Genomic DNA, 57,671 nt, shown 5'->3' on the forward strand with positions numbered 1-57,671 from the left:
GTGCGCCAGGCTGATCAGCGCGCTGTCACGATGACGCAGCTTTGTAGATGAAGCGGCTGCGCATCATCCGGGGTGTGTCGGCCGCGTTGGCCGCGATCGAGTGCAGGATCCACGGATGCGTCAGGTACACGTCCCCGGCCTGACCGGTGAGCTCGATGACCCGCACCGGCAGACCGTCGAGATCGGCCGCCGCCATCGGGTCGACCGTGCGCTCCTCGGACGTCAGGTTGCGGAACCACGGATCCGAGCGCAGTACCTGGTCGCGCACAGCCTTGAACTCGCGCTCTTCGGTCGTGGTCAGGAAGCGTTCGATGACCTTGTGCGAACCGGCGACCTGCGGAGTCCCGCCGCCACCGGGCTCGAGGTCGCCGAGCAGCGCCCAGATCTTGATGGACTGAGGCGTGTCGTCGAAGCCCACGTCGGTGTGCCACTGGCGATGCGGGACGACCCACGGCACGCCCTCCGGCATCGTGACGAGAACCTGGCCCTGGTGCCTCGGCTCGATCCACTCGCCCAGCAGCCCGTCGAGCGCCGATCGCACCCGCGGCCCGAGGATCGCGTGCGCCGCGCGCGACGACTTCGTACTCTTCAAACCGGTCGGCCGCGACGGGGTCCAGGTCGACCGGTCGTCACGATCCATCCCGTGCCGCTCGGACAACTCGTCCCACAAGGTGTCCCGCATCCGTGCGGCATCGTCGGCGGAGAACGCGGACGGGAGCTTCACGATCCCGTCGCGCTCGAAAACGTTCAGCTCTTCGGCAGTGAGCATCCGCCCATGCTGCTCCGACGGCCGCCGGCCTTCCACTCATTTAACAGTTCTCGGTCGGCAGCTTCCCGTCCAGCAGATAGTCGGTGATCCGGTCCCGCGCACAGGCGGAGTTCAGGTACGCCGTATGCCCGTAAACATCTGCGGTCAGGAGTCGGCTGTTGTCGATCTGCCGGGCCAGACTGCGTGCGCCCACGACTGGCGTCGATGGGTCGTGCAGCGTGGAGGTGATCAGGATCGGCGCCGTCCCGCGCACCGGCGTTGCCTGCCACGGGCTGCTCGGCGGGATCGGCCAGCCGGCACACGCGGCCGTGATCGCCCATCCCTCGACCGCTGCGCCGACCCGTGGCGCGACCGCCTTAGCCAGCGCGAGCCGAGCGCGTGCATCGGCGTACCCACGCAGCTCTCCGGGCAGGTCCATGCACGACACGGCGGCGTATGCGGTCTCGGGATCGCCGAGGTAGCTGAGATTCGCGAAGTCCGTGCCGTCGCCCTTCGCGGCCTTGGCCAGCGCGGTCGCCAGGTCCGCCCAGTTGTCCGAGACCATTGATGTCAAGGGCAACAAACTTGGCAGCGCCAGCCGGATCGTGTCGCCGGTCACCGGCCCGTTCGGTCCGGTCAGCGGGGTCTTGTCGGCCTTGCGCACGACCGCGTCGTACACCTTGCCGACGTTCTGGCCGTGCAACGCGCACGACGTCTCCTTGTCGCACCAGGCAGAGAACCGGTTGAAGCCGTCCTCCATCGCCTTCGCTTCCTCGAGCGTCAGGCGGGTGGCACCCAGTTTGTGGTCGAGGATCCCGTCGAGGACCATCCGGCCCACGCGCTTCGGGAACTGCTGTGCGTAGATCGTGCCCAGGTACGACCCGTAGGAGATGCCGAGGTAGTTGAACTTCGCCTCGCCGAGCGCCGCACGGATCGCGTCCATATCGTGCGCGACCGTGCGTGTATCGAGATTGCGCATCAGGTCGCCGTGTTGCTTCAGGCATTGCTCGCCGGTCGCGCGGCTCGACGCCACCATCGCGTCGTACTGCGCCTTGGTCTTCGGGAACACCGGCACGCCGGGACGCAGCACCGGGCCGCAGTCGAGTTGGCTGCTGCTCCCTGTACCGCGCGGGTCGAAGCTGACCAGGTCGTACCTGTCGCGGAACTGCGGCATGAACGCGTCGGCCAGGCCGGCCGCGAAGATCGAGCCGCCCGCGCCGCCCGGCCCGCCCGGGTTGAAGAAGAGCGCGCCGAGCTTGTGTGCCTGGTCCTTCGCCGGGACCTTGGCGACGAAGATCTTCGTCGTCGGGCCGTGCGGTTTCGACCAGTCCAGAGGCACGGTCAGCGACGCACACTGCTCGACCGCGCCCGGCTTGCACGGCTGCCAATCCGGGCCGGTCGCGGCGGTCGCCGCACTCACCGGAACGGCGGCCGCCAGCACGGCCCCTGCTAGTCCCCCAGCCAACGATCTCCACATGCCCGCCAACCTATGCGGCGAGCGAGGCGCCCCGCATCAGCCGATCGGTTGTCGCAAGTCAGCCCGACGGCCGATGTGCCCGAAGGTTCAGTGCTCCGGGGCGAAATCGTGGAAACCGATCAGCTTCTGGATCTTGCCGTCGGCGTCGCGGACGACGATGTCGGTGCCGCCGGCAACCGGCTCCTGCCCCTCGGCCTTGAGGTGCCAGGTCCAGCGCAGGTACGTGTGGTGCTCGTCGATGTCCCCGGTGCGGACGAAGGACAGGCCCGGGAACATCTGCTGCGCGGCGCCGACCAGCTTGTTCAGCTCGTCGTGACCGGTGGTCTCGAAGCTCGGGTCCTGGAAGGTCGCGTCGTCGGTCCAGGTTCCGGCGATGATCTCGGCCCGGCGATCCGCGTCGGCGGCGTTCCACATCGCGAAGTACTGGTCGGCGAGAGCGCTTACGTTCATGGTGTTTCCTCCTCGGAAGGTTTCGATGACCAGAACCTTGCCGCCGTACCCGGGCAACGGTCGATGACGTCAGAGGTAATGGCGTTGTCTACGCGGACCGCTACGGTCGGGGTATGGCAGCAACGATCGAGGAGACGTTCCAGCGCCCGGTGGGCGAGCTTCTGCGCGGGTGGCGGGAGCGGCGCCGGCTCAGTCAGCTCGAGCTGGCGAACCGGGTCGAGGTGTCCACCCGGCACGTGAGTTTCGTGGAGACCGGGCGGTCGAAACCGAGCCGGGACATGGTGCTGCGGCTCGCCGAGCACCTCGACGTACCGCTGCGGGACCGCAACCAACTGCTGCTCGCGGGCGGGTTCGCACCGATCTACAGCGAGGCGTCGCTGCACTCGCCGGCGATGCTCGCGGTCCGTACGACGCTGCGCCGCCTGCTCAAGGCCCACGAGCCGTTCCCGGCGCTGGTCGTCGACCGCTGGTGGAACATCGTCGAGGCCAACGCCGGGATCCGGATCTTCACCGCCGGCGTCGACGAGAAGTTGCTCCAGGCACCGATCAACGCACTCCGGCTGACGTTGCACCCGGATGGCCTGGCGAGGCGGATCGGCAACATCGCAGAGGTCCGCGCCAGCGCGCTCGCCAGCCTGCAACGCCAGGCCGCCAGCACCGCAGATCCCGAACTCCAGGACCTGTACGACGAACTCCGCGCGTACGCCGCGGACGACAAGCCGGCACCACCCGGACCGGCCGAAGTCGTCGTACCGTTCAAGCTCATGCACGACGGGCGGGAGCTGTCGTTGCTGACGATGATCGCGACCTTCGGCACACCGCTCGACGTCACGGTGTCCGAGCTGATGATCGAGTCGTTCTATCCCGCCGACGACGCAACAGCGGAGTACTTGCGGAGCCTTTCGTGAAGCCGGCCAGGGAGGTCGCCGACACGATCGAGCTGCATCTGCAGTACCTCGACCGCTATCGCGAGATCATCTCGAAGAAGCTGACCGGGTTGAGCGACGCCGAGCTGCGCGGTAGTCGGCTGCCGTCGGGATGGTCGCCGCTGGAGCTGTTGAAGCACCTGGTCTTCATGGAGCGACGGTGGCTGCGCTGGGGCTTCACCGCTGAGCAGGTCGAGCATCCGTGGGGTGACTCCGGAGATGATCCCGACGGTCGCTGGGCGGTGACGGCGGACGACTCGTTGGAGAGCCTGCTGGCTCAGTTGCACGCGGGTGGTGAGTTCACGCGGCAGGTCGTCGGTGGCGCGGACCCCGCGACGGTTGCGTCGGCCGGCGGGCGGTTCGGGCCCGACGATCGGCCGACGCTGAACTGGATCCTGTTCCATGTCCTGCAGGAGTACGCACGGCACGCGGGCCACTTGGACGTGGCCCGCGAGCTCGTGGATGGGGCCACCGGCGAGTAGGTCTTGCAGGGAGGGCCTACTCGCCGGTGGCCGGGAGCCCTACCGGCCTGAGGAGGGTAGGCCGGTAGGGAACGCCGTCGGGACGGTCGGCGTCGGGAAGCTCGGCTTGGACGTCGAGGTCGGCAGCGTCGGCTTCGTGGTCGGGATCGAAGGCAGCGTCGGCTTGCTGTGCGGCTTGACCGGAACCGTCACCTTCACGCCGGCCGAGACCGTCACGCTCGGCAGGTCGGGCGCGGTGGGTTTGGCGGTCGGTACGGACGGCTTGCCGGGCAGGTTCGGCTTGCTCGGCAGGCTGGGCTTGCCGGTCGGCACGCCCTGCACGCAGTCCGGTACGGCCGGGACCGCAGGCTTGGCGGGCAGCGACGGCTTCGCGGTCGGGAGCGACGGCTTGGCCGGGAGAGACGGCTTGCTCGGCAGCGTCGGCTTGGCGGGCGGAAGCGACGGGAGGGTCGGCTTCGTCGTCGGCAGGCTCGGCTTGCCGGACGGCAGGGTCGGCAGCGTGGGCTTGGTGGTCGGCACCTGCGGGCGGCCCGGCAGCGTCGGCTTCGTCGTCGGCCAGGTCGGCTTGGTGGTGGGGATGCCCGGCCGCGTCGGCAGCGTCGGCTTGCCGGTCGGCAAGGTCGGCTTACCAGGCAACGAGGGCCGGGTGGTGGGCAGGCTCGGCAAGGTCGCCTTGCCGGTCGGCAGCGACGGCTTGGCCGGCAGGGTGGGCTTGGCCGGCAGCGTCACCTTCGGCGGGTTGTTCGGGTCGATCGTCTTGTTCACGACCACCTTGGGCAGCTTCGGCTTGGCCGGCAGGCAGGTCGGGTCGATCGACGGCGCCGACGGCGTACCGGCCGGAATCACCGCCGGTACCGGAGGCTTTCCCCCGACCAACAGGTTCTTGACCGGCAGGGTCGGTCCGCCGACCGCGGCGGACACCGTCGCAACGGTTCCGGCCAGGGCGGTGACGCCTGCTGCGGCCAGTCCCCGGCGCAGCCAGGTCAGCCGCTTGCCGCGCCGCATCAGGTCACCGGCGTCCGGCTGCCAGGGGTCGATCTCATAGGTCAGCGCATCACGAATCTGCTCGTCACTCATCAGTTTCCTCCAACTCCGCTGTCGATCAGGTCGGGTGCCAGACGCAACTTGGCCAGCGCCCGGGAAGCCGTGCTCTTCACGGTCCCGGCCGCCATACCGAGCAGCTCGGCGGTCTCGGCCTCGGAGAGATCCTGCGAGTAGCGCAGCGCGACCACGGCTCTCTCCCGGACGGTCAGACCGTTGAGAGCCGAGAGCACGGCCTCCCTGGTCTGGACCGCCCCGGCGAAGTCCGCCACCGCTCGCTGGTCCCAATCGTTTGCTACCGGATCACTGGGTACTTCGTTGTTCCAGCGCCGGCGGGCCTGGGAGAGGAATCGGTTGACCAGCACCCGCCGGACGAACCGCAACGGGTCGCCCTCCAGCCGGTGCCATTTCGGATACGACCGCATCAACGCCTGCTGCACGAGGTCCTCGGCAGTGTGCCGATCGCCGCACAACATCTCCGCGAAGCGGAGCAAAGGGGTCGACTGCGCCACGACGAATCGCTCGAAGTCGGCGTCCGCGGTCCGGGTCATCGATTCTCCTCAGCCTCTGTCACACCGGTCCAAACCCACTGAGTCACCGATCGGGTTCTGTTCGGTTAGGAGAAATTTATTGACGGTCTATACAGGGGAGGCGTTTGTTTGTCACATTGGGTACACAAGCCTTCACCGCCCCGGAGGTCCCGCCCATGCGTACCAGCCGCCCAGCCGCTTTCGCCGCCTGTCTAGCCGCAACCGCCGCGATCTTTACCGCGACCTTGCCCAGCGCCGCCGCCCCTCCCCCCACAACAGCCCGCCAGCCCGCCACGGCCGTCGGACCGTCCGCCTCTCAGCCCGCCGCCGCCCCCGCTCCCAGCGCCGCCTACCAGCCCGCCGCGAAGCCCGCCGCCGTCGCCCAGTCCGCCCCAGCCGGACCCGCCGTACCTCAGTCGGTCGCCGGCTCCGGGCCCGCCGTACCCCAGTCGGTCGCTGTCTCCCAGCCGACCGCCGGGTCGAGCAATGTGCGGGTTGAGGGCGGTCGGATCGTGCTCGGTGACGCGCCTGCCGGGATCGGCTCGGCCGGGATCGACCAGCGCTCCGGTCTGGCCGAGCTCACGCCTGTCCACCTCGCCGGCTTGACCTCGGCCGTGGTCGTCGGCTACTCGGCCGCCATACCAAACGGTATGTCCGGGGCGGTCGACGTACGGTCCTGGGCCGACGGGCGATGGTCGGAGTGGACTGAGGCGAAGGCTGGAACCCCGACTGCGCTGCCAGTTGCCAGCGATCAGGTTCAGCTGCGGGTGATCCTCACCGCGCCACCGACCGGCGGGAGCCCGTCGATTGCCGGTCTGACCGTCCGGCCGACCGACCAGGTTGCGGCTCCGCGGATGAGCATTCAGGCCGCGCCGCTCAAGTCGCACGTCTTCGCCACCCGCGAAGGCCTCGTCGGCGGTACGACGGCCAACGGCCACGTGATCGTCAGCCGCGACCATTTCGTCGCGCTGCCCTCGCGGCGCGGCCTGTCCGGCAACGGATCCGGCACGTACTCGGTGAAGGTCTGTACTGCGTCGCGATGCGCGTTCGAGCCGGTGTGGGACGTCGGCCCGTGGAACACCAAGGACGACTACTGGAACCCGAGCGCGACCCGCGAGATGTGGAAGGACCTGCCGCAGGGCAAGCCCGAGGCGCAGGCTGCGTACCAGGACGGGTACAACGGCGGGAAGGACCAGTTCGGCCGGACCGTCGCGAACCCGGCCGGGATCGATCTCGCGGACGGCGTGTTCTGGGACGCGCTGAAGCTGGCGGACAACGGGTTCGTCGACGTGACGTACCTGTGGACGGGTGACGGCGGGCGCGGGACGGTGTCGATCTCGTCCGGCTACCTCAACGTCCGGAACGCACCGAACTCCGCCGGCGCCGTCGTCGGCATGGCCGGCAAGTCCGCCCAGGTAACCGTCGAATGCCAGACAACCGGCGAATCCGTCACCGGCTCCCAGGGCACCACCAACATCTGGCTCCGCGTCAACACCGGCATGTACGTCGCAAAGGCCTGGGTCTCGGGCGGCACGTTCGGCGCCTGCTGAACCCCCACCACTCACCAACCCCCGGCCGCACGCCCACCAACCCGCCCGGTGAGCGTGCGGCCAACCCCTACAAGCGCGAAAGCCACCAGTTACTGACTGCTGGACGTCCCCCCACCCACCAACCTGCACACCAAGCGCCCAGCCGACCCTCCGAGCGCGGAAGCCGCCAGCCACTCAGTTACAGGCGTCCACCCACCCACCAACCAGCGCACCAAGCGCCCGGCCGACCCCTGCCAGCGCGGAAGCCGCCAGCCACTCAGTTACAGGCGTCCACCCACCCACCAACCTGCGCACTAAGCGCCCGGCCGACCCCTGCCAGCGTGGAAGCCGCGGGCCACTCAGCGACGGGCGGCCGCACACCCACTTGCGCCGTGCGTGTGCGACCGGACCCTGCGAGCGCGGCCTCCGGCTACCGCGCCCGGCCCCGGGAGCCGAGCCCGAGTACTCGACGTCCACACACCCACCAAGCTGCGCAGTAATTGCGCCGGCCAACCCCTCCGAGCCTGGGAGCCGCCGGCCGCTCAGTGACGGGCGGCCGCACACCCCACCCACTTGTGCCGTGAGCGTGCGGCCGGCCCTGCGAGCGTGGGAGCCGTGGGTTGGTGAGTGATGGGGGTCCGGGCTACTTGCCGGATGGGCTCGCTGTTGGGGTGCGGGTGGGTGCGACTGTTGGTGTCGGGCGGGCGGCGCGCGGCGGCTGGGTCGGTGTGGCGGTCGGCGGCAGCGTCGGTACAGGGCGAGGTCCGCGGGTCGGTGTCGCGGTCGGGGGCAGGGTCGGTACCGGGCGGGGTCCGCGGGTTGGGGACACGGTTGGTGGCAGCGTCGGAGTGGCGGGTGGGATCGCGCGCGGTGACACCGTTGGCGGCAGGGTTGGGGTTGCGGGTGGTGCGGGGCTTGGGGATGCCGTTGGGGGCAGGGTTGGCGTGCTTGAGGGGACGGCGCTGGGGGACGCGGTGGGTTGGTCGGTCGTGCGGCTTGGGGAGGTGGTTGGTTGGCTGGGGCTGGGGGTGGCGTGGACCGGCGTACCGTCGCCGTCGTCCGTCGAGCCGCTGCGCGCCATCGCTGTACCCGCAACCGCGACCACCACGACGGCGGCCGCCGCGAGTCCGCCCAGCACCAGCCGGGTGGCGCGCCGGTTCGGTCCTACTTCTCTCATCGTTGCCCTCCGCAACCTTTCGGTGTTCGGTCGGGCTGAAGGACGCGAGCGGCCCCGGAAAAGGTTCTGCTCAACGAGAAGCAGGCAACCGCGCGGGCGTGACAGTCGCCGCGCGCCCGGACCGGGTCGGCGTCGCCGTCGGAACAGCACCGTGGGTCGACGTCGGCACAGACGGCGTCGGCCCAGTCGGCCCCATGCTCGGCGGAACAGTCGGCGGCGCAGTCGGCGGAGTGTGAGGTGGCACGGTCGACCGCCCCGCTCCCGTCGGCGACGGAGACCTCGGGTTCGTCGGAGTCGCAGGCGGAGAAGACGTCGGGGAGGACGTCGGCACCGGGGACGGCGGCACGGTAGGTGTCACCGATGGCGGAGTCGGATAAGCAGATGTCGGATAAGCAGGCGGCGGGACCTGGGCAGGCTCCGGCCGGCCGCCGCCGACCTGAATCCCGACCACAACCCCAGCCACGACCGACACAACAGCAACCGACGCGGCGACCGCGCCCAGCTTCCGCCTGCTGCGCCGCCGCTGCGCCGCCGCGATCACCCGCTCCGGGTCGAGCGGCGTACCGTCCGAGCCCGGCGCCAGCAGCGTCCGCAGCTCATCCTCGTCGACGTTCATGTTCGCTCCCCCACCGGTACGCCGCTCAGCTCGGGAGCAGCACGCAGCTTCACCAGGGCCCGGGCGTTGGCGCTCTTCACAGTGCCGACCGCGACCCCGAGGACCTCCGCGGTCTGCCGCTCGGTCAGGTCCTCGACATACCGCAGTACGACGACCGCCCGCTCCCGCCGGCTCAGCGTCGCGAGCGCAGCCCCCAGCCCGACCCGCCGGTTGATCGCACCCGACGGATCGTCCACGACCGGGCCGAAGAACAGATCCAGCTCGGTCGGCCCGCCGCTGGGACGCTCCCGCCACGGCCGCCGTCGTACCCAGGACAGGTGCTGGTTGACCACGGCCTGCCGGACGTACGCGAACGGGTCGGCCATCTCGATCCGGTCCCAGCGCAGGTACGCCTTCTCCAGAGCGTTCTGCACCAGGTCCTCGGCGAGGCCGGCGTCGCCGCAGAGCATCCGCGCGAAGTGCACCAACCGCGCGGATCTGGCCAGCACGAAAGCCGTGAAGTCGTCGTCACGACTCCCCGTTGCCGCCATCTGCGCTCCGTCCTGCCGCCCTCACCTCACAGGACGCTGCGCCTGGGCCAAAGGTTCTGCTTGTTCGGAGAATTGTGTGGCGGCGGTCAGCCGGGGCAGCGTGACGATGTCGGCGGCCAGGCGGACGCGGTCGCGGCCGGCGGCCTTGGCGGCGTACATCGCGCGGTCGGCGCGGAGCAGCAGGTCGTCGACGGTCGCCCCGTCGTTCGGATATACGGCGACGCCGATGCTGACGGTCAGGTGGAACGTGTCCGGATCCAGGTCCGGATCGTCGAGTACGCCGGCGCACATCGCGGCCAGCGGGCTGGCGGAGACCGCGTTGCGAAGCCTGTCCGCGGTGACGGTCGCCTCGTCGAGGCCGGTGTCGGGGAGCGCGATCACGAACTCCTCGCCGCCGAACCGGCCGATCACGTCCTTCGCCCGGATCGCGCTGCGCAGGATCGTCGCGACCGCACGCAGGGCCTCGTCGCCGACCAGGTGACCGTGCCGGTCGTTGACCTGCTTGAAGTGGTCGATGTCGATCAGCAGGACCGCCATCGGCTCGCGCTGGGTCCGGACGGTCCGCAACATGTCCTCGGTCCGCCGGCGCCACCAGTCGACCCGGGTCAGGCTGGTCTTCGGATCGGTCTGCGCCTCGGACTCCAACTGGCCGAGGAGCAACGCGCGCTGCGCGGTCAGCGTGATCGGGATCGCCACGAACGCGAACCACGGGCTGATCAGGCAGGCCGCCGCGAGCAGGCATCCAAGCGTCGCGGCAGTCGCATCGGTGGCCAGGTCGTCGAGCCCGCCGACCGCCTCGCGCCGGCTGCTGCCCGGGATGATCAGCGAGATCGCCAGCCCGCAGAGCACGGTGTCGGTCGCGACGTACGCCGCCGAGGCGCCGACCATCGAGACGACCAGACCGAGGTCGCCGCCGGTGATGTCGCGCAGCGAGACGAAGACCGCGTGCGCCGCGCCGACCGCGAGCACGTGGACCGCGGTCGAGAAGGCCCACCGGTACGGGATGCACTTCCCGGCCCGGATCCGCCACCAGATCCGCAGCAGTACGGCGACCAGGATCGCCAGCGCCGGATGCAGGATCACCGCCGCGGCAATCATCCAGGCCGGCGCCAGGTCCTTGTGCAGCGCTCCGCCGCGCCGCCGCCGGTTCTCCACCCGGCGGGCGCCCTCGACCGAGATCAGCGCGGAGACGGTCAGCGCGAACACGACATCCAGGCCGCGCCAGTCGGGTCGGTCGGTGAACGCCTGCACGCCGTACCCGACGGCGGCCAGGTCGACGAGCACCACGACGGCGAACGCCGGGACCGTCAGGGTCCAGAGCGCCCAGGAACGTAAGGCTCGCCTACTCTGTGCAACCATCACCTCACACGGTACGACGAGTGAGCGTCAGGTCCCAATCCGTGGCGGCGCGGCTGTGGATGACGACTTGGAAACGATCGACAATCCTTCACTATTCAGTCGTTTGATCAACAATCAACTGCAGGATTTCCCTTGCACGGAAGGAAAATCACCGCCGCCGGGCCGCACCGAACAGCCCGCGGACGATTTCCCGGCCGGCCGACCGGGCGAACTGCTTGAACGCCGACGAGCCGATGACCTGCTCCACCATCGACTTCTCCTGCTTCTGCGCCCGCGGCCGGGGCTCGGACTGCTGCTTGGCCTCGGCCTGCGCCTGCTTCTCGGCCTCGGCCTGCGCCGCGCCGGCCTGCACCTTCGCCGCGAGCATCTCGTACGCCGATTGGCGGTCGACGGCCTGCGAGTACTTCGCGTTGTTCGGCGAGGCCTGGACAGACGCGGCCTGCTGCTCCGCGGACGCGGGCGCCATCAGCGACTGCGGCGCGCGCAACCGGGTCCACGCGACCGGCGTCGGCGCACCCTTCTCGTTCATCACGGTCACGATCGCCTCGCCGATCCCGAGCTGGGTCAGCACCTCACCCAGGTCGTACGACGAACTCGGGAACGTCGACACGGTCGCCTTCAGCGCCTTCGCGTCGTTCGGCGTGTGCGCCCGCAGCTGGTGCTGCACCCGCGAACCGAGCTGCGCCAGTACGTCGTCCGGCACGTCCTTCGGCGTCTGCGTCACGAAGAAGACGCCGACACCCTTCGACCGGATCAGCCGGACGGTCTGCGCGATCGAGTCGAGGAACGCCTTCGACGCGTCGTTGAACAGCAGGTGCGCCTCGTCGAAGAAGAACACCAGCTTCGGCTTGTCCACGTCGCCGACCTCGGGCAGGTCGTGGAACAGGTCGGCCAGCAGCCACATCAGGAACGTCGAGAACAGCGCCGGCCGGTCCTGCAGGTTCGGCAGCTCGAGCAGCGAGATCAGGCCCTTTCCGTCACGCTGCTGCAGCAGGTCGGCGGTGTCGAACTCCGGCTCGCCGAAGAACGCCTCCGCGCCCTGGTCCGCGAACCCGATCAGCGACCGCAGGATGACCCCGGCCGTGGCAGCGGAGAGCCCGCCGAGCTCCTTCAGGTCGTCCTTGCCCTCGTCGGAGGTGAGGTGCTGGATGACCGACCGCAGGTCCTTGAGGTCCAGCAGCGTCAGCCCGGCCTTGTCGGCGTAGTGGAAGATCAGCCCGAGCGACGACTCCTGTACGTCGTTCAGCCCGAGCACCTTGGACAGCAGCACCGGCCCGAACGACGTGATCGTGGCGCGGATCGGGATGCCGGTGCCCTGGCCGCCGAGCGCGTAGAACTCGGTCGGGAAGCCGCTCGCGGTCCAGTCCTGGCCGATCGACTTGGTCCGCGCCAGCAGCTTGTCGTTCCCCTCGCCGGGCTGCGAGACGCCGGACAGGTCGCCCTTGATGTCGGCGGCGAACACCGCGACGCCGGCCGCGGACAGCTGCTCGGCCATCAGCTGGAGGGTCTTCGTCTTGCCGGTACCCGTCGCGCCCGCGACCAGGCCGTGCCGGTTCATCATCCCGAGCGGGATCCGGACCGCCGCCTCCGGTTTCGGCTCGTCGTCGACCAGCAGCGCACCCAGCTCGAGTGCCGGCCCCTCGAACGCGTACCCCTGCTTGACGGTCTCCACGACATCTGACTCGGCCATCTGAGCGTGCCTTCCCCGGTTGACGGAACTACCCGGTCGGCATGCTAGTCCTCGCCATCCTGCTGGACGCCGCAACGGCACCAAAAGGTTGCTTCCGGCTCCGGACTATTCCGGTGACATTTATGACCTGCACCTGAGACCTGTTACCCCGCTAGACTTCGGGAGGTGATCTTCAAGCGCGTCGGGGAAGACCGGCCGTACCCGGAGCACGGGCTGCGGCCGAAGGACTGGTCCTCGCTGCCGCCCAGGCAGGTGCGGCTGGACGAACTCGTCACGACGAAGGGCACCCTTGACCTGAACGCGCTGCTCGACGAGGACTCGACCTTCTACGGCGACCTGTTCGCGCATGTGGTGGAGTGGAAGGGCGACATGTACCTCGAGGACGGCCTGCACCGTGCCCTCCGGGCCGCGTTGCAGCAGCGTCAGGTCCTCCACGCCCGGGTCTTGGTAGTGGACTGACCCATGTCTGCTCACGGGGGGTTGAGCCGATGACAGCGATCCATCCGCAACCGCGGCCGCATTCGCACATTCGCTGGCGTACGCCGATCACGATGGTGATCCTGCTGGCCATTCTGGTCGGTGGGGGCTGGTGGGGCTGGAAGTCCCTGATCAACAGCAGCGCCGAGCCGACCTGCGTCGAGCAGAAGCTCCCGAACAACCGCCTGGTGCCCAAGCAGGTGGTCCTGAACGTCTACAACGGCGGTGCCAGGGCCGGCTCCGCGCAGCGGGTCGCCGACGCACTGAAGCAGCGCGGGTTCAACATCGGCAAGATCTCCAACGAGCCCAAGGGCAACAAGGTCGACGTGGCCGAGCTCCGCGGCGTCGCGGCGAACTCGCCCGAACTGGCACTGGTCGCCGGTCAGCTCAACCAGAAGGCCGTGCTGGTCCCCGACGGCCGCACCGACCACACCGTCGACCTGGTGATCGGCGCCGGCTTCGGCTCGGTCCGCCTCAAGGGCATCCCGTCGGTCCAGGTGGCCGCCGGCACCACCGTCTGCCTCCCGGTCGTCCACACCCCGCAGCCCGTCCCCTCGGGCCAGAACCCGAACTGATCTCAGAGCTGTTCGCGGCCGCGTTCGCCGAACCAGCCGGCCAGGCGGCCGGCCCGGGAGACGGCGCGTAGGCGGCGCACGGTCTGTTCGCGGACCGGGCTGGGGGCAACCACCAGCAGCGAGTCGGCGGCGCGGAGGACGGTACGGCGGTCCGGCACGAACGCGTGTTCGCCGCGGATGACGAGCGAGACCGAGACCCCCGGCGGCAACCGCAGTTCGCCGATCTCGACGCCGGCCAGCCGTGACTTGCTCGGGACGTAGACCTGGAGCATGTCCGCGCCGAGCGACTCCAGCGGAGCCACGTCGATATCGACCTCGTGCGCCGCATTGTCGTCGAGCACCTTCAGGCGGCCCGCCAGCCAGGGCAGCGACGGCCCCTGCAGCAGCGTGAACAGCAGGACCAGCACGAACACCACGTCGAAGATCCGGTCCGCCTGCGGCACTCCCTCGGCCAGCGGGATCGTCGCCAGGACGATCGGTACCGCGCCCCGCAGCCCGGCCCAGGAGATGAACGTCCGCTCCCGCCACGGCAGCCGGAACGGCGCCGCCGAGATCGCCACCGACGCGAACCGCCCGACCACCGTCACCGCGATCCCGATCACGAGCGCGACGAGTACGTCGTTCAGCCGGAACCGTCCGGGTGAGGCCAGCAGCCCGAGCATCACGAACAGACCGATCTGCGCGAGCCAGGCGATCCCGTCCACGAACGACCGGGTCGCCATCCGATGCGGCAGCTCGGCCCGCCCGAGGACCAGCGAGGTCACGTAGACGGCCGCGAACCCGGATACGTGCAGGAGGACGGAGCCCCCGGCGTACGAGATGAAGGCGACCGACATCACCGCGAGCGGGTAGAGACCCGCGGAGCTGAGCGCCATCCGACGGATCAGGCCGACGCTCACCCAACCGATCAGCAGACCGAACAAGGCGCCGACGACCAGCTCGTACAGCACCAGGCCGGTGAACGCCAGCACGCCCTTCTCGCCGACCTCCCCCGTGCTCACCAGGGTGACCAGCAGCACGGTCGGTGCGTCGTTCAGGCCGGACTCAGCCTCCAGCGCCCCACGCAGCCGCGGCTGGATCGGCACCCGTCTGAGCACCGAGAACACGGCCGCCGCGTCCGTTGGGGACGTCACGGCGCCGAGCAGCACGGACAGCTGCCAACTCAGCCCCAGGACGAAGTGCGCCACGCAGGCGACGACTCCCACGCTGACCGCGACCCCGACGGTCGCGAGGACGAGCCCGAGCGGCATCACCGGGCGTACTTCGTTCCACCGGGTGGTCAGACCGCCCTCGATCAGGATCACGACCAGCGCCGCGAACCCCAGCGCGTGCGCCAGCTGCGCGTCCTCGAAGTGGATGTGCCCCGGCCCCGACTCGCCGAGCAACAGGCCCATGCCGAGGTAGATGAGCAGCGACGGGAGCCCGAGTCGCGCGGTCAGCCGGACGGCGACGACCGCGACCAGCAGAACCACGGCCCCTGCCAGCAGAACCCGGTCGAGCTCCGAAACATCCATGGGGCCCTCCCGTCGAACGTCAGGTCCCGAGAGACGAAAACCCTGACGCATCACACAGCATCAGGGTCTCCGGCCTATCTTCCGCCCCGAAGGGCGGTGGCGGTGGCGGAGGGATTTGAACCCTCGGACGGGGGTTGCCCGTCACGCGCTTTCGAGGCGCGCTCCTTCGGCCGCTCGGACACGCCACCGCCGAGGACAATATCAAGGCCGGTGACGAATGAAGAAATCGCGCAGCCGCGCGCCCGCCTCGTCGGCCATCACACCGCCGATCACCTCGGGCCGATGGTTGAGCCGGCGGTCCCGGACGACGTCCCACAGCGAGCCCACCGCGCCCGCCTTCTCGTCGTACGCCGCGAAGACCAGCCGGTCGAGCCGGGACAGCACGATCGCCCCCGCGCACATCGTGCACGGCTCCAGCGTGACGACGAGCGTGCAACCGCTCAGCCGCCACTCGCCGACGTGCCGCGCCGCCGCCCGGATCGCGAGTACTTCGGCATGCGCCGTCGGATCACCCGTCGTCTCACGCTCGTTGTGCCCGCGCCCGATCACCTGCCCGTCGGCGTCCACCACGACGGCCCCGATCGGTACGTCGGGCACCGCCTTCTCGCCCTCCTCCAGCGCGAGCGCCATCAACCGGGACCACTCGCGCCGCAGCAGTGGGCTAGCCAACAGCTTCGATCGCGTCGTGGAACTGGTTGCCGAACCCGAGCGTCTCGGCGATCTCCTCGAGCATCTCCTCGGGATACAGGTCGACGTCGTCACAGAGCGCACCGAGGTCCATCGCGGTCATCCCCAGGTCCGCGATGATCGCCAGGTCGCCGGCCGGGACCTGTTCGTCGTCGTCATCGGCCAGCGGGATGTCCAGCTCGTCGACAACCTGCCGGGCGATCGGCCATTCGGTCGCCGCGGTCACGTCGGAGATCAGCAAGCGGGCCCGCCCGCCGGCGACGCGGACCAGGACGAAGAAGTCCTCGTCGACCGACACCATGCCCAGTACGCCGCCCTCGCCCGGGTAGCGGCGCAGGGCCGACACCAGCGCGGACAGGTCCGGTTCACCACGGAGTACCAGCGGAGTGACGGTCCAGTTCCCGTCCTCGGTGTAAGCGGCGACCGCGAAATCGAGGTCGGTGGTCATCGGCCCAGCCATGGCATCGGACACCGGGTCATCGTCCCAGACTCCGCCTCTCCACGCGATCTCGGAGCGGTATCAGATCCACCAACAACCGTCAACAGTCAGTGATGGTAGGTAGCTCTCCGCATAGCTTCGCGGAGTTGGCGGACACGAGCCCGGCGGGGGGCGATCCGGTCGCGGAGTGCCTTGGCCTCCTCCAGTTCGCGGAGGAACTCGGCGCGGCGGCGAAGCCGGTCGAGGTCGCGGCGGGGTACCACCAAGCGCGGTCTGGGCTCGAGGGTCATCGGCGTACTCCCTGGTGGGCGAAGCAGGGCAGATTCCGGTGCACTTTCGAGTCTGACAGCGAGCGCGCTTCCCCGCCAGGAATCGCCGACGGTAGCGTTCCGGCTTATGCAGATCCTCGTCGTGGACCACCCGCTCGTCGCCCACAAGCTCACCGCGCTGCGCGACGAGCACACGGACTCACCCACGTTCCGGCGGCTGACCGAGGAGCTCGTCACGCTGCTCGCCTACGAGGCGACCCGGGACGTCCGTACCGGTCCGGTCACCGTCCAGACCCCGGTCGCCGAGGCGGAGGGGGTCAAGCTGACCGCGCCGAAGCCGCTCGTCGTACCGATCCTGCGGGCCGGACTCGGCATGCTCGAAGGCATGTCCCGGTTGCTGCCGACCGCGGAGGTCGGGTTCCTCGGCATGATCCGGAACGAGGAGACGCTGACCGCGTCGACGTACGCCGAGCGCCTGCCGGAGGACCTGTCCGGGCGCCAGTGCTACGTGCTCGACCCGATGCTGGCGACCGGCGGCACGCTCGCGGCGGCGATCCAGTTCCTCGTCGACCGCGGCGCCGACCACATCACCGCGATCTGCCTCCTCGCCGCCCCCGAGGGCGTGGAACGCGTCGAACGCGAGCTCACCCACCTCGACGTCCCGTGCAACCTCGTCATCGCCGGCATGGACTCCCACCTGAACGACAAGGGCTACATCGTCCCCGGCCTAGGCGACGCCGGCGACCGCCTGTACGGCGTGGCACAGTAAGCCACGACGAAGTCTCGGCAGCCGGCGTCCGCACGGTTGCCTGCTCTGCACGCGCTCGGTCGTGACGCCTCCGCGCCTGCGACTTAGGACCGCGCCGCGGGCAGTCGTGGTTGGGGAGGATCTTGCGCCCGAATCGGTGCAGGATCCTCCCCAAGTCCGGTCATCCAGGGCGGCAATCCGCGGCTCTCCGCCTGTTTTGGACGGTTGTTAGACCAGGGTGTTGCGGTAGAAGAGGTTGGCTCGGCGGGCGCCGGTGAGGCCGGAGGCGAAGCCGAAGTGGAGGCGGGCGGTTTCGTCGGTGGAGCCGTAGACGGCCAGGCCCTCGGGCTCTCGGTAGGTGAGGCTTTTGCCTGCCAGGGTGAGGAAGGAGTCGACGAGTTGGCCGGCGTTGATGTCGTAGCACCAGAGTTTTGAGGTTGCCTGGGTCTCGTCGGGGTCGCCGGGATAGGCCTCGCCTTCGAAGAAGTAGGCGTACGAGCCGTACAACGCCCACCCCTGGAAGTCGATCCCGGCGGTCAGCGCCGGCTGCTTGAACGACGCGAGCACGGTCGAGTAGTCGCCGGCCCGCGCGGCCGCCAGCGAGTACACGTTGATGTGCATCCCGTCGGACAACTGATGCCGTACGCCGAGTTGCCCGAACCGCTGGTCCACCGCCGGCGTGAACACGCTCCCGGCCGCGACCGGCTTCCATTTCGTCACCGCCGCCGAGGTCAACGTCTTCCCGTTCTGCCACGGAAAGCGGCAGATCTGCCGTCCACGGCCGCTAGCCGTGTCCACGTCGGTCTCGGTCCACAGGTACGTCGTACTCCCGGACGCCTCGGCCCCGATCGAGACCGCGTGCCCGAAGCCGGTCAGGTACATGTATCCGAGCTCGTTGCCGGCGAAGTCGAGCTGGGTCAGCGCGAGGTCCCCGCTGTTCGCGCCGCTGCCGGCCCGCAACTGCGCCGCGAACAGCCGGTTGTTGGGAGTGTCGAACGCGAACGACTGCATCACGGTCGCGTCGTGCAGCGGCTGACTACGGAAGAACTCGTTGGTGGTCGCGCTCATCTTGAAGCGCTTGGACGTCGGGAGGGACAGGGTCCGGGCGGTGGCCGCGGGTACGCCGAGGGCGCCTGCGGCCACGAGGGCGCCGGCTCCCGTCAGCAACCCGCGGCGGGACAGGTTGTCCATGGATCAAACCAATCTGCTCCGGTAGAACAGGTTGGCTCGGCGATCGCCGGTGACGCCGGAGGCGAAGCCGAACCGTAGCTGGGCGCGGCCGAACCGGTCGACGTGTACGCCGACCCCCTCGGCCTCGCGGTAGACCAGGTCGCCGCCGTCCACGATCTTCACGGACTCGACGATCTCGCCTTTGTTGATGTCGTAGGTCCAGAGCTTCGACGTCGCCAGTGCGGGATCGGAGGCACCGGCGTACGCCTCGCCCTCCCAGAGGTAGACGTACGAGCCGTACAGGGCCCACCCCTGGAAGTCGATGTCAGCCGTCATCGCCGGCTGTTTGAACGAGGCGAGCACGCGCGAGAAGTCGCCGGCCCGCGCGGCCGCCATTGAGTACACGTTGATGTGGAATCCGTCCGACAGCGTGTGCCGGATCCCGATCCGTCCGTGCCGCTGGTCCACGGACGGTGTGAACACGGCGCCGTCGGCGACGGGCTTCCACTTCGTCACCGCCGCCGAGGTCAAAGTCGCGCCCTCCTGCCACGGAAAACGCGCGATCTGCCGGCCGCGGGCGTTCGCCGTGTCGACGTCGGTCTCGGTCCACAGGTACGTCGTCCGTCCGACCGCCTCCGCACCGATCGAGACCGCGTGGCCGAACCCGCTCAGGTACATGTGCCCGACGACATCTCCGTCGAGCGTGAGCTGCGTCAGCGTCAGGTCACCGCTGCTGGCCGGCGAGCCCGCGCGCAACTGCCCGGCGAACAGCCGCTGGTTGGGGTTGTCGAACGCGATCGACTGCATGACCGTCACGTCGGCCAGCGGCTTGCTGCGGAACACCTCCCCGCCGGGTCCGTCCAGGACGAAGCGACGCGACGGCAGCAGCGTGAACGGGCGAGCGGAGGCGGGTGAGCCGACGGCGCCGGCAGCGAGCAGCGCACCGGCGCCAACGAGCAATCCACGGCGGGAGAGGTTGTCCATAGCGCCCGACCGTAAGCGATATACCGCGAACTGTCAGCACTTCGCACGAATATTTCTGAGAACTAACCACCAAACTCTGTTAGAAACTCTCTGGCGGGTCGGCTACCTCCAGCGAGACGAGCTGGGCGGGGGTGGGCGCGGTGAGCTCGGAGAGGCGGTGGGCCTGGCGTTCGGTCATGGCTTGGAAGATCTGGCGGGCGGAGCGGCCGTTGCCGAAGCCCTCGCCGCGCGGGAGTTGCTCGAAGAGGTCGGACAGCGCGACGCGGGCGTCGGGGCTGACCTCGTACTGGTGGCCGCCGGCCTGGTGCTCGACGATCGCGACGAGCTCGGCCGCGGTGTAGTCCTCGAACATCAGCGTCCGCGTGAAGCGGGACGACAGACCGGGGTTCGACCCGATGAACCGGGACATGTCGTTGACGTATCCGGCCACGATCACGACCAGGTCGTCGCGGTGGTCCTCCATCAGTTTCACCAACGTGGCAATGGCTTCCGCGCCGAAGTCGTTGCCGATGCCAACGGGTGCGAGCGAGTACGCCTCGTCGATGAACAGCACGCCACCGAGCGCCTGATTGACCGCAGCAGTCGTCTTCGGCCCGGTGTGACCGACGTACTCACCGACCAGCGCCGTCCGGTCGACCTCGACCAGATGCCCCTTCCGCAGCAGACCGAGCGCCTTCAGCACCCGCCCGTACAGCCTTGCCACGGTCGTCTTGCCGGTACCGGGATTGCCCGCGAAGACCAGGTGCCGGCTGAGCGGCGGCGCCGGCAGACCGGCCTCCTGCCGCATCCGGACGGTCTGCATCAGCTTCACCATCGACTGCACGTCGCGCTTCACGCGGTCCAGCCCGACCTGTTGCTCGAGCTCCTCCAGCACGTCCTCGAGCGTCTCGTCGTCCGGCGGCATACTCTCCGCCAACGCGGCAACCGGCTCCACCACGGGGACGCCGGCAGCAGCAACAGCCCGCGCCTCGGCAACCATCGGTACTCCGTCGACCGTGCAGTCCTCGAACGTCGGGTTGGCCCCGTCCTCCTGGCCGATGGCCTCCACACAATCCCGGACCCGCAGATGCTGGAACCTCGGCGCCGACGCCTTGCTCAGATGCAGCGCCGGGTACTTCGTCCCGGTCACATCGCAATCGGCGAACGTGCCGGCCGCCTTCTCCGCGAGGAAGATCCCGTTCTTCGCCACGCCGGACACTCGCAACGCCCGGACCGAAGGCTTGGCCCCGGACCACACCACCAGACCGGACCCGTCGCAGTCGTCGATCGTCGTCGTCGCGATCTCGGCGGCCGCGCTGCTGCCGACCACGATGCCGGCGGCCTTCCCGCCACTGACGCGAACCGCTTCCAGACTGGCCAGCCCCTCACCGGCCAGCTCGATCCCGGTCCCGACCGATCCGCTCACCGACGAACCGCGGAACCCGTTTGCGACGGTGGACTCCAGCCGTACGCCGGTGCCGCTGCCGGCGATCCGGCAGTCCTCCGCCTCGGTGCTCGCGGCATCGACCACGGACAGCCCGGTCAGCCCGACATCAGCGATCCCGCACCGCGTCAGCTCGACCCGCGACGTCGCGGTCGCATGTACGCCGTGCTCGGCGCCCTGCCGGATCAAGCAGTCCGTCAACCGCACAACCGCCGTACCGGTCAGATGCACGGCGCTGTACGTCGAGCGGTCGAAGCGGCTGTCCGTCAACGTCGCGGTCGCGGAATCCGAAGCCAGTAAGGCGTTCGCGCCCGCGTCGGACACAATGCAGTCGGCGCCGGTGAGATCCGCCTGGTCCTGCGCAACCAACGCGCTGGCCCGCGTACTCCGCACGCGGCAGTCGGCCAGCACAACCTTCGCCGTACCCGCCGTATGCACACCCGGCCCACCGGCCTGATCGATCCGTACGTCGCTCAGCGCGGCCGTCGACGAGTCTTCGAGCAGTACGCCGGCCATCCCGGTCTGGCGGATCACGCCATCGGTCAGCTCGAGCCGGCTCGCGCCGCGCAGGCGGAACCCGTACCCGGAGGTGACGTTCAGCCGGAGCCGGGACGCGTCGAGGAAGGCGTTGCCCGAGAGCACCACGCCGATCCCGTCGATCGTGTCGATCACGGTGTCCTCGACCTTGGCACGGACCCGTCCGGACAGGTGCAGGGCGGCGAGCCGGCCCTTCTCCAGCCGCGTCCTGCGCAGCATCACCGTCGTCACGCCGTACCCGGTCAGGTCCGAGCCCTGCCCGCTTTCGTTGCCCCGGGCATGAATGCGTCCGCCGGTCACGACGCAGTCCTCGAGCAGCAGGCCCGCGCCAGGTGCCACGCCGATGGCGGGTGGGCCGTCGACGCCCCGGATCGTGATCCCGCGAACGGTGCATTCGAGGCCCTCGGCAACGATCACCGGCTCGCCCGGTGCGCCGACGAGGGTTACGGTGCCGTCGGCAACCATCGCGACCGAGCGGTCCAGCCGGAGCTGTTCGGCGTACTCGCCGGCACTCACCACGATCACGTCGCCGGGCGCGGCTGCCCGCAGCGCCTCGGAGATCCGGCGGAACGTGCCGCGGCCCTTGGCAGCCACGTAGCGGTTCGTCACTCTGTCCCTCCTACGCCCGGCGGAACCCACAGCCCGGACGAGCCTTGATACCACGACGGGTTGATCGACGAGCGGATCGCGCTGGTCAGGAACACGCTCTGGATCGACTTCTCGAACATCTTGAACGGGATCTGCAGGAAGAAGTCGCCGAAGCCCTGCCGGTGGAAGAACCGCGATCCGCCGAATCCGAGCGCGATGTTCTTCACCAGCGCCGTACTCACGCCGGACGTGAACGACGCGAGTGCGTTGATCCCGCCGTCACCGACCGCATCCCAGCCGCTCAGCTTCACCTTGTGGCCGTCGGCATCGGTGATGCCGAAGATGGCCGCGTTCATGGTGCCGTTGACGAAACCGGCCAGCACCGACGGACCGAGGTTGAAGCCGAAGTCGAAGCTGCCGGCCCGCCAACGGGTCGCGACTTCGTTGCCGGCCCACTCGTTCGACCAGTTCTTGTCGTGGTTGAGCGGCCGCCGGTTCCAGTGCTTGCCGCCGTCAACGTTGGACAGTCCCATCTTGAGCTCGCGCAACGATCCGCCGAGTTTGGTCTCGGTCAGCGCGGTGCCGACACCGGTCTTGATCGTCGCGCTGACCGCGGCGTTCATCAACGACTTGAGTGCGTCCTGGCCGGTGAACGGCTTGTTCTGCGCCTCGGCGATGATCGCGTTGACGATCAGGTTCGCGGCGAACTCCAGGATGAACTCCTGGGAGAACTCGAGCATCGCCTTCTGCGCGATCACCTTCCACGCCGATGCGTACCGCGCCTCCCGGAACGCCGCACCGCCCGGCGGCACGACCGTACTGCCCCGGAGCGTCCAGTCGTCGTGTGTCATCCACGGCATCCGCTGCGGCTCCCGCACCCGCCGACCCCAGCCGCGCATCTCGGTGAGGGCGCCGCGGAAGTCGTACTCGTTGCCGGTCAGATGCAACCGGCCGTCCCGCATCTCGAAGACCAGACCGTTGTCGGACCGCTCGCCGATGACGTTCCCGTTGCGGTCGTACAGCTTCCACTGACCGCGCCACGCGTCGGTCTCCAGGAAGTTGCCCCCGGACGGCTTCCGCTCGTGGACGACGGTCCCGTGGTCGAACTCCCTCCACCGGCCGAAGTCCGTCGTACCGTTCTCCAAGTGGTACTCGCGGACCCGTACCGGCGCGTTGCCGACGTGGACCGGAGTCTCGCGCACCACCACCGGGCCCGCGCCGTCGACACCCGGGATCTGGTCGCGGCTGTAGATCCGGCCCGGTTGCCAGTCGCCGTGCCAGACGCCGTCGCCGCTGCTCCACACCCGCTCGAGATCGGCCGAGCCGGCCACCCGGTTGCCGAGCTTGTCGAACTCGCCGCTCTGCCAGCGCCCCAGCGACCAGTGCGACTCGACGTACCGGCCGCCGTCGAGGTACCGACGGTCCCGAACCAAGTTGCCTGCGGCATCGAAGTCGCGGAACGAGTCGTCCCACGACAGCCGTTCGTCCCAGGAGCCGCGGAAGTACTCGCGCCGGCCGCCGCGGCCGCCGATCTCGGTGCCGTTGACATCGACCTCGCGCCAGGTCCAGCGGGACGAGTCGGTCGCACCGACACCTTCGACGAAGATGCCGTCACGGTCGAGCGAACGGGTCGAGACCCCGGTCAGGTTCCCGTGCGCGTCGCGCTGGGACCAGAGCGTGCGGATGTTCGGATCGGCGTACTCGCGGACGACCCCGCCCGGCTGACTCTCGCGGACCACCACCCAGTCGTCGCCGACCCGCTTGAAGTCCTGCCAGGCGTCTCCGTTCGTGATCCGCCAGCCACGGTCCGCGCCGGCTTCCCAGGCCGTTCCACCCTGCGGGTGCGGCGCCTCGGGCGGACGGGCGTGGTCGCCGACCTTGATCTTGTTTCCGTCGCCGAGCGTCCCGGAGGATCTGACGAACCGGCCGTCGTGAGTCAGGTCGACGATGCTGCCGTCCTGCCCGACGTACCGGGTGCCGTGCTGGTTGCCCTTGGTCCAGTTGAAGATCTGGAAGCGGTTGTCCTGGCCGAGATGTGCCGGCGCGCCGCCGCCCAGGTGTGGATCGTTCCGGAACCAGACGGGCGGTCGCTGCTCACCTACCCGAGTCACGACCAGCAGCTCGTCACCGAGGTTGATCGCGCTGCCGGAGTCCTTGGTCTGCCGGGCATGCTGCAGGTAGGTGCCGTCGTGGGTGAGCCCGCCGTCGGCGCCGCGGATCATCGTGAACTCGCGGTACTGACCGGCCGTCTCCGGCGTGTGCCAGGCGCCCCACTTCTGTTGTGCGACCACATCCTGGGTGCTGCCGGGCCGCCGGAACGTGTCGGTCCAGCCGTCGCCGATGCGTTCGAGCTTGCGGTCTCCCTGCGCGACCAGCGCCGCGTGGTCGTCGTACCGGAACCAGTTCCAGCTGCCGTCGCCCTGCTTGGTGGCGAGCACGTGCCCGGTCGAGCTGTTGTACTTCTGCAGGCCGTCGCGGTACTCGCGGATCGTGCGGAGCGACTGATCCGTGTCGCGCCAGCCGGTTCCCGCTGTGTCGAAGTGCCGGGTGCCCCAGTTGGTCCGCACGCCACCGTCGTACGTGATCCAGCTGGTACTGCGGTCGAACCGGCCGAAGCCCAACGTGTCGGTCTTGCGGAAGCTGTCGAGGACCGATCCGTCCGGCAGCCAGCGTCGCTCGAACACCTCGACGGGCTTGCCGGTCGAGCTCATCAGCTTGATCCGCCCGTTCGCGAGGCCGGCGACGTCGACCTTGCCGTGGTGGAAGGCACCGTTGACGTTCGTGCCGCCGACGCGCTCCCAGGTGTTGTCGGTGCGGTTGACGACGTACGTGAACCCGGTCGGGCGGCCGTTGCGGGCAACCGGGAAGCCTTGCTGGGTCAGGTGACCGTCGCGCCCGAACACGTGGAACTCGCCGTGCCTCGGGCTGCCCGGGCTGTGTACGTCGAGGCGGATCACGCCGTTCGCGTCGATCTGCGTCCGGTACGGCGTCGGCAGCCGCGTGCCGTCCGCGGCGGTCCAGGTGATTGTGGCGTTCTGGTCGCGGGTGATGCGGCCGCCGACGACACCGAGCGCATGTCCGTCGAGGTCGGTGACTTCACGCAGTACTGCGCCGTTGAGGTCGAAGACGTCGAAACCGCCGGCGCGGGTGACGGTGATCTCGCCGGCGTGGATCGTGACGTCGCGTCCCGGCAGCGGTTGATAGGCACCGTCGAGCCGGCGTGCTCCGGTCGCGCCGATCTCGAGGAATCCGTCCTGTCCGGGCAGGTTGACCTGGTGGCCGTGCGCCTGGAACACGCCGTCGTTGTCGTAGAGGTGGTAGTTGCCGTTGTCAACGACCCTGTAACCGCCGCCTGGCACGTGTTGAGCCGTCGCGGTGGTGCCTGCCGGGTCGTGCAGGACGATGGTGTTGTCGGCGTTGTGGAGGATCGTCTGGTTGCCGCCGATCGGGATCCGGCGGTCGACGTAGATCCCGGCGGCGTCGAAGGTACGCGCGGTCCCGTTGGCCTCGGTGATCCGGAAGCCGCCGCCGTCGAACGTCTCGATCGTCCCCGGGAGGCGGCCGCCCGCGTTGTCGACCAGCGCGGGATCCATCCCATGCGCGCGGTACAGGAACACCTGCCCGGGATGCGCCGGATCGGCCACGCGGATCCCGCTGCCTCGGTGAATGCCGGCGCGGTCGAACCACCGGACGTCCCCGATCGCGTCATCCGAAACCCGGAACGTCCCGTCGCCGAGCTGCTCCACCCGGGTGTGCGGCAGTTGTGCACCGTTCAGGTCCGTTGCGTGGAATCCCCCAGCACCGTTGCCTTCGGCAAACCTCGTGTCCTGCACGTTGAACGGATCCCGCAGTACGACGCCGTCGCTGAGATGCGTGCCGTCCGCGCCGAACCGCTGCACCTGTCCGTGCGTTCCGACGACCCGGAGACTCCCGTCGGGCAGCGCGCGTACCTGCGTGCTCGGGATCTGCACGCCGTGCTCGTCGACCAAGCGGATGCCACCGCCGTCGACGTTCTGCGTGAAGCGATTCGCGTCCAGCCGGATCCCGTCACCTCGCAGTACGCCGCCGCCGTCGTACAGCTGACTGCGCCCGTCCGGGCCGGTGAGGCGGAACCCGTCGTCGCCGAAATCGCTCAGCGTCAGGTGCTGGGCGTTGGGGCCGGTGACGTGCGGCGTACCGCCTTCCGGGCGTACGACGGCGTGGTTGTCGAAGGCGCCGGCCAGTGGGTGCCGCTGGATCTGCGGCAGCTGGACGGGTCGGACGATGACGGGTTCCTGACCGGCGAGGACCTGGTCCCAGGCCCGCTGGTTGTGGGTCATCATCCACTCCGCCTTCTGCTGGACCGTGGAGATGTTGATGACGCGCTGGTCGTTCTTCGTGGCGTGGTTCGGGAACTTGTCGCGGAACCAGCCGGCGAAGTCGCCGCTGTTGTCGGCGTGGCCGATGTAGCCGTTGATGTTCTTGACCGCCGCGGGGCGGCCGGTGCCGAGGTCCGCGAGCAGGTCGGTGATCGAGGCAACGGGCAGCTTCTGCGTCGGGACCAGGTGCTTCAACCCGTCCGGCACCGTGCGGAACTCGAACAGCAGCGCCTTCTCGCCGCCGATCACCGCGTCGTTGATGCCGTGCCCGGCCACCTCCCCGCCGCCGAGGATGTACGACTTGGACTCGCGCCAGATGGTCCCGTCGCCGATCGACGGCATGTCCCGCAGCAGCTTGAGCGTCGCGGCCTTGTCGACGTCCGACAGGCCGTCGAGGACGATGTTCGGGCGCGTCCGCGGCAGGACGGCCCAGTCGTTCTTCACCGCCGGGTCCGTCAGGCTGTGGAACGGCGAGGCGCCCGGGTGGTCGCCGATCGGGATCCCGTGCTTGTCCACCTGCTTCGCGGTGAAGCTGATGATCGACTTCAGGTACGTGTACGCCGACTCGACCGCCGCGGGGTTGTCGAGCGCGTTGTGGTCGAGGTTCCGTACGGCGTCGTCGTTGCGGAACTCGGCGTTGTACCAGGGGTTGTCGCGGAGCAGCTTGAACTCGTTGCCGGTCGCGCTGCCGAACTCCGACGCCTTCACGCCGATCGTCAACTGCTGCCCGCCGAGCGGCATCGTCACCGAGCCGACGTCGTCCAGCTGCATGCCGCTGCCGCCCGCGATCACGTGCCGGCCGTTGGTGATCTCCAGCTTGAACCTGCCGTCAGCGGAGACGATCGAGTCCATCGGCTGGTGGTTCGCGGTGTTGAGCCGGTTCTTGAACGTGTCGAGCAGGAACTGCGTGGCGTCGTCGCGCAGCGCCGTACCCGCTTGGTCGCCGAGCCGGGACGGGTAGTTGACGAGTTCGACCGTGTGCGTGGTCCAGTTCCCGTTGTGCGCGGGTGGGTGGTTGCCCGGGTTGCGGTAGATCCCGTTGCTCATGTCCTTGGTCACCATCACCAGGGACTCGTCCGTATCCACCTTCTTCACAAACCCGAACACCCGATGCGACCCCTCAGGCATCGCAACCACAAACCCACCCAACTCACTCTCAGTCCCGAACGAAGCCTCCTCAAACACCTTCCCAAACCCAGGAGCCACCACCCGAGCCTGCCGCCCCGGCACATTCCCCCCAGGCAAGTGCCCGGCAGCTGCAGGGGGCGGTGGCGGGGGTGGGGGTGCCGACGACGTCGCCGCTGGGGGCGGGGGTGGGACGGCGTCGTCGAGGTCTGAGTGGTTCATGCCGCCGACGAGGCGGGGGCGGTCTTTGAGGGATTGGGTTAGGAGGTCGCCTAGCTGCTGCTGGATGGAGGTGACGTTCATGCCTGGGTGCTTGGCCTCGAAGGCGGTCTTCGCGACGTCGAGCTTGTTCTGCGCCGTCCACAGTTTGACGAACGCCTTCGCCCCGACGGACGGCCCATTGGAAGGACCGTCGGCGCGATGCCCGTAAACACGAATGTCGTGCAACGCGGCATCCACCTGAGCCTGCGCCCGCTGCACGTTCACGAAATCGTCCATCTTGGCGCCGACCATCGCATCCGTGTCCCCAGGCGAGCGGAACACCTCGAACCGCGCCGCGAAGTCCGCATCCCAGGCCTGAGCGATCCCCTTCCCCTTGCCCGGCACCTGGTCCCACGACGCCGGCTTCGGCATCCCGAGGAACTGGTCGTTGTTGTGCAGCACGTTCCCGCGCAGGTCGGTGGCCAGGTTCGCGAAGTCCTGCCCCTTCCACGTCTTGTCGAACAGGTTCGCGCCGTCCGCGGTCCAGATCACGCGCACCGAGTCCGCCTGCGGATCCCGCAGTACCGTGATCGTCAACTCGTCCGCCGAACCCGGCTTCGTCACATGGACCGTGTGCGACAGACCATCGACACTCGACGTCGCCCGCGTGGTGATGTCGTCGAGCCCTTCGAACGCCCTCAGCTGAGACGCCTCGAACGACTTCACGAAGTCCCCGAACGCCGACTCCGACGACATCCCCGGCCACTTCGCCGTGATCACCTCGTCGAACGCCGACGCCGGGATCGGCTCCGCCCTGACCGGAATGATCCGGTGCCCGTTCTCGACGAAGTCCGGCCCGGTCCGGGTGAACTTCGCCGGCCCGAGCGTGATCTCCCACTGGTCCTGGTTCCACGCCCGCGCCTCACCGCCGCCCGGGTGGTACCCCTCCGGGTACGACATCGCGAGCTTGCTCTGGTTCGGCGGTACGTCGACCTTGAACACGACCCGGTTCGAGTCGACACCGTTCTTGGCCCACTCGTCCTGGAACTTCAGCGTGCTCGACGTCGAGATCGGCAATCGCTCGATGAACTCGTCGGCCTGCGCGGCCACCGGGTCCATCGACACCCCGCGGTACACGGTGATGTGGTCGGCCGGCCCCTTGAACTGCAGCTCCTTCGCAACCGCGTCGAAGTTCTTCACCTTGGTGACCAGCGTCCCGTCGGCCAACGCGGTCGGGTTCACGTACCCGCCGTACCCGCGCTTGGACGTGAAGGACCCGCCCGTCACGTCCTTCATCAAGTTCTCGACGGCCTTGTTCGAGGCGGCCTCGCCCAGATGGGTCCGCGACAGGTTGACCTGCGCGTTCCACCGAGCCAGGTCGTCACCCGTGAGATGCGGCGGCGGGACCGGCCGCGGCATGTCGCCGGTGGCCGTCGTACCGATGCCGTGGAACTCACCATCACGCCCGTAGCGCAGGGGGCCATGGGGCGAGGCGACCACCAGCCCGTCCTCGCCGGCCTTCACCGACCATTTGCCGTCGACCATGCCGCTGTCGAGGTTGCCGAGCTTGCCCTCGAGCGAGACCGGCTTGCCGTCAAACAGACCGCCGTGCAGCGGGAACGACTCACCCACATGGTTGGCGCGCCCACCGAATCCGAGGCTGTACGTCCAGGTACGACCGTTCCCGCTGATCGTCAGCGTCTTCCCCACGACCGCCGAGCTGAACTCCTCCGAGCCCGGGCCGTGCACCGAGACCTGCCCGCCGTTGACGTCGAACTTCACGCCGGCGTGCCCCGGTACGTCGTACGTCATCGTCCGCCCCGCGCCCAGCAGCCGCGGCCGCACGTTCAGCGAGTCGGTGGTGATGTCGTCGAGCTGCTTCTGGATCGCGTCGACGCTCAGGTCGTGCTTGCCTTCGAACGCCTTCTTCGCCAGATCGAGATCGTGTTGCGCGCCGTGCAGATCGATGTGGACCTGGTCGCCGACCGACGGCGCGTTGGACGGGCCGTCGATCCGCTCGCTGTGGATCGCGACGTTCTCGTTCGCGAGGTCGAAGTTCCGCTGGGCCTGCTGGACGCTGGTGAAGTCGTCCATCTTGGCGTTGACCATGGCGTCGGTGTCGCCGGGCTTCTTGAAGACGCCGGCCTTGGCCGCGAGGTCGCCGTTCCAGGCCGCGTTGACCGACTGGCTCTCGAGCTTGCCGTTCGCGCCGTAATGCCAGGTCGTCCCGTCCTTGCCCAGCACCTGCACGCCACCGGTGTCGAGCGCCCGGATCGTGAGTTGATCCGGTACGGCGGTCCCGTCGAGGCTCGTGATCCGGAACTCGCCGTCCGGCCGGCGGATCAGCACGCGGTCGTCGATCCGCGCCAGCCCGTCCGCCTTGGTCAGCCGGACACCCTGGTCCACGACGATCCCGTTGCTGTCGAAGCGCGTCGTCGTACCGGTCGAGGTGTCGGTGAACCGCAGCCCGCCACCGCTCAACGGATCCAGCCGCCCGTTCGGGCCGCCGCCGTGCAGGTTGAACTGCGTGACCCCGCCCTCGAACCGCTCCACCTTCACCACGAGCCCCGGATGATCAGGCAGGCCGTTCAGCGGGATCTCGCTCTTGCCGGGGCTGAACGAATGCGTCTGCACCTGCGGCTGCAGCGGTACGTCGGTCTTCGGCACGCTGACCGGCTGGACATGCGCCGTGGGCGGGGTCGTGACGTTCTGCACGCCGGCGAACGACGGCGTATCGGCCCGGAGGTTGCCCGGGGCACCGACCTTCAGATCGGCCGGCCCGCCGGTGACGAGGTCGAGCGCGGCGTTCACCCGCTCAACGCTCGGCGGCGTGTTCACGACGTGGCCGGTGCCGTTCGTGGCGGGGGTCGGCGTACGCGTGATCTCGTCGAGCGAGAGGCGGAGGTGGTTCGCCTGGAGGCCGTGCGAGACGCCCTCGTTGATCGAGGTCGCGAAGTGCGGCGAGATCGTCGGGGTGTTGTTGCGCAGGCCTGAGCTGACCAGGTCGCCGACGCTGGTCGAGCTCGGCGTTGCGACGTGCAGCGAGCCGACGTTCGCGGTGGTCGGCGGCGTCACGCTCATCCCGGTGTGCGTGAACGAGGTCGCACTTCCGGGGATCGCGACGTTCTGGGTGACGTTGTTGACGCCGACGCCGGGGATCCCGATGTGGTTCGAGGTCGGCAGGTTCTCGACCAGGCCGTGGATCCCGTTGACACCGCTGACTCCGTTGACCGACGGCTGCCCGATGTGCGCCGACGGGAAGTTGGTCGTCAGGCTCGACATACCCGCCGTCGCAGGCACGTGTACGCCGCCGGGCGTGACCACCGTCGGCGTGTTCACACTCTGCCCGAGGTTCGTGTTCATCGGCGGCAGGTGCAGATCGTCGAACGCCTTACCGGCGTTGATCCCTGACTCGGTGGCGAAGCCGAACCCGTTGATGTGGACGCCCGGCTCGAGCTTCGGCGGCTGCAGCATCCCCTTGAAGAACACGTTGACGTTCTCCATGAACGTCAGCTTCGGGGTGTTGATCGGGATCGCGCTGACCGTGTGGCCGAGCGCGCTCACCATCGGCAGTCCGAACACGTGCTGACCGGCCAGGCCGCGTCCGAACACGCCCACCTTCAGCGCCTGGGTGAACGCCTGGAAGTCGGTCATGCCGAGTGCCTTGAAGGCGCGGATCTCGTCGGCCGCGACCGGCAGGATCAGCCGGGTCCACTGCAGGCCGCCGAAGTGCGCGGAGATGAACTGCTTGCCGCCGTTCCAGACTGTCCCGATGCCCTTGCCGATCGCGCTGAAGCCGCGGACGATCGTGGCCGGCAGCTGCGTGAACGCCGTACCGAACTTGCCGAGGGCACCGAGTGTGATCGAGCCGAAGTTCGCGCCGAAGTTCCCGACCGAGATCGCGAAGTTCCGGATGTTCGAGACCACGAACAGCCCGGTCTCCTTGATCGACAGCGTCGCGATGAACGGCAGCCCCTTCAGCCCGGTCATCGCCTTGAACAGGAAGTCCTTGCTGAAGATCGTCCGGAACGCGTTCGCGATGCCCTTGACGCCGGCGCCGATGCCCTGCGCGATGCCCTTGATGATGCTGAAGATCGGCAGCGCCTTGGTGGTCGGCGCGATCAGGCCGAGGCCGGCCAGGAACAGGTCGAGGAAGCTCGCGTCACCCTTGGCGACGTCGACGATCGTCTTGATGAACAGCGCCAGGTTGACGCCGAGGGCGAGCAGCGCGATCGGTCCGCCGAAGATCAGCGCGGGGATGATCAGGATGATCGCCAGCCACTTGAACGCCTCCCAGAACGCCTCGCAGTCCGAGATCGGCAGCTGGATGTCGGAGACGCCGTTGATCCGGCCGGAGTACGTCGACGCCTGGTCGGACTGGTCCCGGCCGGCCTGCTCGGCGATCCCCTTCTGGGTGTCGCGCTCCGGGTCGTCCTCCTTCAGCCCGCGGCCGGCCGCCAGCGCGGCGTCGGCCTTGCGCTGCTGCTCCTCGACCACACCGCGCCAGTCCCGCAACGCCTGGGCCGAGGTCTCGAACGCGTTCGCCACGTCCTCGACGTGCCCGCGCAACCGCTCGTCCACCTTGCCGCGCAGCGCGTCCGCGGTCTGACCGACGAACACGCTGTCGTTGTTGGTGTTCATCACCGACTGGATCGCGTTGAAGATGTCCCGCGCCTTGCCGCCGAGCTTCTGCAGCACCTCGGCGAGCTGGCCGATCGTCTCGGGCTCGCCGGGCGTCGGGTCCCCACCGAGCCCGATGGCGTCCCAGTCGGTCGGCCGTGCCATCGACACCCTCCCTGGTGATCCGGTCTCCACTCAGACCACGCGGCAGCACCTGTCCGGGTTCAGATCGAAATGAACCCGGCCCGTGGGTCGCGCGTGGTCGGAGTGGAACCGGTCGCGTTCGAAGGAGGGCCTGTGCCGGACAAGCTCAAGATGAACTACAACCTGCTGAACGATGCGAAGCGCAATCTTGAAGACCTGGCGAACAACATCGAGCCGACGCTGAACGACAGCCTGTTCGCGACGCTCGCCGGCCAGGACAGCTCGAGCATCCTCGGCAGCAGCGTGATCGACACCGCGATCACCGACCTGCACACGAACGCCCAGGGCACGATGACCAAGGCCGAGAAGGGCCTGAAGCAACTGGCCGGTTCGTTCGGGTCGGTCGGGGAGGCGTTCCTGCAGTTCGACGCCGAGATCGCCCAGGGCATGAACGTGACCAACAGCAACCTCGCGCTGTCGAACTGGAACCGGCAGAAGGAGCAGTGGGACTACTACCAGGCCCATAAGGACGAGTGCGACAAGGTGCCGGCCGGCCAGAAGAAGCCGGACTTCTGCAGCGCCACCGATCCCGGCCAGCAGCCGCTGGACCAGACGATCACCACCGACCGCGGCAACATCCACACCCACCTGACCCTCGACGACAAGGGCAACGTGGTGAAGGAGGAGACCACGGTCACGTACGACGGGAAGACCTACACGTCGACCACGACGTACACCGAGGACAAGCACCACCTGATCACGGACTCGACGTACCCCGACGGCAGCACGGTGCACGACGACACGCACCTCAAGGACGACGGCAGCAGTACGACGACCACCACGAGCACCGATGCCGACGGCAAGAAGGACACCAGCGACATCGCGCTGAACGGCGACGGCAGCGGCACCAAGCACGCGACGAACAGCGACGGTACGACGCACGACTACACCCGCGGCCCGGACAACACCGACGGAACCTCGGCCGACTGGGTCGAGACCCAGGACAGCATCGACCGCAATACCCCGCCCGACGACTACATCCCGATCACTTACTGAAAGGCCCAGTCATGGCGTACGACGGCATCAACCTCGAGTACGGCAAGATCACCGAGGTCGCCAACCTCCTGCACAACGCCCACGAACAGATCGTCCCGCTGATCGTGAACCTGCGGAACAAGGTCAACCACCTGGTCGAGGACGGCCTGGTCTTCAAACAGTCCAGCGAGGTCATCCGCAACACCTACAACCAGTTCGACACCAGCCTCAACCTCGCCGTCAAAGGCATCGAAGACTTCAAAGAAATGTTCAACAGCATCATGAAGAACGCCGAAGACTTCGACAAAGGCATCAGCGACAGCCTCAACCAAAAGAAGTAACCCCAAACAGAAGAAGAGATTTGGAGTGGTGGCTGCCTTCGCCGGTCAGCCGGAGGTTTCGCTGTGCGATGCAGGCCCCGACGGCCCTCCCGTCGGCCTGCGTCATCCCCCGCCGAGTCGTGGCAACCGGCTCCACCCCCGAACACCGAGTCGTGAATCCCGGCAGATTTCCCGAACCACTCTCCACGACTCGACGAACAGACCCCGGAACCAATTGCCACGACTCGGCGAGCGGGCGGGGTTGGACGCCACGAACCCGGGGCTGACCAGCGTGTTCGCCAGTCGCCGAAGGGAGCTACCACTCCAAACCTCTTCTCTTCTCAGAGAAGAGCAGCGGCGAATTGGGCCTGGTGGGAGGTCCACCAGCGGCGCCGGCGGTCGAATTTCTCGAGGCCTCCCCTCTGGTTGATCATCGCGATGGCATTCGGGCCGCCCGTCTCGATGCTGCGCCGCGCCGCCGCTTCGATGCGAGCGAGGGCGTCGTCAATGGCGGTGAGCAGTTCGGCGCGGCCGTCCCGGTCCAGTCCGTAGGCGTCGGCGATGAGTCTTAGCCGCGCCGGCCGGTCGGCGTACAGCCAGCCGATCCGATCTTGGTCGAACTCGTCCTCGATCGGTACGCAGAGGCGGGCGAGCTGGGCCAGATCGTAGACAGGACGGCCAGGGGCGGCGAACTCGAAGTCGAGCAGCGCAACCGCCATGCCGTCGCGGAACACGACGTTCGAGAGCTCCACGTCGTTGTGGCACACAAGCGTCCCTCCCGCGGGGTCAGCTAGACCGTCGTGCCAGGTGAGACCTTGAGGGTCGAACTTACGAGCGGCGTCGTGCAGCCCGCGCAGCAGCCTGGCGACGGACGCCAGCGCGGTGTCGGACTGGCTCCATTCCGGATAGGGCGCCACGGGTACGTCGCCCTCGATGAACACCAGGCGCTCGCGGCCGTCCTCGTCGATGCCGACCGCTGTCGGGGCACCTTCGAATCCGGCGTCTTTCACTGCGCGCAGGAAGGCGTGGATAGAACTCGAGTGCGGACTCGACGGTCGAAGAACGTGCGGACCTACACGGACAACCCGGCCCGCGTTCGCGATCCCGCCAGCCAACTCCTGCTCGGCCATACCGAAAGTTTGACAGCCGGAGTGCAACTGCAGACAGGCCTTCGACAACCAGGCTTCCACATCGCGAGAACCGACTGGGTGCCCGTTGATCCGAGACGTGCTAGGCCGCCGCTAGCTCCAATGCCCTTCAGTTAGCCATGCGAGGCACCGGTTGGCGGATCTGCACCACTCATCAACCTCGCCGGGGCTCGTCGGCCCATGCTCAGCTTGCGGCCAGCACCGGCCATGGTCGGGGCTTACTGAGTGCTGCCGGTCCGGCCCACTGGCTCATTGCTTCGAGGGACCCTCGCAAATGCTCCGTTGGCTTCCCCGGCGGTGCCGGTAGCTCTAACTCCCTGTCGCAGTCGGCGACGTATGTGCCCGCACGCTGACGTATGCGCCTACAAACCTCCAGCTGATCGCCAGAACCAGCCACCACGCTATATTCCTCTTCTCTTTCTTTCCTTCCTCTTCTTTCGTCTTGTTCGTCGTTCTCGTTACTGCTGGAGCTTCAGCACCGTGAGGGGGATTTGGACGGGGACGGGTTGGGAGGCGGGGCCGGTGGTCCAGGCTCGGCCTTGGCGGGGGGTGGAGCGGGTTATGTTGGCGCCTAGGCGGACGCCGATGAGTTCGCCGTCGCTGAAGGAGCGGGCCTCTAGCAACAATCCGCTGCGGGCCCGCCGTGCCGCCGACGCCCAGCCGCTCATGCCGGACTGGAAGCCGTCCGTGGTCGCGCCGAACACGAGCGCCAGGCCCTGGTCGCGCCCCGAGACCACGATGTCCTTCAGCAACTTGTCGGCGGCCGACGTCATCACCAGGTCCGCATCGTCGATCATCACGACCTTCGGCCCGGCAGGCAGTTGCTCCAGCGCACCACGCAGTACGTCCTCGGACGGGTCCGACTGGTCCATCAGCATGACGTGCGGGTGCCGCGCCAGCATCCGCAGCGGCGACTCGCGGGGCGTGATCACCACCAGCGAGGACCCACCGGCGAGCAGCGATACCGCCAGGCACGACAACGCGTTGCTTCGCCCCGATCCAGGCGAGCCGAGCACGACGTACGACGACCCCACGCCGGCCAGGTCGATGCCGATGGCACCAACCTCGTCCCCGCCGATGCCGATCAGGCCCCACTGCGGCCGCCGATCCGCAGCCGCGACCTGCTCATAGGCCCCAGCAAACTCGATTGCCGACGGCAACTCCGCGATCCGGAACGGCCGCCGTTCTGCCGCCACCCGAGCATCCCGCTTCACCGCATCGGCAGCGATCGCGGTGATCGCATCGACCTGCTCCGCACCACCACCAGCCGCAAGCACCGCGACCTGCGTCTCCGTCCCGGTCAACACATGCCAACCGCGCCCCGGCGCCACGTTCGACGGGATCTTCGTCCGCAACCCGACGCCCTGATAGTCGGTCCGATCGGCCTGTCGAAGCAGCAGTTTGTGATCGTTGTGCGACGCCAGCCGCCCACCCAGCAGCGACCGCTCGGACGTGGCAATCACGTGGATTCCCAGACCGGCACCCTCGCGCAGCAACCGCATCACGTCCTGCTGCAGGTGGTTGTGATCGCTGTCGTCCAAAGACGCAGACAACGCGTCCCACCCGTCGATCAACACAATGACGTGAGCCGGCCGCAGGCTCTTAGGCAGCGCCTTGCGCAGCTCGTTCAACCCAGCCGCGTGGTGTTTGCCCGCCAGCTCCTGCCGCGAGCTGAGTTCCTGGTTCAGCTTGCGCAGCAGCCGCGTCATACGCTCCATGTCGTGCCGCGAGACGATCGCACCGCAATGCGGCAGCTTCTCCAGCGGAGTCAGCCCACCACCCGCAGCATCGATGCCATAGATGTGCAGATCGGCAACACTCAGGTACTTCGCTGCCGAGCCGGCCATCGTCCGCAACGTCTGCGTCCGCCCCGACCGCGGCGCCCCGATCACGTACAGATGGCCGAACGTCTCGAAGTCCAGCCCGGCGACCCGCTGCTGCTGGAGCGCCGGAATATCCTCGAGCGCGTACGGCGCGAACATCGGCGTCGCACTGGTGTCGGGCAGCTCGTCGAGCAGGATCTGCGCCCCGAGCGCCGGCTTCCACGGCTGCGGCTGTACGGCGAGGTCCGGCAGCTCCGCGGCCGCCGCGCGCAACGCCTGAACCAGCGCCTGCAGATCAGTTGGCGCAGGCGCCGTCGGCTGATCAGAAGGCTCAGGCTCCGAGTCCCGGTCAACAGCCTTCCCGAGATCCGTCCACGGCAGATCGGTCACCGACATCCCGGCTGGATCGGCCGGACCGGCCGGTTCCTCCACGTCGTCGGTCCGCGCGGCCCCGACCCACGCGGTCTGGAACAGGTCCGCCAGCCGCGGTCTACGGCGGATGAGCGCCCGCCCCGGAATCCCCGGACTGATCGACGCGGCCTCGTTCACGTCGACCACGTCCTGGCTCTCGGCCTGGTCGGTGACCCGGAGCGCGATGCGCAGGTTCGTGTTCGCCCGGATGTCCCCGGTCACCACACCGGCGGGTCGCTGCGTCGCAAGGATCAGGTGGATCCCGAGCGACCGGCCGCGCTGCGCGATCCCGATCAGGCCCGGCACGAAGTCCGGGATCTCCCGCACCATCGCGGCGAACTCGTCGATCACCAGCAACAGCCGCGGCAACCGCGCCAGCTCCGGATTCGCAGCCCGCTTGGCCTGATAGTCGGGCAGGTCCTTGGCGTCGGCCGCGGCGAGAATCCGCTCCCGGCGCCGCAGCTCGGCCTCCAGCGACTCCAGCACCCGCTCGACCAGGTGCGCGTCGAGGTCGGTGACCATGCCCAGCGTGTGCGGCAGCCCCGCACATTCCTTGAACGCGCTGCCGCCCTTGTAGTCGACCAGTACGAAGGTCAGCTCGTCCGGCCGGTTGGCGACCGCGAGCGACGCGACCATCGTCTGCAAGAGCTCCGACTTACCCGATCCCGTCGTACCGGCGATCAGGCCGTGCGGGCCGTCGGCAACCAGATCGACGGTGAACTTCCCGTCGAAGTCGCTGCCGAGCACGAACGACGTACTCGCGGGCCGGCGTCGCCAGCGGGTCACGATGTCGTCGGGCAGCGGCGGCTCGAGATCCAGCTCGTCGAGCAGCTTCACCATCTTCGGCAAGCCGGCGTCGTGATCGGGGCTGACGTCGCGGACCGGCGCCAGCGAGCGCGCGATCTGTTCGCACCACTCGGCCGAGACCAGGTCGGCGCGGACGTTCTTCTGGTCGGGGATCCCAGGACGCCGTACGACGAGCGTCTCGTCCTCGGCCAGGACGACGCCGCTGCACTCCTGCGGCAGCAGCCGCTCGTCACGATCGAGGCAGACGGCGTACACCCCGACGGCCGGCCCTTCGTTGAGCACCTGCACGAACCCGGGTACGTCGCGCAGCCGGCGCGACCCGTCCGCGATCACCATGATCTCGTTCTCGAGCATCGGCTGCCGCTCGCTCGAGGCCTCCATCCGCCGATGACGCCCCTGCACCTGCGACACCAGCTCGCCGATCCGCGCCGCCGTCGTCGCCTCGTCGTTCGCGATCAGCACCGCCGCCGGAGCCTTGTCCGGCCGCAATTGCGGCAACCACCGCACCCAGTCCCAGTCCTCAACCGTGTCCGCATCAGCCAGTACGACGATCCGCAGCGACTGCGGCGAATGCAGTACGGCGGCCTGCACCGTCAGCCAGCGCGCCAGCCCGCGCACCGTCGAAGCCGGTCCGGCGATACCGAGTACGCCATGCCCACGCAGCGGTACGGCGATCGGCGCGTCCGGGATCGTCCACCGGATCGTCCGGTGGTTCTCCTCCCGGCCCTGGTCGTCGAGCTCCTTCAACGACGCCTGGTCCGCGGTCCCGACCCGCAGCAGCAGGTAGTCCGGGTCGTGCCGGCGGCGTTCCCACAGCCGGCTGCCCGGCCGGGTCGCGAGCTGCGCGATCCGGACCGGGTCCGGCGCCGTCAGATTGCGGATCACCCGCTCACGCGCGACCGCGACGGCGATCTCCTCGTCGAGCGCGGCCTTGCGGGCGAAGTACAGCTGCCGGGCCTTGATGTGGTCGACCCGGTTGGTCTTCCGGCTGGAGAAGAAGTTCATCCCCATCATCATTGGGCTGACCAACGTAAAGACGAGGAAGTAGTACGAGTTGAACAGCGCGACCATGACGAGCCCGAGCACCAACGGCATCAGCACGACCGGCCACGGGAACGGCCGGTTCGACGGCGGCGCGGGCGGCGGAGGCAGCCGGAGCTTCTCCTCGTCCAGGTGCGGTGCGAGCCGCGGCGGGCGGTTGTAGTCGAGCGTGAACCCGTCGTCCGCGACGCGGATCGCCGCCATCGGCTCGAGCTCACCGCTACAGCGCAGCAACACCGGCCCGACCACGAGGTCCTCGTCCGGCGGCCACTCGCTCAGCTGGCCGACCGGCACCGTGCCGGGATCGACAGTCCGCTGCGGCTCGGGCTCGGCCTCCAGTTCTTCGTCGCGCGACCGAGTTGCCGCGGTCGCCGCGTCATCCGCCGGCGGACCGATCCGCCGACTCAACACCTCGCCGCCGACATCCGCAGTCCGGTGCCAGTACGCCTCGCCGCTCGCCCCAACCGTGACCCACAGACCACGAGCGGGTACGCCGTCCCCCTCAAGCCTGATCGCGCACTGCGGATCAGCGCCGATCTCGTGGCTACCCGGCCCGACCCGCCACACCCGCCCGGCCTGCGGACCGGACACGGCATGCAGCTCGACGACAACCGGCGCGTGCCCCTCCGGCGTGCCCTGCAGCAGATCGGGTACGTCGACCGGTCCGCCGACTCCGATCACGCGGCCCTCGCGGACCCCGGACCGGGACAGCGGGACGCTCGGGTCGAGGCGCTTGCGACCGAGGAACAGCGACGTACCAGGCTTGCCCAGGCCGTCGGCGAAACCGGCGACGGACAGGCCGCGCGGAACCCGTACGATCTTGTCTGCCCGGGCGCCGGAGCGGGACTCGACCGTGGTCAGGTTCAGCTCCACGATGCGGCCTTCCCCTCGTCTTCAATCAGCGCGGAGACGCCGACCGTTCCGGCCGGCACGTCCAGGTCGCTCAGGTCGTCGGCGCTCACGGCGGCCGGGCTGAACGGCACGCCGCTCTCGAACTCGTGCGGCGGCAGTCGCCGGATCGACCGCGCGACAGCCTTTGCCAACGGCAACGGATCGATCCGCAACCACGGCGCGGCACCGAGCAGCCGCAGGCTCTGGTCAGGCATTGCCTCCAGCAACCGACTGCTGCCGCGAGCGACGCCGAGACTGAGCATCCGCCGACCCGCCGGCAGTGGTCCCGCCAACGGTCCCGCACCGACGACGAACCACGCGCCCAACCGTCGCGCAGCCTCCTCGAGCGGCATCCCGTCGTGCTGCGGATGGATGCCCTCAGCAACTTCGATCGCCCCGACCGGCAGTCGTACGTCGAGTTGCGCAGCCATCGCCTGCACCACCGCACGCGCCGTCCGGTCCACGCCGTACACCGAAAGGGTGCGCGGGCCGGAGAGCAGGTCGAGCATGATCACGTACGTACCACCGGTGTCCGTGCCGACGCAGACCAGCAGCGGCATCTCCCGCACCGAAACGCTCTCCGGTAGATCCGCGCGGTTGATCCACCACAGCCGCGGATCCTGCGGGTCGGCGCTCCACGGCCGTGGCGGCTCCAGGTCGGAGGCTCCTGCGACCAGTACTCCGATCCGCTGCTTCGCCAGCGCGACGGCGTACGGCGCCATGCCCGGGCTGATACCGGCAGCTGCGACGATCGCGCGTTCGGCCTCCGCCCAGCCCTCGCTGTCGCGCAGAACCTGGATGAGCACCCGCAGCCGACGACGGTAACGACGCCGCGCGGCGACGGGTTCGACGAACGCTCGCACGGTCTGCCTGATCTGGCGGCTGATCCAGCCGAGCAACTTCTTCCAGCCGCCGAGCCGGCGAACCACGAGATTGACCAGGATGATGACGGCCAGCGCGATGCCGATGTACCCCAGCACCCCGCGCACACCGCCGCCCCCGAACGCCGAGTTCATGCCGCCACTCCGGCCCAATCGGCGCGGTCGAGCTCGGCCCGGATCAGCCGGACGGCATTGTGCGCCCGCGACTTCACCGTCCCGACCGGTACGCCGAGCACCGCCGCGACCTCCTCGCCGGCGTGGCCCAGCAGATGGACCCGGGCCAGCACCTCGCGATGCGCCGGCGACAGCCGCTGCATCATCTCGACCAGCACCCGGCGATCGATGACCTGCTCGGCCGGGTCGGGCTGGCTCCGCGGCTCCTCGAGCTCGGTCGCACCGAGCCCCACGGGTACGGCGCGGCCGTCCCGGCGGTGGTGATCGATGACCAGGTTGCGGGCGACGCGGAACAGCCACATCCGTACCGGCCGGTCCTGCCAGTCGATCCGGTCGGCCAGCTGCCACGCGCGCAGCAACGTCTCCTGGACCACGTCCTCGGCGGCATGACTGTCGCGGCCGAGGATGCTGCCGACGTACCGGCGAAGGCTTTCCCGTTCTGCCAGACAGAGCTCCATGACGGTGGTCCGGCGGGCTCGCTCGTCGATGATGGATCTCCCTCGTGGGCGGAACAAAGCGGAGAACCTGGCTTGGCTCAAAATAGGTTGAGAACGCTCTCATGACAACGCCAATAGATGAACACTCAGCAACAATCTGATCTCATGCAGTGATCGGAGTCACCTTTTCGCGCGACGTTTGACGCCGGCGGGGTGGCCGGGTGATCCTCGGCCTGACACGCTCACCGCCCTTCCGTCCCAGAGCACAGGAGCTGACGTGCGGTCACGCCGATCCCCCGGTTCAACCCGGTTCGCGGACACCTTCGCCAGTCGCCCAGGCCTGCCCCGGGTCTGCCGGATGCCCGACCGGCGCGCCTGGTCGACCGCCGCCGTCGTCGCCGCGATGGTCGGCGGGATCGTGATCGGCGCCACCGCGATCACCGGCGGCGCGCACGGCCCGACGACCACCACCGACGTCGCCTACGTGCCGCAGAGCCGGCCGACGGTGACGCCTACCGTCACGCTCACTCCAACACCTGGAATGGTCACCAAGACCATGACGGTGAAGGGCGATCCGCAGCAGGTCGTGAAGACCGTCGTGATGCCCGGCGTCACGATCACGCTGCCGCCGACCACGGTCACCGCGAAGCCGCCGCTGGCCGGCAAGCCCCCGACGGCAACCGTCACCACGACTGCCACGGCGACCACTACCGCAACAACGACGGCGACCGCGCGCACGACGACCACCACGACGGTCAGCGCGAAGCCACCGGCCAAGACCACTGCACCGCGCGGGGCGACCACCCAGGGACCGCCGGCCGTGGCCAGTGCGCCGGTAACCCTGCTGAACAACGGATCCGACCGCTGCATCGACGTACCGAACGCGTCGAACGGCATCGGCAAGGACGGAACACCCTTGCAGGTTTGGGATTGCAACCGCGGAGCCAACCAGGAGTGGGTCTTCCAGCCCGACGGCACGGTCCGCTCGATGGGGTTGTGTATGGACCTCGCCTGGGCGTCGACCGCCGACGGCACTCAGGTCCAGCTGGTCGACTGCAACGGCGGCTGGGCCCAGAAGTTTGCCCTCAGCAACCAGAGCGAGCTGGTCAACCCGAGCGCCGGCAAGTGCGTCACGGCCGATGCCGCCGGCAACGGAGGCCGCCTCACCCTACGCGGCTGCACCGGCGGCACCAACCAGAAGTGGCACAAACCCTAGAAAGCGTAGGGGTACGGCGACCAGTCAGGGTCACGCTTCTCGAGGAACGCGTCGCGGCCCTCGGCAGCCTCGTCGGTGCCGTAGGCCAGGCGCGTCGCCTCGCCGGCGAACAGCTGCTGGCCGACCAGTCCGTCGTCGATCTGGTTGAACGCGTACTTGAGCATCCGCTGCGCGGTCGGCGACTTCGCGCAGATCTTCTTGCCCCACTCGAGCGCGACCGCCTCGAGCTCGGCGTGCGGGACGGCCTTGTTCACCATGCCCATCCGGTACGCGTCCTCGGCGGAGTACTCGTCGCCGAGGAAGAAGATCTCCCGCGCGAACTTCTGTCCGACCTGCCGGGCCAGATACGCCGACCCGAACCCGCCGTCGAACGACGCCACGTCCGCATCGGTCTGCTTGAACCGCGCGTGCTCAGCCGAGGCCAGCGTCAGATCCGCGACCACGTGCAGGCTGTGCCCGCCGCCCGCGGCCCAGCCGGGAACGACGCAGATCACGACCTTCGGCATGAAGCGGATCAGCCGCTGTACTTCGAGAATGTGCAGCCGCCCCGCGCGCGCCGGGTCGATCGAGTCCGCCGTCGTACCCTCGGCGTACTTGTAACCGTCCTTGCCGCGGATCCGCTGATCGCCGCCCGAGCAGAACGCCCATCCGCCGTCCTTCGGCGAGGGACCGTTGCCGGTGAGCAGCACACACCCGACGTCGGGCGACATCCGGGCGTGGTCGAGGACGCGGTACAGCTCGTCGACGGTCTGCGGCCGGAACGCGTTGCGTACTTCCGGCCGGTTGAACGCGATCCGCACCACGCCGGCGTCGACTGCCCGGTGATAGGTGATGTCGGTCAGCTCGAAGCCGTCCACCTGCTTCCAGGCCGACGGGTCGAAGATCTCGGAGACAGTCACCCCGAGAGCATATTTCAGGCCTTTGCGGTGCTTTCCCGCAGTACTACTTCGGCCTTGAACGTCTCAGTCGTCACGTCGCCGCCCTCGATCGCGAGCTCGAGCGCGCGCCGACCCATCTGCTCCAACGGCAGCCGTACTGTCGTCAGACCAGGCCACACGTCGCGCAGCGTGGCGATGTCGTCGAATCCAGCGACGCCCAGCCGGCCCGGTACGTCGACACCCCGCGTCCGCAACGCGGACATCGCGCCGACGGCCATCACGTCGTTAACCGCGAACACACAGTCCATGTCGGTGTGCCGATCAAGCAGTTGCCCGGCCGCGGCGTACCCGCCGTCGCGGGTGAAGTCACCGGCCTCGATCGCTACCGGCTGCAACCCCGCCTCGGCCAGCCCTTCGACGAATCCGGCCCGCCGATCGCGCGCCGTCGCAAGCGTCTCCGGACCACCCAGTACGGCGAACTTCCGCCACCCCAGCGCGACCAACTCGCGGGCCAGCTCCGCCGATCCGGTGCGGTTGTCGGGCTCGACCGTGTGCGCCGGCATCCCGGACTGACTGACCAGTGCGAGACCCGCGCCGGAGTTGAGGAAACTCTCCACCTCGGACGCCGTCCGGGACAGGCTCTCGGCATCGGTCCGCCGGCTACCGATCATCACCGCGGCGCGCGCTCGTTGCGCCCGCAACGACGACAGGTAAGCGATCTCGCGGTCGGAGTCGCGGAAGGTGCTGGCCATCATCACCAGCAGGTTGCGTTCGTCCGCGGCCCGCATCACGCCGTTCGCGATCGCGGCGAAGTACGGATCCTCGATGTCGTGCACCAGGATGCCGACGACGTTCGTCGACGACTTGGCCAGGGCCTGCGCCTGGGCGTTCGGCGTGTAGCCGAGTTCGTCGGCGGCGGCCTTGACCCGCTCCTGCAGTTCCGGACGGGGAACGCGGTCCCCGCCGTTCAGCACGCGGGAGGCGGTCGCGACCGACACGCCCGCACGCTGTGCAACGTCCAGCAATGTCACTGGTGCTCGCAGATTCACTGGCCTACCCTTTCGTGCGTCCCCCCGGGGGCGGTGGCGGTCACCCTATCGAATCGCCCGTTCTCACGCTGAGTATCGGGCAGGTCGCTGCCAATCTCGGCAGAACCTGGCGTTGCGGCGCGCGAGTGACTAGCCTTCCCAGCCATGACGACCGTCCGCGCCAGGGTGACGATCCTGGTCTCGTCCGCCGTGCTCAGCCTCGCGACCGTCACCGGTCCCGCCGTGGCTGCCCCCATCCCTGACGGACCCGCTGCTGCCCCGTCAGCACCCAGTGTGCCGCAGCATGTCGACGCGCGCACCAAGAGCACGCAACCGGTCTACGACTACGCGAACGCGACCCGCGAATCCGTGTACGTCGACACCACCATGGACACCGACTCCGACGGCAAGGACGACGTGATCGCGGTCGACATCGTCCGGCCCACCGAGCCCGCGCTCGCCGGGGTGAAGATCCCGGTGATCATGGACGCCTCGCCGTACTACTCCTGCTGCGGACGCGGCAACGAGAACGAGAAGAAGACGTACGACGGCGACGGCGTGATCCAGAAGATGCCGCTGTTCTACGACAACTACTTCGTCCCGCGCGGGTACGCGATGGTCGGCGTCGACATCCTCGGCACCGGACGGTCGACCGGCTGCGGCGACGTCGGCGGCCGCGACGAGATCCAGTCCGTGGTCGACGTGATCGACTGGCTGAACGGACGCAACACCGCGCACGATGCCGACGGGCAAGCGGTGAAGGCGACCTGGACCACCGGCGCGGTCGGGATGATCGGCAAGTCCTACGACGGAACGCTCGCGAACGGCGTCGCCGCGACCGGCGTGAAGGGCCTGAAGACGATCGTGCCGATCTCGGCGATCTCGTCGTGGTACGACTACACCCGCTCCGGCGGCGTTCCGTACTCGGACGACTACATGCCCTGGCTGGGCGGGTACGTCGGACACGACAGCCCCGCGTGCGACGACGTACGCGGTGATCTCGGTGACAACGATGACGATGACACCGGCAACTACACGGCGTTCTGGTCCGAGCGCGACTACACCAAGGACGCGTCGAAGGTGAAGGCCTCGGTCTTCATGACGCACGGGCTCAGCGACTACAACGTGCAGACCAACCACTTCTCGCAGTGGTGGTCGGCACTGTCGCGCAACAACGTGCCGCGCAAGCTGTGGCTCGGGCTCGAGGACCACGTCGACCCGTTCGAGTTCCGCCGGGACCAGTGGGTCGACGAGCTGCACAAGTGGTTCGACTACTGGCTGCAGGGCCTGCAGAACGGCGTGATGAAGGAGCCGGCCGTCTCGATCGAGACGACACCCGATGTCTGGCGCAACTACAAGACCTGGCCGGCCGTGAACCGGCCGACGTCGGTGCCGCTGTCGGTCGGCAAGCTAGGTGCCGCGGGCAAGGGTTCGCTGATGATCACCGACGACCCCGACCTGACCGAGGACGACATCGTCGCGGATCCGACCGAGGTGATCGCGGGCCGGCAGATGTTCCTGTCCGCGCCGTTGGCCGCCCCGATGCGGATCAGCGGTACTCCGTCGGTCACGCTCCGGGTGAAGTCCGACTCCGCGACGACGCCGATCACCGCCCGCCTGATCGAGTACGGCGACGGCGAGCGGTACTCCGGGATCCGTACCACCGACGACAGCACCTGCGAGGGTTCGAGCACCGACTACGACGACAGCTGCTACTTCACCGTCGACAAGCTCACCACCCAGAGCGACCACGGCATCGTCAGCCGCGGCTGGATCGACGCCGCCCACAGCAAGTCCCTGTCGAACCCGACCCCGCTGACGCCCGGCAAATGGACCACGGTCAACGTCCCCCTCCGCGCCCAGGATCAGATCATCCCCAAGGGCCGCGTCCTGGGCCTCGCGGTGACCCTCTCCGACACCGAGTGGACCAGCCCCAACGACACCGGCGCCACCATCGACATCGACCTGACCGGCAGCAAACTCAACGTCCCCGTCACCTCGGGCAAGATCACCGCCCCCACCCAACTCCACCCCATCGACGTAGACATCACCACCCCCACCCAACGCCCCAACCTCCACGACCCCAAGAACTAAACCCGGCCCCGGCTCCGGCCCGGTCCGGTCCGCGGCCGTTCGTCGAGTCGTGGAATTCGGTTAGAAAAATCTGCCTCGATCCACGACTCGAGGTTGGGGGTCGGAACCATTCGCCACGACTCGGCGAGGCCTGTGGATAGGCGGCGTCGCCTGGTCGGGGAAAGTTTGGAGAATGGCCGGGTGTTGTTCACGGCGGCGGACGCGCGCGCCGCGGGGATGTCCCGCGGCGTGCTGCGCGGGGTGCGTTACCGGCGCGTGCTTGGATCCGTGTACGTCGCTGCGCCGGTTGTGATCACGCCCCGGTTGCAGGCTGAGGCCGCGTTGTTGCTGACGCCCGGTGCGGTCGTGAGCCACCACACCGCGTTGAGCCTGTGGACCGCCAATGCCCGCCCCGACGGCGTCGTACACGTGACCGTGCAGCGCGATCCGCACCGGGCCCTCCCGCGGGTGAGCGGCCTGCGCGTTCACGAAGTACAACGCCTCGAAGGCGAGCTGCGGGACGGGCTGCAGCTGACCTCGCCCACCCGCACCTTCCTCGACCTAGCGGCGTACTGCGACCTGACTGAGCTGGTCTCCGCCGGAGACGCGCTTGTACGACGTACTGCCGCGGAGCCGGAGCGCTTGGTCGAGATCGCATCGGCGACCACCGGCGTCCGCGGCATCCGGCTCGCCCGGCAGGCAGCGGCATTGGTCCGGAGCGGAGTGGACTCGCCGATGGAGTCCCGGCTGCGACTGCTCCTCATCCTCGCCGGACTCCCCGAGCCCCGCGTCGGCCACGTCATCTACGACTCAGCCGGCGGCTGGCTGGCGACGCCCGACCTGAGCTACCCGGAGCCGGATCTCCAGATCGCGATCGAGTACGACGGGAAGCACCACCACAAGGACGCTCGCCAGTGGCGGCAGGACATCCGACGTCGCGAGAACCTCGAACGCGAAGGCTGGCTGGTCCGCGTCATCACGGCGCACGACCTCCTCCAGACCCCCGGCACGGTCATCGCCCGCATCTCCGAGGACCTCCACGCCCGCCGCCACCCCGGCCTCGCCGCCTAACCCGCCGAGTCGTGGCGTTTGGTCCCCGCCCCCATCGCCGAGTCGTGGCGTTTGGTTCGTGCCCCCACCGCCGAGTCGTGAAAATCGGCAAGAATTCTTAGCCGATCTCCACGACTGGGCGGATTACTTGCCTTCGGCTACGAACTGCATCGGGTCGCCGAAGCCCAGGTCCTGGATGCCGGCGGAGTAGAACGCGCCGATCAGCAGGGAGCGGCGGTGGGCGGCGAAGGTGAGGACGTGGGCGACCATGCCGCCGTACGTGAAGACCCGGGGTGGTTCGCAGGTGGTGTCGACGAAGCTCTCGTCGAAGCGGCCGTCCTCGTTGAGTTGGTTGACCAGCGCGACGAAGCGTGAGCCGGCTTCGGCGTGGCGGGTGCGGAGTTCGGAGATCGGGGTGGTGACCCCGCGACCGCATTCGGGGACCTGGAACGGGCGGTCCTCGACGGACGCGAGCCACATCTCCTCCTGCCAGACCAGCCGGTCCAGCAGGTACCGGATCGAGATGTCGTCGTCGATACCCTCGACGGACAGCTCGATCGGGCGGTTCAGTACGGCGGCGTCCAGGCGGGCGCCGCGTTCGATCATCTCGCCGGTCAACCAGACGTGATGCTCGACCATTCTGACCAGTACGTCCATCCCTCTCACCTTTCTACGTGCCGGCAGCCGTAGCCCGGCCGGCGGCTGGAAATGCACTCCACTCGGCGCCGTCAGGAAGAACACCCGCGACGCTTCCCGTCGCCAGTCCCGCGGCGACATCCCATAAGCCCTGGCGAACGCCCGGGTGAACGCCTCGTGCGAGCCGTACCCGGCCTCGACAGCAACATCGAGTACGGCGATCGGCTCGGTCAGCAACCGGTATGCCGCCCGCTCCAGCAGCACCCGCCGCCGGAACGCGAACGGCGACTCGCCGGCCACCGCACCGATCACGCGGTCGAAGTGGAACCGGGACAGGTGCACGCGCTCCGCGAGCCCGGCCCCGTGCACCGACTCGCAGGGCCCGGCCATCCCGGCCGCCACCACCGCCACGAACTCCTCGAACACATCCGCCATGACCACCACTGTGCCCCCATCCACCCGTCGCCGACTTGATCGAAATTGCGGAACCATCAGACTGGTTACCGCAGTACTCCGCAGTGTGTAGTACTGTTCTGCGCGGAACACCTGCGTGGAGGAGACCTGATGGATACGAGCCAGCTGCTCAAAGGCGTCCTGGATCTCGCGGTGCTCGCCGTACTGCGCGACGCCGACGGCTACGGGTACGACGTACTGCGCCGGCTGCGCGCGGCCGGGCTGGAGGACGTGGCGGACGCGTCCGTGTACGGGACGCTGCGCCGGCTGTTCGCGGCCGGCGCGCTGACGTCGTACGTGCAGCCGAGTGAGGAAGGCCCGCACCGGAAGTACTACGGGCTGAACAAGACCGGCCGCGACCTGCTGGCCCAGTCCACGAAGACCTGGAACCACTTCGCCGACACGATGTCGGTGCTGCTGCTGGAGAAGGAGGCCGCGTGAACAGCACCCTGACCGGAGCGGTCGCGCTCTACCTGGCCCAGGTGCGGGCTCAGCTCAACGATCTGCCGCCCGGCGAGCTGGAGGACGTGCTGCAGGACGTCAGCGGTCACCTGACCGAGGTTGCGGCGGAGTTCGGCGCGGAGCCGACGCTCGCGGACCTGCAACAGCGCCTCGGCACGCCGGCGCAGTACGCCGATGAGCTGCGGACCGCGGCCGGTTATCCACCGCGGACCTCGCCCGTCAGCCAGGACGATCTGAACGCCGGCTGGAAGGCTCTGCGCTGGGGGCTGATCTCGGCGACCGGCGGACCGTTCTTCATTGCCGTCGGCATCTTCGCGTGGTCGCGGGACGAGACCACCTTCTTCGGGCTGCTCGGGCTCGGGATCCTGTTCGTCGCGGCGTTCCTCGGCGTCCAGGCGTTGCGCGGTCACGACCCGCGGATCGTGCTGGACACCCCGCGGGGAGCGCGCGGCGCGGCGGCGATCCGCGGGTGGATCGACCAGATTCCGCCGAACATCCGGCACGAGCTCGTGACGATCGGGCAGCCGGTGTGGTGGGTGGTTCGCGGCGTGATCGGCGCGGGCGGGTTCTTCGCGCTGTTCGGGGCAGCGTCGGTGACGGTGGTCGGGGCGGTCGCGGGCGCGGCGGTGTCGATCTGGATCGGCCGGAAGACGCAGCAGGACCGGCGGTGGCTGTGGTACGTCGTACCGCTCAACGTCGTCGCGGCGATCGTGGTGCCGTCGTTCCTGGCGGCGGCGTACGTCGGGGCGTCGTTCGGATTCCTCAACAACTACAACGATTATCGCGGCAGCTCGTCGCACTACAACCCGCCGTCCAACGGGCTGATGCTGAACGGGACCCCGATCACGAACATCTACCCGTTCGATGCCCAGGGCAAGCAGGTTCCGGTCCGGCTGTACGACCAGGACGGGAACCCGATCAGCCTCGAGCAGCAGGACTGTGCGACCAACTACGGCACGCAGTCGCGCGACACGACGAGCAACCTGTTCCCGCAGGCCGTCGTCGTACCGGACGAGAACGGCGACAGCGGGCCGGACAACTGCACGGACACCACCAAGGCGCCGTTCGTCCCACCGCCGGCACCCGCCACCCGCACGACCCCTCCGCCGACTGCTGGCCCGACACCGACGCCGACGCCCGGGAAGACGCCGACCGTGAAGCCGAGTAAGCCCGCGGGTCCTACCCTGACCGTGCAGCCGACGCGCTAGCGCATCCCGGCCGCGGCGACTCGGCGGTACGTGTAGCCGAGTCGCCGGTAGACCGCGATCGCCGCAGCGTTGTCGCCGTCCACCATCAACGCGACCCGCCCGTGCCGCTTGACCAGCTCAGCCGTCACGAACCCGCACACCTGCCGCGACAACCCCTTGCCCCGGGCAACAGGATGCGTCGCCACTCCCGCCAGGAATCCAACCTCCGGCGCACTCCACGCATCAGCCGCGATGCTCAGCAGCTCACCGCGCTCCCCGGTCACGGCAGCCCACCGCCGTACGCCGGGATGCCCCGGCCACGCGTACGACTTGGGCGACGCCTCGGCGAGCAGGTCTTCAACACCGCCGTCCCCGTCCAGCCAGGCAGCCGTCGTGGTCAGATCCGGCACCTCGGACGCATCCATCCACCCGAACGACGCCGAAAACACCAACCCCGGCACCCGCTCCGCCAGCCCCCGCACCAACTCCTCATCCCCGAACGGCCGATACGACGGGCCGACCTCCCGCAGTACGTCCCGCACCAGCGGCGCCGCATCCCCCACCGGCCCAATCACCGCGAGCCGATCATGCTTGGACACATCAGCCGAGGCAACCGCTACCGCGCCCCCCAACCCCCACGCCCGCACCCCCGCAGCAAACCCCTGCGCCGCCCACTCAACAACTGAGTCGCTCCCGCTCACCAGCGACAGGTCAATCGGCGTCCTGATCTCCCGCACATACCAAACCGTATGTCATGCAGTTGACGAGTAAACAACCACCATCCCCGCGCCGCCCCAAACCCATCACCAACCGCGCGACCCCGCGAGGTTGGGGAGCATTCTGTACCGATTCGGGCACAGGATGCTCCCCAACCCCAGCAGTGCCACGACCTGGAGGGACAACCCGGGACGCGAATCGCGCCGGAGCGCAGTCGCCCCGGGTGCGGGGATGCACGGGGTGCGCTGGGCACGGGGTGCGCTGGGCACGGGGTGCGCTGGGCACGGGGTGCGCTGGGCACGGGGTGCGCTGGGCACGGGGTGCGCTGTGCGCTGGGCGCGGTGCGCGGGGTCGCGCTGTGCGCGGTGCTCGGGGTCGACTGGTACGCGGGGCTGTCGAGGTGCGCAGTGCGCCCGGGCCGGCTGTTGGTGGGGGTGCCGGAGGGCGTCCGCCCGGGACGCCGTGGGAGCTGGAGGGCCTGGGCTGGCCTGGGCTCAGCTGGGCTGGGGGAAAGTTAGGGGGTGTGCGCGCGTTGGAGGGCGTAGGGGACCAGGTGGCGGTAGCCGCGGACTGAGACTCGGCGGAGGCGGTGGAGGTTGTAGGCGGGGTGGCCGTCGAGGGCGGCGGCTAGTTCGCGGTCGGCGAGGACGCGGCCGGGTTTGCATTCGGTGGTGAGGCGAGCGGCGAGGTTGACGACCTCGCCGTACACGTCGCCGAGGCGGATCAGGATCGTGCCGTACGCGAGCCCGATCCGCAGCTCGGGGAGTTCCTCGTCCGCGTTCACGGCGTCCTGCAGCGCGAGCGCGACCGCCGCGCCCTGGGCGGCGGTGTCGGCGACGAAGAGGACCTCGTCGCCCATCGACTTGATCACCCGGCCGCCGTTCAGCGCGACAACGTCGGCCGCCGTACCCTCGAAGCGCTCGATCAGTTCGCCGAGCTCGGCCTCGTTCAGACGGCGGGTCAAGCGGGTGTAGCTGACGATGTCCGCGAACCCGACCGCCCGTACGCCGCGCGCGAGCTCGTCGGAGCCGGCCACCGACCGGCCCGCCGCGGCAGCCAGGTGGCGGCGCCAGACGTAGGTCTGCAAGCGTTCCATTGCCGGCAGCAACAGTGCCGCGACCTCGATCGCCTCGTCCGCGGACAGCTTGGCACTCCCCAGGAAATCGAGGAACATCGCGGACTGCCAGGACGCCAGCCGGGACTGCGTCTGGCCGAGCTTGCGTGCGAGCGAGGACTCCATCTCGGGCTCGATGAACTTGTCGTCCTCGAGCGCCGCAACCAGCCGCAACGCCTCGACGTCGTCGTCGGTGAACGCCACCTCGTCGTCCGGCACCGTCGCGAACCCCAGCGCGTGCCACATCCGCTCAGCCCGCTGGATCGAGATCCCGGCCCGCTCAGAAACCTCCACCCGCGTGAACTTCCGCTCCCCACCCAACAACGTCCGCTCAAACTCCCCAGCCAACCCCGCCAGGTCCGGCGCCCCAGCCTCGGTCTCGGCCGTGGAGTCTGGGGTGGGGTCAGTGGGCACCGCGGCGCTCGGCGATGGTGGCGTCGATGGCGTCTCGGAAGGCGGGGAGGCGGCGGGTCAGGTCGTCGAACTTTTCGCGGGTGAAGTGCAGGAGCTGCAGACGCGACTTCGCTGTGACGGTTGCTGTTCGCAACGTGTTTTTGCGGACCGCGATCTCGCCGGCGATGTCGCCGGGGCCGAGTTCGGCGATCTCCTTGCCCTTCTCGCGGACCGCTGCCGTGCCGCTCAGGATCAGGTACGCCGCGTCGGGCGGGGTCTGTTCCAGGATCAGCGACCAGCCGGCCGGCACCGAGACTTCCTCGCCGGCCCGGAAGATGTCCCTGATGTCCCGTCCGGACAGTTCCGCGAACAGCGGGAGATCCCGCGGGGACGTCCTACCCAGTGCCACGTCGATCCTCCTCGTCGGCCCCGTCTGGCGTTCCGCCGATGTTTCCAGTCAGTAACTCTAACGGTTTGTCGACGCCATGGTCACTCGCAGGTCCGAAACACGCACGAACTCCGACTCTTCAGCCTGAACCTCCGCCTCTCAGCCCGAACCCTTGGCACGTCAGCCCGACCCCCGACACCTCAGCCCGAACCCCGGTACTTCGGCCTCCGCGTCGTCGGTTGCCCACCGCACGTACCCGCCCGGCCTCACCAGAATCCGGGCCGCAGGCAGGTCCCGGCCCTCGAGCAGCGCGTACCGCCGCCGGCGGGGAGACGTGAGGACAGCGTCCGTGCCGTCCTGGAGCGTGAGATCCGGCATTCGCCGGCCCACCAGCGGGTGATCACCGCCCGAATCCCGCCACTTCAGCCCCGAGCCCGGCACGTCAGTCCGCACCCCGGCACCGCACCCCGGCACCGCACCCCGGCACCGCACCCCGGCACCGCACCCCGGCACCTCGGCACCTCGGCCTTGACCCCGGCACTTCACGAACCCGGCACTTCACGAACCCGGCACTTCACGGCCCGGCCCTTCACGAACCCGGCGCTTCGGCCCGAACCCGGTTCACTTCAGCCCGAACCCTGGCACTTCGGCGTTCGGGTCGTTGGTTGCCCACTGGACGTGCCCGTCTGGTCTTACCAGGATCCGGGCTGCCGGGAGGTCCCTGCCCTCGAGTAGTACGTGCCGGCCGGCGCGGAGGCGTGAGGACAGCGTCGTGCCGTCGGGGAGCGGCAGGTCCGGCATTCGCCGGCCCACCAGCGGGTGGTCACCGGCCGCATAGGCCAGCCCGATTCCCGAGATCACGCCGGCCAGCAGTCGATTCGCCTCCGGTACGGCGAGCAGGTCGACGAATGTCTCGCGCAGACACGCGACATCGTCGTCCGGCACCATCAGCACACCTTGCGCCCGCGTGTTCGCGAGTACGGCGCTCCCGGCCGGATGCCGCTCGTCGTGATAGGTGTCCAGCAGGCCGTGGTCCGCCGAACCCCGCACAACCGCACCGAGTTTCCACCCGAGGTTGAACGCGTCCTGCAGCCCGAGGTTCATCCCCTGACCGCCAGTCGGGGAGTGGATGTGCGCCGCATCGCCCGCCACGAAGACCCGGCCGGCCCGGTACCGATCGGCCTGCCGGGCGGCGTCGGTGAAGCGCGAGGCGTACCGGAGCTCACGCAGTACGACGTGCGAGCCGTACCAAGCCTGCAACGCGGACGCGACCTCATCGAAGGTAACCGGCTGGCCCCGAAATACACCCTGTTGCTCAGGGCCCGTGAACAGCGCGCGATGCACCCCGTCCTCCAGCGGCACCAGAGTCATCACCGCACCATCCCGCGGCACCAGTGACGGCAACTCCCAGCCAGCCTCGAGACCCGAGATGACGACATCGGCAACGACCGCACTGTACCGCCCGTCGCGTCCGGGAAAGCCGATCCCGGCCAGCCTCCGCACCGCACTCCGCGCCCCGTCACACCCGACGATCCACCCCGCCCGGATCGCCGACCCGTCCGAGAACGACGCCACGATGCCGGCCGAGTCCTGCCGAAGGCCCGTCAGCTCGAGCCCTCGCCCTACGACGATGCCCTGAGCAACCAAATGAGACTCCAACAGGCTCTCGACGCGCCGCTGCGGAATCCCAAGCTGGTAAGGGAATCGGGTGTCCAGCAAGGTGTAGTCGAGCGGAACCGGCAACCCCGCGAAGTGCCCCGCCGGCAGCCGCGACGCATCATCAAGCAGCGGCCCCAGGAGGCCACGCGAATGCAGGATCTCGACAGACCGCGGCTGCAACGTCAACGCCTTCGACTGCCCCGACCGCTCGGCAGCCTTGTCCACGAGGACGACGTTCGCACCCGCGAGGACGAGCTCCGACGCCAGCAACAGCCCGGTCGGCCCTGCCCCGACGACCAGAACGTCGTTCATGCGAGCAGATCGTGCTTGCGCGAGTAGATCATCATGAACCCGTAGAGCAGCGCGAACAGCACGATCCACTGGATCGTCGTCACGCCGGGTACGGCGTCGAGCGGCAGCGCATATGCGATCCCAACACGCACAACCGCATCGAAGACCAGCCCAACGCCCCAGACGATCGTGATCAGTCGGATGCCGTGCCGGAACCCGGGCTCACCGTCCCACCGCCCGGCCCACGCCGAGCCGCCGCCCTTGCCGCGCTTGGCTTCGGCGATGCCGCGACCGATCGACAGCAGCAGAGGTTTGCCGAGGGCAACAGTTCCGAGCATCCACAGACCGCACAGCGCGGTGATCACACCGTCCTTCGCCAGCAGCATCCGCGGACTGTGCATCGCCAGCGACGCGATCGTGCCGACCGCGAGCGCGATGATCATGAACACAGCCATCCAGTCGACCCTGCGGCCGCGGACGAGCGAGTACGCCGTTCGCACGACCGGGATCACGGATCCGGCCAGGGTCGCGCCGACCACTCCGACGCCGGACTGACGGAGACCGTAGAAGATCAGCAGCGGCACGACCAAATCGACCAGCACCGGCGCCAGTACAGCTCCCCAGCGCGCTCCAGGCTTGGCATCCACTGTCATCGTCGGGTCGCCAGGTTGAAGGTCTCGATCAGTTCCCGCGCACAGTCATCGGGGTCGGCCCCACCGACGAGGCGGCCGGCCACAGCATCGATCGCGGCGCGCAGGACAACCGCCATCAGCAACGCGTCGAATCGCCGGAACACGCCGGTCTGCTGACCCGCCTCGAACAGCGCGACCAGGCGGGCGACCGCGCCGTCGGACTCCTCGGACGGCACCTGGGCGCCGCCGAAGACGACCTGCTGCACCGCGCGGACATGATCCGGCCGGGCCGCGATGAACTCGACATTCGATCGGATATAAGCGGCGAGCTTCGCCGGCAGCTCGTCGGCGGCCTCGATCGCCGGCCGCATCGCCTCGGCCGCATCGCTGGTCACGCGGCGCAGAACCTCCGCCAGCAGCTCGTCCTTGGTGCTGAAGTGGTACGAGATCAGCCGCTTGCTGCTCAGGCCGGCGACCTCGCAGATCGCGTCGTACGACGTTGCCGCGTACCCGCGCTCCGCAAGCACGGTGATCGTCGCCGCGACGATCTGGTCGCGGCGAGCCGCCGTGCTCCGGGCGCGATCGGTGGCCTGTTTTATCCGCATGGGTAAAAGTTACCCAGGTGGATAAACCTACGTCAAGCTCGAGCCGAGACCAGCAGGATCGGCGGGCGGCGGCGGTGGATGGCGAGGTGCGGGTGGGCGGCGACCTGGTCCGGGGTCGGGAGCGGCTCGTCGAGGGACTCCAGACGGAAGCCGTGGCGGTGGAGGTTCGCGACGATCGAACCGATCGTGCGGTGGTACTTCACCACCCCGTCCACGAACCACGACCGCTCCCGCCGCCCCTCATCGGCGTAGTCGTCGACCACACAGTCCGCAGCGACCAGCGGCGCCGTCATCACCGGATGCTCGATCGTGAACACGAACGCGCCACCCGCCGTCAACCAGCGCGCCACCCGCCCGACCAGTCCCGAGAAGTCCTCGACGTAGTGCAGCGCCATGCTGCTGACCACGAGGTCCGCAGAGCCACGCGCCAGCTCGAAGCCGGCGACATCCGCGCGCAGATACCGAACGCGAGGATGTGCGACCGCGGCGGCAAGCATCTGCTCGGACGCATCAACGGCAACCACCTCCGCAGCGCCCCGAGCAGCCAGGCGAACAGCAAGCCCACCTTCGCCGCACCCCAGGTCCACCACCCGAGCTCCCTCGACCGGCAGATCTCGGAGCGCAGCGTCCATGGCCGGTATCTCCAACGCATCGTTGATGCCCTGGCCGGTGCGGCGCAGTTGCCGATATCCCTGCAGGAACTGGGGGTTGTCGTAGAGGCTCACAGCCAGCGCTCCAGATCGTGGATATCGATCATCGGCAACTCCCACCGCAGCGCAAACTGCTCGAGGTCGGCCGCCCCAGCCATCACCCCGTCGGCTCGCATCACCTCGCAACACACGCCGACAGGCGCCAACCCGGCAGCAACACACAACGCGACCGTCGCCTCGGTGTGCCCTTGACGCTCAGCGAGCAACCCAGGTCGCGCGGCGAGCGGGAACACGTGCCCGGGACGCAGGAAGTCATCCGGTACGGCGTCCGCCGACGCCAGCCGGCGGATCGTCGCCGCTCGGTCGGCCGCGGACACCCCGGTCCCTTCGGACGACGCAAGATCGACCGGCACATGCATCGCCGTACCCTGCCGGTCGCCGTTGCCGGGGATCGGCCCAATCTCCAACCGCTCGAGTACGTCGGAGGCGCACGGGACCGTCGTGTGCCCACACGCCTGTGTGAGTAGGAATCTCATCGCCTCCGGCCGGAACCGCTCACCCGCGAAGACCACATCGCCTTCACCCTCGGCGGTTGGATCCCAGACGACAACTCCACCACCGGCCGCGATCTGCGCAACCACCTTCTGTACGCCGGCCTCGCCGCTGAGCTGCCCGGCCCACGGCAGCTGAGCCACTGCCCGCTGCAACTCCGGCCCGTGCCCCTCACGCGCCATCCGCACCAGCAGATCGCTCTCGAGGTTGACCCGATCGCCTGCGACCAACGCGCCGAGCTTCGTCTTCGTCAGCGTGTTCGGCACGAGCACGACGGAGAACCGGTCCTTGAGCACCTCGGCGAC

General features: G+C 68.8%; 46 protein-coding genes and 1 tRNA gene (2 of these 47 only partly in view). 14 read left to right on the forward strand and 33 right to left on the reverse strand.

Features of this window, described 5'->3' with window-relative positions; translation table 11 throughout:
- On the forward strand, window positions 1-34 hold the end of the coding sequence (locus ABT313_RS16000) for an aminoglycoside phosphotransferase family protein (RefSeq protein WP_350853348.1). Its footprint begins 827 nt before the window's first position; only the last 34 of its 861 coding nucleotides appear in the window; its start codon lies off the left edge, out of view; its stop codon occupies window positions 32-34.
- Here ABT313_RS16000 and ABT313_RS16005 read toward each other — a convergent pair.
- From ABT313_RS16005 to ABT313_RS16015, 3 genes are all read right to left on the reverse strand, one after another.
- Window positions 26-769, reverse strand: coding sequence for a phytanoyl-CoA dioxygenase family protein (locus ABT313_RS16005; protein ID WP_350853351.1), 744 nt, complete (start codon window positions 767-769; stop codon window positions 26-28). The two genes, ABT313_RS16000 and ABT313_RS16005, sit on opposite strands and share 9 nt — an antisense overlap.
- 40 nt (window positions 770-809) lie before the next feature.
- On the reverse strand, window positions 810-2,225 hold the full coding sequence (locus ABT313_RS16010) for an alpha/beta hydrolase (RefSeq protein WP_350853354.1): 1,416 nt from the start codon (window positions 2,223-2,225) through the stop codon (window positions 810-812).
- A gap of 87 nt (window positions 2,226-2,312) precedes the next feature.
- On the reverse strand, window positions 2,313-2,675 hold the full coding sequence (locus ABT313_RS16015) for a nuclear transport factor 2 family protein (protein WP_350853357.1): 363 nt from the start codon (window positions 2,673-2,675) through the stop codon (window positions 2,313-2,315).
- Between the two features lie 113 nt (window positions 2,676-2,788).
- Here ABT313_RS16015 and ABT313_RS16020 point away from each other — a divergent pair, with 113 nt between their 5' ends.
- A complete protein-coding gene (locus ABT313_RS16020; RefSeq protein WP_350853360.1) occupies window positions 2,789-3,583 on the forward strand; it encodes a helix-turn-helix domain-containing protein in 795 nt (264 codons plus the stop codon).
- On the forward strand, window positions 3,580-4,083 hold the full coding sequence (locus ABT313_RS16025) for a DinB family protein (RefSeq protein ID WP_350853363.1): 504 nt from the start codon (window positions 3,580-3,582) through the stop codon (window positions 4,081-4,083). The genes ABT313_RS16020 and ABT313_RS16025 overlap by 4 nt, the downstream gene beginning before the upstream one ends.
- Before the next feature lie 39 nt (window positions 4,084-4,122).
- On the opposite strand, the gene ABT313_RS16030 is transcribed toward ABT313_RS16025, so the two are convergent.
- Both ABT313_RS16030 and ABT313_RS16035 read right to left on the reverse strand, forming a co-directional pair.
- Window positions 4,123-5,160, reverse strand: coding sequence for a hypothetical protein (locus ABT313_RS16030; RefSeq protein ID WP_350853366.1), 1,038 nt, complete (start codon window positions 5,158-5,160; stop codon window positions 4,123-4,125).
- Entirely contained in the window at window positions 5,160-5,675 is a 516-nt protein-coding gene (locus ABT313_RS16035) for a SigE family RNA polymerase sigma factor (protein WP_130445821.1), read from the reverse strand. Before ABT313_RS16035 ends, ABT313_RS16030 begins: the two co-directional genes overlap by 1 nt.
- A gap of 155 nt (window positions 5,676-5,830) precedes the next feature.
- Here ABT313_RS16035 and ABT313_RS16040 point away from each other — a divergent pair, with 155 nt between their 5' ends.
- Window positions 5,831-7,204: a DUF8814 domain-containing protein gene (locus ABT313_RS16040; RefSeq protein ID WP_350853369.1), complete on the forward strand. Its 1,374-nt coding sequence runs from the start codon at window positions 5,831-5,833 to the stop codon at window positions 7,202-7,204.
- A 1,226-nt stretch (window positions 7,205-8,430) separates the two neighbouring features.
- Here ABT313_RS16040 and ABT313_RS16045 read toward each other — a convergent pair.
- The 4 genes from ABT313_RS16045 to ABT313_RS16060 all read right to left on the reverse strand — a co-directional run bounded on the left by ABT313_RS16045 (window position 8,431) and on the right by ABT313_RS16060 (window position 12,555).
- A complete protein-coding gene (locus ABT313_RS16045; protein WP_350853372.1) occupies window positions 8,431-8,976 on the reverse strand; it encodes a hypothetical protein in 546 nt (181 codons plus the stop codon).
- Complete coding sequence (locus ABT313_RS16050) at window positions 8,973-9,506, reverse strand: SigE family RNA polymerase sigma factor (RefSeq protein ID WP_350853375.1); 534 nt, start codon at window positions 9,504-9,506, stop codon at window positions 8,973-8,975. Before ABT313_RS16050 ends, ABT313_RS16045 begins: the two co-directional genes overlap by 4 nt.
- Window positions 9,507-9,527: 21 nt before the next feature.
- Complete coding sequence (locus ABT313_RS16055) at window positions 9,528-10,865, reverse strand: GGDEF domain-containing protein (RefSeq protein WP_350853378.1); 1,338 nt, start codon at window positions 10,863-10,865, stop codon at window positions 9,528-9,530.
- Between the two features lie 148 nt (window positions 10,866-11,013).
- Window positions 11,014-12,555: a helicase HerA-like domain-containing protein gene (locus tag ABT313_RS16060; RefSeq protein ID WP_350853381.1), complete on the reverse strand. Its 1,542-nt coding sequence runs from the start codon at window positions 12,553-12,555 to the stop codon at window positions 11,014-11,016.
- A 165-nt stretch (window positions 12,556-12,720) separates the two neighbouring features.
- Here ABT313_RS16060 and ABT313_RS16065 point away from each other — a divergent pair, with 165 nt between their 5' ends.
- Together ABT313_RS16065 and ABT313_RS16070 are read left to right on the forward strand one after the other, a co-directional pair.
- Window positions 12,721-13,014 carry a type II toxin-antitoxin system VapB family antitoxin gene (locus ABT313_RS16065; RefSeq protein WP_350853384.1) on the forward strand — a complete coding sequence of 98 codons (294 nt, stop codon included), beginning with the start codon at window positions 12,721-12,723 and terminating at the stop codon, window positions 13,012-13,014.
- Between the two features lie 29 nt (window positions 13,015-13,043).
- Window positions 13,044-13,607, forward strand: coding sequence for a LytR C-terminal domain-containing protein (locus tag ABT313_RS16070; RefSeq protein WP_350853387.1), 564 nt, complete (start codon window positions 13,044-13,046; stop codon window positions 13,605-13,607).
- A 2-nt stretch (window positions 13,608-13,609) separates the two neighbouring features.
- Here ABT313_RS16070 and ABT313_RS16075 read toward each other — a convergent pair whose 3' ends face one another.
- The 4 genes from ABT313_RS16075 to ABT313_RS16090 form a co-directional block, all read right to left on the reverse strand.
- A complete protein-coding gene (locus tag ABT313_RS16075; protein ID WP_350853389.1) occupies window positions 13,610-15,121 on the reverse strand; it encodes a potassium/proton antiporter in 1,512 nt (503 codons plus the stop codon).
- A 97-nt stretch (window positions 15,122-15,218) separates the two neighbouring features.
- Window positions 15,219-15,309 (reverse strand) — tRNA-Ser (locus ABT313_RS16080).
- Between the two features lie 13 nt (window positions 15,310-15,322).
- Entirely contained in the window at window positions 15,323-15,751 is a 429-nt protein-coding gene (locus ABT313_RS16085; RefSeq protein WP_350855123.1) for a nucleoside deaminase, read from the reverse strand.
- A 31-nt stretch (window positions 15,752-15,782) separates the two neighbouring features.
- The gene (locus ABT313_RS16090) at window positions 15,783-16,280 is read right to left on the reverse strand and encodes a tRNA adenosine deaminase-associated protein (RefSeq protein WP_350853392.1); all 498 of its coding nucleotides are present in this window, start codon (window positions 16,278-16,280) and stop codon (window positions 15,783-15,785) included.
- Between the two features lie 363 nt (window positions 16,281-16,643).
- Between ABT313_RS16090 and upp the strand changes: the two genes are divergently transcribed.
- The gene (upp, locus tag ABT313_RS16095) at window positions 16,644-17,285 is read left to right on the forward strand and encodes a uracil phosphoribosyltransferase (protein ID WP_130445810.1); all 642 of its coding nucleotides are present in this window, start codon (window positions 16,644-16,646) and stop codon (window positions 17,283-17,285) included.
- A gap of 207 nt (window positions 17,286-17,492) precedes the next feature.
- Here upp and ABT313_RS16100 read toward each other — a convergent pair whose 3' ends face one another.
- From ABT313_RS16100 to ABT313_RS16115, 4 genes are all read right to left on the reverse strand, one after another.
- Window positions 17,493-18,455, reverse strand: a complete 963-nt coding sequence (locus tag ABT313_RS16100; RefSeq protein WP_350853396.1) for a phage baseplate protein — start codon at window positions 18,453-18,455, stop codon at window positions 17,493-17,495.
- 3 nt (window positions 18,456-18,458) lie between these two features.
- Window positions 18,459-19,418: a phage baseplate protein gene (locus tag ABT313_RS16105; protein WP_350853398.1), complete on the reverse strand. Its 960-nt coding sequence runs from the start codon at window positions 19,416-19,418 to the stop codon at window positions 18,459-18,461.
- Window positions 19,419-19,497: 79 nt separating this feature from the next.
- Entirely contained in the window at window positions 19,498-21,987 is a 2,490-nt protein-coding gene (locus ABT313_RS16110; RefSeq protein WP_350853401.1) for a right-handed parallel beta-helix repeat-containing protein, read from the reverse strand.
- The gene (locus tag ABT313_RS16115; RefSeq protein ID WP_350853405.1) at window positions 21,984-32,435 is read right to left on the reverse strand and encodes an actin cross-linking domain-containing toxin; all 10,452 of its coding nucleotides are present in this window, start codon (window positions 32,433-32,435) and stop codon (window positions 21,984-21,986) included. The genes ABT313_RS16110 and ABT313_RS16115 overlap by 4 nt, the downstream gene beginning before the upstream one ends.
- A gap of 132 nt (window positions 32,436-32,567) precedes the next feature.
- Between ABT313_RS16115 and ABT313_RS16120 the strand changes: the two genes are divergently transcribed.
- Together ABT313_RS16120 and ABT313_RS16125 are read left to right on the forward strand one after the other, a co-directional pair.
- Window positions 32,568-33,470 carry a hypothetical protein gene (locus tag ABT313_RS16120; protein WP_350853408.1) on the forward strand — a complete coding sequence of 301 codons (903 nt, stop codon included), beginning with the start codon at window positions 32,568-32,570 and terminating at the stop codon, window positions 33,468-33,470.
- Between the two features lie 11 nt (window positions 33,471-33,481).
- A complete protein-coding gene (locus tag ABT313_RS16125) occupies window positions 33,482-33,790 on the forward strand; it encodes a hypothetical protein (protein WP_137255555.1) in 309 nt (102 codons plus the stop codon).
- 320 nt (window positions 33,791-34,110) lie between these two features.
- Here ABT313_RS16125 and ABT313_RS16130 read toward each other — a convergent pair whose 3' ends face one another.
- The 4 genes from ABT313_RS16130 to ABT313_RS16145 form a co-directional block, all read right to left on the reverse strand.
- A complete protein-coding gene (locus ABT313_RS16130; protein WP_350853412.1) occupies window positions 34,111-34,899 on the reverse strand; it encodes a phosphotransferase in 789 nt (262 codons plus the stop codon).
- Window positions 34,900-35,375: 476 nt separating this feature from the next.
- Window positions 35,376-39,872 (reverse strand): FtsK/SpoIIIE domain-containing protein, encoded by a 4,497-nt coding sequence (locus ABT313_RS16135; protein WP_350853415.1) that lies wholly within the window; start codon window positions 39,870-39,872, stop codon window positions 35,376-35,378.
- Window positions 39,863-40,906, reverse strand: coding sequence for a hypothetical protein (locus tag ABT313_RS16140; protein ID WP_350853418.1), 1,044 nt, complete (start codon window positions 40,904-40,906; stop codon window positions 39,863-39,865). Before ABT313_RS16140 ends, ABT313_RS16135 begins: the two co-directional genes overlap by 10 nt.
- Complete coding sequence (locus ABT313_RS16145) at window positions 40,903-41,403, reverse strand: sigma-70 family RNA polymerase sigma factor (RefSeq protein ID WP_350853421.1); 501 nt, start codon at window positions 41,401-41,403, stop codon at window positions 40,903-40,905. Before ABT313_RS16145 ends, ABT313_RS16140 begins: the two co-directional genes overlap by 4 nt.
- A 337-nt stretch (window positions 41,404-41,740) precedes the next feature.
- Here ABT313_RS16145 and ABT313_RS16150 point away from each other — a divergent pair, with 337 nt between their 5' ends.
- Window positions 41,741-42,598, forward strand: coding sequence for a ricin-type beta-trefoil lectin domain protein (locus ABT313_RS16150; protein ID WP_350853424.1), 858 nt, complete (start codon window positions 41,741-41,743; stop codon window positions 42,596-42,598).
- Here the strand turns inward: ABT313_RS16150 and ABT313_RS16155 are convergent.
- Both ABT313_RS16155 and ABT313_RS16160 read right to left on the reverse strand, forming a co-directional pair.
- Window positions 42,595-43,497, reverse strand: coding sequence for a 1,4-dihydroxy-2-naphthoyl-CoA synthase (locus ABT313_RS16155; protein ID WP_350853427.1), 903 nt, complete (start codon window positions 43,495-43,497; stop codon window positions 42,595-42,597). The two genes, ABT313_RS16150 and ABT313_RS16155, sit on opposite strands and share 4 nt — an antisense overlap.
- Window positions 43,498-43,511: 14 nt before the next feature.
- Window positions 43,512-44,525 carry a LacI family DNA-binding transcriptional regulator gene (locus tag ABT313_RS16160; RefSeq protein ID WP_350853430.1) on the reverse strand — a complete coding sequence of 338 codons (1,014 nt, stop codon included), beginning with the start codon at window positions 44,523-44,525 and terminating at the stop codon, window positions 43,512-43,514.
- Window positions 44,526-44,669: 144 nt separating this feature from the next.
- Here ABT313_RS16160 and ABT313_RS16165 point away from each other — a divergent pair, with 144 nt between their 5' ends.
- Both ABT313_RS16165 and ABT313_RS16170 read left to right on the forward strand, forming a co-directional pair.
- The gene (locus ABT313_RS16165) at window positions 44,670-46,598 is read left to right on the forward strand and encodes a Xaa-Pro dipeptidyl-peptidase (protein ID WP_350853433.1); all 1,929 of its coding nucleotides are present in this window, start codon (window positions 44,670-44,672) and stop codon (window positions 46,596-46,598) included.
- 180 nt (window positions 46,599-46,778) lie between these two features.
- Window positions 46,779-47,648: a hypothetical protein gene (locus ABT313_RS16170; protein WP_350853436.1), complete on the forward strand. Its 870-nt coding sequence runs from the start codon at window positions 46,779-46,781 to the stop codon at window positions 47,646-47,648.
- Window positions 47,649-47,771: 123 nt separating this feature from the next.
- Here the strand turns inward: ABT313_RS16170 and ABT313_RS16175 are convergent, their stop codons facing one another.
- The gene (locus ABT313_RS16175; protein WP_350853439.1) at window positions 47,772-48,698 is read right to left on the reverse strand and encodes a helix-turn-helix domain-containing protein; all 927 of its coding nucleotides are present in this window, start codon (window positions 48,696-48,698) and stop codon (window positions 47,772-47,774) included.
- Between the two features lie 129 nt (window positions 48,699-48,827).
- On the opposite strand from ABT313_RS16175, the gene ABT313_RS16180 reads away from it, so the two are divergent.
- Window positions 48,828-49,157 carry a PadR family transcriptional regulator gene (locus tag ABT313_RS16180; RefSeq protein ID WP_130445805.1) on the forward strand — a complete coding sequence of 110 codons (330 nt, stop codon included), beginning with the start codon at window positions 48,828-48,830 and terminating at the stop codon, window positions 49,155-49,157.
- Window positions 49,154-50,386: an HAAS signaling domain-containing protein gene (locus tag ABT313_RS16185; protein ID WP_350853444.1), complete on the forward strand. Its 1,233-nt coding sequence runs from the start codon at window positions 49,154-49,156 to the stop codon at window positions 50,384-50,386. Before ABT313_RS16180 ends, ABT313_RS16185 begins: the two co-directional genes overlap by 4 nt.
- Here the strand turns inward: ABT313_RS16185 and ABT313_RS16190 are convergent.
- The 9 genes from ABT313_RS16190 to ABT313_RS16230 form a co-directional block, all read right to left on the reverse strand.
- Window positions 50,383-50,964 carry a GNAT family N-acetyltransferase gene (locus ABT313_RS16190; RefSeq protein WP_350853447.1) on the reverse strand — a complete coding sequence of 194 codons (582 nt, stop codon included), beginning with the start codon at window positions 50,962-50,964 and terminating at the stop codon, window positions 50,383-50,385. The genes ABT313_RS16185 and ABT313_RS16190 overlap by 4 nt on opposite strands.
- A gap of 632 nt (window positions 50,965-51,596) precedes the next feature.
- Window positions 51,597-52,490, reverse strand: a complete 894-nt coding sequence (locus tag ABT313_RS16195; protein WP_350853450.1) for an adenylate/guanylate cyclase domain-containing protein — start codon at window positions 52,488-52,490, stop codon at window positions 51,597-51,599.
- Between the two features lie 109 nt (window positions 52,491-52,599).
- Window positions 52,600-52,998: a cyclic nucleotide-binding domain-containing protein gene (locus ABT313_RS16200; RefSeq protein WP_350853454.1), complete on the reverse strand. Its 399-nt coding sequence runs from the start codon at window positions 52,996-52,998 to the stop codon at window positions 52,600-52,602.
- A 159-nt stretch (window positions 52,999-53,157) separates the two neighbouring features.
- Window positions 53,158-53,430 carry a hypothetical protein gene (locus ABT313_RS16205; RefSeq protein ID WP_350853457.1) on the reverse strand — a complete coding sequence of 91 codons (273 nt, stop codon included), beginning with the start codon at window positions 53,428-53,430 and terminating at the stop codon, window positions 53,158-53,160.
- A gap of 168 nt (window positions 53,431-53,598) precedes the next feature.
- Complete coding sequence (locus ABT313_RS16210; protein WP_350853460.1) at window positions 53,599-54,948, reverse strand: FAD-dependent monooxygenase; 1,350 nt, start codon at window positions 54,946-54,948, stop codon at window positions 53,599-53,601.
- Entirely contained in the window at window positions 54,945-55,580 is a 636-nt protein-coding gene (locus ABT313_RS16215; RefSeq protein WP_350853463.1) for a VC0807 family protein, read from the reverse strand. Before ABT313_RS16215 ends, ABT313_RS16210 begins: the two co-directional genes overlap by 4 nt.
- Window positions 55,577-56,164, reverse strand: a complete 588-nt coding sequence (locus tag ABT313_RS16220) for a TetR/AcrR family transcriptional regulator (RefSeq protein ID WP_350853466.1) — start codon at window positions 56,162-56,164, stop codon at window positions 55,577-55,579. Before ABT313_RS16220 ends, ABT313_RS16215 begins: the two co-directional genes overlap by 4 nt.
- A gap of 32 nt (window positions 56,165-56,196) precedes the next feature.
- Window positions 56,197-56,889 carry a class I SAM-dependent methyltransferase gene (locus tag ABT313_RS16225; RefSeq protein WP_350853469.1) on the reverse strand — a complete coding sequence of 231 codons (693 nt, stop codon included), beginning with the start codon at window positions 56,887-56,889 and terminating at the stop codon, window positions 56,197-56,199.
- On the reverse strand, window positions 56,886-57,671 hold the 3' portion of the coding sequence (locus tag ABT313_RS16230) for a 3,4-dihydroxy-2-butanone-4-phosphate synthase (protein ID WP_350853472.1). Its footprint extends 417 nt past the window's final position; 786 of the gene's 1,203 nt are visible here — the last part of the coding sequence; the start codon falls outside the window, past its right edge; it ends in the stop codon at window positions 56,886-56,888. Before ABT313_RS16230 ends, ABT313_RS16225 begins: the two co-directional genes overlap by 4 nt.

Source organism: Kribbella sp. NPDC000426 (assembly GCF_040300265.1).
GTDB lineage: Bacteria > Actinomycetota > Actinomycetes > Propionibacteriales > Kribbellaceae > Kribbella.

Coding starts and splice junctions, on each gene's coding strand:
- ABT313_RS16005 (WP_350853351.1), bottom strand. CDS start 769: ATGCTCACTGCCGAAGAGCTGAACGTTTTCGAGCGCGACGGGATCGTG.
- ABT313_RS16010 (WP_350853354.1), bottom strand. CDS start 2,225: ATGTGGAGATCGTTGGCTGGGGGACTAGCAGGGGCCGTGCTGGCGGCC.
- ABT313_RS16015 (WP_350853357.1), bottom strand. CDS start 2,675: ATGAACGTAAGCGCTCTCGCCGACCAGTACTTCGCGATGTGGAACGCC.
- ABT313_RS16020 (WP_350853360.1), top strand. CDS start 2,789: ATGGCAGCAACGATCGAGGAGACGTTCCAGCGCCCGGTGGGCGAGCTT.
- ABT313_RS16030 (WP_350853366.1), bottom strand. CDS start 5,160: ATGAGTGACGAGCAGATTCGTGATGCGCTGACCTATGAGATCGACCCC.
- ABT313_RS16035 (WP_130445821.1), bottom strand. CDS start 5,675: ATGACCCGGACCGCGGACGCCGACTTCGAGCGATTCGTCGTGGCGCAG.
- ABT313_RS16040 (WP_350853369.1), top strand. CDS start 5,831: ATGCGTACCAGCCGCCCAGCCGCTTTCGCCGCCTGTCTAGCCGCAACC.
- ABT313_RS16045 (WP_350853372.1), bottom strand. CDS start 8,976: ATGAACGTCGACGAGGATGAGCTGCGGACGCTGCTGGCGCCGGGCTCG.
- ABT313_RS16050 (WP_350853375.1), bottom strand. CDS start 9,506: ATGGCGGCAACGGGGAGTCGTGACGACGACTTCACGGCTTTCGTGCTG.
- ABT313_RS16055 (WP_350853378.1), bottom strand. CDS start 10,865: ATGGTTGCACAGAGTAGGCGAGCCTTACGTTCCTGGGCGCTCTGGACC.
- ABT313_RS16060 (WP_350853381.1), bottom strand. CDS start 12,555: ATGGCCGAGTCAGATGTCGTGGAGACCGTCAAGCAGGGGTACGCGTTC.
- ABT313_RS16070 (WP_350853387.1), top strand. CDS start 13,044: ATGACAGCGATCCATCCGCAACCGCGGCCGCATTCGCACATTCGCTGG.
- ABT313_RS16075 (WP_350853389.1), bottom strand. CDS start 15,121: ATGGATGTTTCGGAGCTCGACCGGGTTCTGCTGGCAGGGGCCGTGGTT.
- ABT313_RS16085 (WP_350855123.1), bottom strand. CDS start 15,751: ATGGCGCTCGCGCTGGAGGAGGGCGAGAAGGCGGTGCCCGACGTACCG.
- upp (WP_130445810.1), top strand. CDS start 16,644: ATGCAGATCCTCGTCGTGGACCACCCGCTCGTCGCCCACAAGCTCACC.
- ABT313_RS16100 (WP_350853396.1), bottom strand. CDS start 18,455: ATGGACAACCTGTCCCGCCGCGGGTTGCTGACGGGAGCCGGCGCCCTC.
- ABT313_RS16105 (WP_350853398.1), bottom strand. CDS start 19,418: ATGGACAACCTCTCCCGCCGTGGATTGCTCGTTGGCGCCGGTGCGCTG.
- ABT313_RS16115 (WP_350853405.1), bottom strand. CDS start 32,435: ATGGCACGGCCGACCGACTGGGACGCCATCGGGCTCGGTGGGGACCCG.
- ABT313_RS16125 (WP_137255555.1), top strand. CDS start 33,482: ATGGCGTACGACGGCATCAACCTCGAGTACGGCAAGATCACCGAGGTC.
- ABT313_RS16130 (WP_350853412.1), bottom strand. CDS start 34,899: ATGGCCGAGCAGGAGTTGGCTGGCGGGATCGCGAACGCGGGCCGGGTT.
- ABT313_RS16140 (WP_350853418.1), bottom strand. CDS start 40,906: ATGAACTCGGCGTTCGGGGGCGGCGGTGTGCGCGGGGTGCTGGGGTAC.
- ABT313_RS16145 (WP_350853421.1), bottom strand. CDS start 41,403: ATGGAGCTCTGTCTGGCAGAACGGGAAAGCCTTCGCCGGTACGTCGGC.
- ABT313_RS16150 (WP_350853424.1), top strand. CDS start 41,741: ATGCCCGACCGGCGCGCCTGGTCGACCGCCGCCGTCGTCGCCGCGATG.
- ABT313_RS16165 (WP_350853433.1), top strand. CDS start 44,670: ATGACGACCGTCCGCGCCAGGGTGACGATCCTGGTCTCGTCCGCCGTG.
- ABT313_RS16175 (WP_350853439.1), bottom strand. CDS start 48,698: ATGGCGGATGTGTTCGAGGAGTTCGTGGCGGTGGTGGCGGCCGGGATG.
- ABT313_RS16180 (WP_130445805.1), top strand. CDS start 48,828: ATGGATACGAGCCAGCTGCTCAAAGGCGTCCTGGATCTCGCGGTGCTC.
- ABT313_RS16210 (WP_350853460.1), bottom strand. CDS start 54,948: ATGAACGACGTTCTGGTCGTCGGGGCAGGGCCGACCGGGCTGTTGCTG.
- ABT313_RS16215 (WP_350853463.1), bottom strand. CDS start 55,580: ATGACAGTGGATGCCAAGCCTGGAGCGCGCTGGGGAGCTGTACTGGCG.
- ABT313_RS16220 (WP_350853466.1), bottom strand. CDS start 56,164: ATGCGGATAAAACAGGCCACCGATCGCGCCCGGAGCACGGCGGCTCGC.